We start from the raw sequence: 57671 nt of genomic DNA, 5'->3' as shown, positions 1-57671 counted from the left end.
TCCCGGACCCGTCACCGACATTCTGACCAGTGCTTCCCGTTCCAGCCAGGTTGGGTTTGGGGGCGGGGTCGGGGTGGGCATTCGCCCTGCTGGCGGGCACGCCATGGCTCTGTTGTTGCGCGCAGAACGAACCAATGGCTTCGTCGATGGCTTTGGCATCGGTACGGCTACGCTGCATTTTTATGGGCTCTTAGCTTATGACCTAACCAAATAGCCGGTTCGCAATAATTTAGCGCATACCTGCTCGCATTGTGCCAGCTCCTTCTTCCAAAAAATGATTTTTCGTCAATCACCTGTCCGGTCACTGGCCTCCCTTGTTCTGGCCTTGGCCCTTGCCACCGGCTGCCAGCGCGCGGCCTACGCGCCCACGGCCCACTTTGCGCCCGTCACCAGCCAGCCGGTAGGCAAAACCCAAGCCGAAGACCCGGCCATCGCGGCCCTCATCGCGCCCTACCACGACAAAGTGACGGCCCAGATGAACGAGGTGCTGGGCAACGCCCCGGCGGGCCTCACCAAAGCCGCTGGCGAGAATCCCCTGTCCAACTTCGTGGCCGACCTGCAGCGCGTGCGGGCCAGCAAGGAACTGAAAGAGCCCATCGCGCTGGGCGTGATGACCAACGGCGGCCTGCGCGCCGGCTTCGCGCCCGGCCCCGTCACCCTGGGCTCGGTGTTTGAGCTGATGCCGTTTGAGAACGAGCTGGTGGTGCTCGACGCGCCCGGCCCGGTGGTGCAGCAGCTGTTCGACTACGCCGCGCACATCAAGATGGCCGTGTCCGGCGCCACCTACACCGTCACCTTCGATGGCCAGCCGAAGGATATCCGCATCGGCGGCCAGCCTTTCGACGTGAACGACGCCCGTACCTATCCCATTGCCATTTCCGACTACCTAGCCACAGGCGGCGACAACATGGTGTTCTTCAAAACCATCGTGCCACGCCACACCAACGTGCTGCTCCGCACCGCCATCGCCGACTACATCCGCGACCTCACCAAAGCCGGCCAGCCGGTCGCGGCCCGCATCGAAGGCCGGGTGAAGGCCAATTAGAGCTGATTAAAAATTGATTCTCATGAAGCGCCGCGAATTTCTCCGTAATTCCCTCCTTGGCACCGCCGGCCTCACCGTGCTGGGCGGCCTGGCCAGCTCGGCCGAAGCCGCCGCTACAGCCAAGGCCCCGCTCAAGCTCACCATCCTGCACACCAACGACATGCACTCGCGCATCGAGCCTTTCCCCGATAACGGCGGGCAGTGGGCCGGGCTGGGCGGCATGGCGCGGCGCGCGGCCCTCATCAAGGACATTCGCGCCAAGGAGGCCAACGTGCTGCTGCTCGATTCGGGCGATATCTTCCAGGGCACGCCCTACTTCAACTTCTTCGGCGGCGAGTTGGAATATAAGCTCATGAGCCAGATGCAGTACGACGCCAGCACGCTCGGCAACCACGACTTCGACAACGGCCTCGATGGCCTGCAGCGCCAGCTGCCCCACGCCACTTTCCCCTTCCTCATCGCCAATTACGACTTCTCGAAAACACCGCTGGCCGGTCGTTTCGCACCTTACAAGGTGTTCGAGAAGCAGGGCATTCGCATTGGCGTCTTTGGCATCGGCATCGAGCTGGCCGGGCTGGTGGCCGATAAAAACTTCGGCCAAACCGTGTACCTCGACCCCGTGGCCAAGGCCAAGGAAATGGCCGCCCAGCTGCGTGGCCCCGAGCGCTGCGACTTGGTTATTTGCCTTTCGCACCTCGGCTACAAGTACGAAAACGCCAAGCTCGACGACCGCAAGCTGGCGGCCCAGGTTTCCGGCATCGACCTCATACTCGGCGGCCATACCCACACGTTCATGGACGCGCCCGAGCCCATCGCCAGCCCCGATGGCCACGCCACCCTCATCAATCAGGTGGGCTGGTCGGGTATCAATCTGGGAAGATTGGATTATGAGTTTTCGGTGAAAAATAAACGAGCCGGCTTGGCAAGCGCTTCCGTGGTGCCGGTTCGGGCGGCCTGCTAAAAGCACGACATAAACAAGGCCTTTTCGGCTTTTTTAAGTGCGAAGTTTTCCACAATTTTGTCCCCCTCTAAAAAATAACGCCCCTTCCAGGCGCTTGTTTTCGGCCCTTTTTTTGTTCCCGGTTTGTTGCCGGTTTTCTCTTAATTGTTCACATGCTCAAGGATTTTCGCACGGTTTGGGCTGGCTGTTTGCGCAGCATCTCGGCGGAAATCGGGGAGCAGAGCTTTAAGACCTGGTTCCAGCCCATTGTGCCGGTGGAGCTGAAAGGCAACGTGCTGACCATTCAGGTGCCCAGCGCCTATTTCTACGATTGGCTGGAGGAGCACTACGTGGACGAGCTGCGCCGCGCCCTCTTCCAGCAACTCGGTTCCGAAGGCCGCTTGGAATACAGTGTGGTGGTCGACCAGGGCAACTCGCAGTCGCAGCCCAAAACGTTGCACCTGCCCCCGCCCCGCAAAGCCGCCGCTCCTGACCCGCGCGACGCGCCCCAGCCGCAAGCCCCCGCGCCCGCCCCGGCCAACAACCCGCTGGCCGGCAGCGCCCGCGCCGCCTCGGCCCGCTATGTGAACTCCAGCGCTGTGCGGCCCGTGCAGCGCAGCAACTTCGGTAACAACAGCCTGGCCGGCACCGAAACCCTCGCCCCGCCGCGCAACCCCTTCGACACGGCCCGGCCGATGGACGGCAACATCGTGCCTTCCCAACTCAACGGCTCCTACACCTTCGATAACTACATTGAGGGCGACTGCAACCGCCTGGCCCGCTCGGCCGGCCTCGCGGTGGCCAACAAGCCCGGCACCACCAGCTTCAATCCGCTGATGGTGTACGGCGGCGTGGGCTTGGGCAAAACGCACCTTGTGCAGGCCATCGGCAACCACATCAAGGCCACGGCGCCCGAGCGGTTTGTGCTCTATGTGTCGGCCGAGAAGTTCACCAACCAGTTCATCGACAGCGTGCAGCGCGCGCAGGTGCAGGACTTCGCGAACTTCTACCTGCAAGTCGACGCATTGATTCTGGACGACGTGCAGTTTCTGGCCAACAAGGGCAAGACGCAGGAGATGTTCTTCCACATCTTCAACCACTTGCACCAGTCGGGCAAGCAGATTGTGATGACCTCCGACCGGCCGCCCAAAGACCTGCTAGGCCTGGAAGACCGCCTGCTCAACCGCTTCAAGTGGGGCCTAACGGCCGATGTGCAAAGCCCGGACTTTGAGACGCGCGTGGCCATCATCCGCAATAAAATGGAGCAGGACGGCATCGACATTCCGCCGGACTACGTGGTGGACTACCTCGCCAACTCGGTGCACACCAACGTGCGCGAGCTGGAAGGCGTCATTGCGTCCCTCGTGGCCCAAAGCAGCCTGAGCCGCCGCGACATTGATTTGGAGATGGTGAAGCAGGCGCTTCGCCACATCATCGAGGAAGTGGAGGCCGAGGTGAACCTCGACTTCATTCAGAAGACCGTGGCCGCGTATTTCAACATCTCGGTGGAGCTGCTGAAGGACAAAACCCGCAAAAAGGAAGTGGTGACGGCCCGGCAGGTCGCCATGTACTTTGCCAAGCACCACACCTCGCACACGTTAAAAACCATTGGTTTCCACTTCGGTGGCCGCGACCATACCACGGTGATGCACTCGGTGCAAACCGTGTCGGACCTGGTGGATTCGGACAAGAAATTCCGCGACCAGGTGGACGAGCTGCGGAAGAAATTCGCCAAGAAATAGGGGCACCTATTTCCGGGCCCGCCGCGTTACATTTGGGAAAACCTTCGCCCTATGGAAACCCTTGCCCTGGAAATTTCCGACTACGAGCTCGAACGCGGAAAGCCCATGCCCAGCATCAATCACAGCGCCATTCAACTCAACATCGGTTTTGAGTTGAAAACCCGTTACCGGGAGCAATTCCGGTTCTTGTCAGAAATTAACGTTGCTATCGCGGGACGGGTGATGGTACCGGATATTGGCATTTTCCCCAAAATGGCCCTTGATATGGCCAATGATAGCATCGTTGTGCAGCAAGTGCCCCTGAGTACTATCGAAATTCTCTCGCCCTCACAGGCATTGAGTGAATTAATTGGCAAAGCCAATGCGTATTTCCAAGCCGGGGTGAAATCCTGCTGGATTGTGCTGCCCGAAGTGAGCGGGATTTTTGTGTATGCGGCTCCGGGAAAATACACGTTTTTCCACGATGGCGAAACGCTGATGGACGCTGCTACGGGCATTGAACTGCCGCTCGCGCCGCTGTTTGAATAGCTAAGCCGCCGTCGTCGGGCTTGTTTCCTGCAAGGGTACGTTGTGCTTGGCGGCAAACTCGCGCACCTGCTCGCGGAAGCTTAGTTTGCGGCGCTTGCCTTTCACTTCGCGCAGGTTGAGAGCGTAGATTTCGCCGTCTTTCTGGCGCACGCGCAGCACGGCGGGTTTCAGTTCGAGGGCGGCAATGTTTTCGGCGGCGAATACCTGTTTGGGGCGGAACAGGCCGTTTTTGTGTACAATGTAACCGGGCGTGAACTCGAGGTAGCTCTGGGTGCCGAAAATGGGCGCGTTGTTGACCAGCACGTAGCCCAGGTACACGAGCGTGAACACCAAGAATACCCAGTGCAGAAAGTGGTAGTCCGTCGCGCCGGTGTTGCTCAGGATACCAAACAGCACGTAGGCCAGCCAGAAGCCGCCAATGGCGAGCTGGCCCCAGAAGGAGATGCGGGAGTTGTTGGCGGGGCGGAGACGGATGCGGGTGGTACCAGTGGGCATAGCGACAAATTTAGTTGCTAGTTGTTAGTTGTCGGTTGTCAGCAACAAAAAGAACGTCATACTAAGCGTAGCCGAAGCATCTCGCATGGGTTGGTAAATCGTTTCTTGCGATTGGATTACTGCCCCGAGCGAGATGCTTCGGCTGCGCTCAGCATGACGTTCTAACTGATTCAACGAACCAGAAGACCTAGCCCAGGAACTTGGCTTCCAGCGTCATTTTGGGCACGGCGCTGAGCACTTTCGATACCGGGCAGTTTTCCTTGGCATCTTCGGCGTGCTTCTGGAAGTCGTCGGCGGTGATGTTGCCGCCCGTGACGTGGCCTTCGGTGCTCACGTGGATGTGCTCGATGACGGGGTGGCCGTTGTTGGGGTTCATCGTCACGGTGCTGGTGGTTTTGATGTTCTGCACCTGATGGCCGTGCTTGGTGAGCACGCTGGTGAGGTACATGGTGTAGCAGCCGGCGTGGGCCGCGCCAATCAACTCTTCGGGGTTGGTGCCCTGCTTGCCTTCGAAGCGGCTGCCAACGGAGTAGGGGGCGTTGAGCGCGCCGCTTTCGGTGGTGAGGATGCCGCTGCCTTTGATGTCGCCGGTCCAGGCGGCGGTGCCTTTGTGGTCTGCCATGATGATGGGGAAGTGTGAAATGGTGAATGGATGGGTAAGCCCTGGCAGGCCGTAGTGGCCGCTGGGCTCGAAAGCTTAACGGTGGCAAGCTACTCAGGTTGCCGGGCAACCCCGGCCCGACTCGGCCAACGTACCTTCGCAGCCCCTCCAACGGCGTTTTACTTCGGATTTATGGGATTGAAAGCCACTCTTAGCCATCCCCTGGCCCGCTACATTGCCCAGCGCTACCAGCGCTGGCAGCACCGCCCCGAAACTACTCAACGCGAGCTGCTGGCGAAGCTGGCGGCCACGGCGGCCGGCACCGCCTTCGGCCGCGCGCACAACTTGGGTGGCGTGCGCACGCCTGCCGATTTGGCCCGGCAGGTGCCCGTGCGCGACTACGAGGCCCTCAAGCCCTGGTTCGACCGCACCCAGGCTGGGGAGGCCGACGTGCTTTGGCCCGGCCGGCCGCTGTACCTGGCCAAGACCAGCGGCACCACCAGTGGCACCAAATACATCCCGATTACCAAGGACAGCATCCCGAACCACATCGAAGGCGCGCGCGATGCCCTGCTTTACTACATCTACCGCACCGGCCGCAGCCGGTTTCTGGATGGCAAGCTGATATTCCTGTCGGGCTCGCCGGAGCTGGAAATGCATCACGGCATCCGCACGGGCCGGCTTTCGGGCATTGCCAACCACCACGTGCCCGCCTATCTGCGCCGCAACCAGTTGCCCAGCTACGCCACGAACATCATCGAAGACTGGGAAACCAAGCTCGAACGCATCGTGGACGAAACGCTGGGCGAGAAAATGACGCTCATATCCGGCATCCCGCCTTGGGTGCAGATGTACTTCGACCGACTCACGGCCCGCACTGGCCGGCCCATCAAGGACTTGTTTCCCGATTTCAACCTGTTCGTGTACGGCGGCGTCAATTTCGAGCCCTACCGCGCCAAGCTTTTCGAAAGCATTGGCCGGCCGGTGGATAGCATCGAGCTTTTTCCCGCCTCCGAAGGCTTCCTGGCCTTCCAGGACGAGCCCGGCAACCCGGGCCTGCTACTGCTGCTCAACAGCGGCATCTTCTACGAATTCATCCCCGCCGAGCGGTTCTTCGAGCCCGACGCGCCCCGCCTCACCATTGCCGATGTGGAGCTGGACCGCAACTACGCCGTGGTGCTCACCTCCAATGCCGGCCTGTGGGGCTACAGTATCGGCGACACGGTGCGCTTTGTGAGCCTGCGCCCCCACCGCGTGGTGGTCACAGGCCGCATCAAGCACTTTCTTTCGGCCTTTGGCGAGCATGTAATAGGGGAGGAGGTAGAGCAGGCCCTGCGCGAAACCATGGCCCAGTTTCCGGAGGTCGAAGTCACCGAATTCACCGTGGCCCCGCTCGTGAGCGACGACCCCGCCACGCTCTCGCGCCACGAGTGGCTGGTGGAATTTGGCCGCGCTCCACAAGATATGGCGGGTTTCGCGGCAACTTTGGATGCTGCGCTACGCCGCCGCAACAGCTATTACGAGGACTTGCGCAAGGGCAATATTCTTGTGCCGCTGCAACTCACGCCGCTGCCGGCCGGGGCCTTCCAGCGCTACATGAAAAGCATGGGCCGGCTGGGCGGGCAGAACAAAGTGCCGCGGCTAGGGAATGATAGGAAAGTGGCGGAGGGGCTCTTTAACTCGACACAGGTATGAAACAAGGAAGAATAACAGTTGAAGCTACTATTGAAGGATGGTTTCCAGTAGGAGAAGGTGAGTTTGAGGTCACAATTTCGAGAGGCTCAATACAGCACAGCTTAAGATTTTACGGCAGTGGAGAAAATTGGAGGACTTTCGGAAATCGACTACTTGATTTTCCGCTCAGCGTTAAAGACCAAGTTCAATTTGAAATGGGGTCGAACAACTCAGCGCTGATGCTTGTCGCCTATTGTTACGACGAAAAGGGCCACATTGCTTTGAGAGTAGTTATGAATGCAAATGAAGATGAGCCTCACAGTTGTCAACTTGCATTCTCAATACCTGCCGAAGCTGCATCAATTAACCAGCTAGGCTTTCTCTTATCGAATTGGCAAGCCACCAATGGCTCTGAAATAACGTGGGAAGCCCAAACCAGCTGATGACGAAACCCGCCCTCCACGCCCTCTGCCACGCCTTCATCGAGCAGCGCATTGCCGCCGCCCGCACCGCCATGCAGGCGGCCCAGGAATCGTCCTCGTCCGAAACCAAGAGCAGCGCCGGCGACAAGTATGAAACCGGCCGCGAAATGGCCAACGCCGAGCGCGACCGCAACGCCGCCCACATGCAGCAGGCCCAGCAGCTGCAAGCCGAACTGGCCCGCATCAGCCCCGACGCGGCCTGCGACACGGTGCGGCCCGGCGCCCTGGTCAGCACCAGCTTGGGCCGGTTCTACATCAGCATCAGCGCGGGCAAGCTGGACGGGACGGACGTGTTTGCCGTATCGGTGGCCGCGCCGGTGGCCGTGGCGCTGAAAGGACTACGGGCCGGCGAGCAGGCCGTGTTCAATGGCAAAGAGGTGCGGGTGGAAGCTGTGGAATAACGGTGTAGCGTGGACTCTGCGAGTCCGCGCCGGGAAGAACGTTCTGCAGTGCGCGGACTCGCAGAGTCCACGCTACGGCGCGCTACTTCCAGTCCGCGCCGCCGTCGGCGGGCTTGTCGCCATCGGGCTTAATGAGTTTGAACTCGACGCGGCGGTTCACCTTGGCGTCGGCGTCGGTCAGCTCGTCCTTGAGCGGTTTGCTGGAGCCGTAGCCGAAGCTCTCGATGCGGTTGGGCTTGAGCTTGCCCTTGCGCTCGATGTATTTGCGGATTTCCTCGGCGCGGTCTTGCGAGAGCTTTTCGTTCACTTCCGGGTCGCCGCGGCTGTCGGTGTGGCCCGCGATGCTGAGCCGGAAGGCCGGATGGTCGACCAGAAACAGGGCAATGCGGTCCAGGGTGGGGTACATGGCGGGCAGCACGTTCGCCCGGTTGGCCTCAAACTCGAGATTTCGGAAAATGAGCGGCAGCTTGTAATCAATGCTGTTGGTGAGCAGGGTCATCACCGTGTCGCCCTTCAGCGCAAACTGCTTTTCCACCGAGAAAAAGTCTGGGCTCTGGATGAGCATGGCGTAGTGCGAGCCCTCAATCAATTCAAAATCGAACGTGCCGTCGGGCCGGATAAACTTGCTGGCTACTTCAATGCCGTTGTCGGTATCGATGATGCTCACGATGCCCTTAAGCGGCTTGCTGCTCACCGAATCCACCAGCGTGCCCTCCACGCGGGTGGTGGCCAGCGGCTGGGCCTCCATGGGCAGCGGGAAGGAGTAGAGGTCGAGGTTGTTGATTTCCTGGGCTTCGGAGCGGGCGTAGTAGAGGTTGCGGCTTTCGCGGTCGATGGTGAAGTAGTATTCCGAACCCTTGCCGTTCACGAGCGGGCCAATGTTTTTCGGCTCCTGCCAGCGGCCCTGCACGCGGTAGGTTTTGTAGATGTCAAAATCGCCAAAATTGAGCAGTTGCCCGCGCGAGCTGAAATACAGCACGTGGTAGAGCGGGTGGTAAAACGGGCTCACCTCGTTTTCGCGGGTGTTGATGACCGGGCCCATGTTTTCGGCCGGGCTCCACTGCCCGTTTTTCAGCTTGTGGGTGAAGTAAATGTCCGACAGACCAAAACCGCCCAGTCTATCCGAGGCAAAGTACAGCGTGTCCTCGCCCTGCGAGAGCGTGGGCTGCGAGTCCCAGGCGAAGGAATTCACCAGCGGGCCAAGGCTTTTGGGCGTGCCCCACTTGCCATCCTTGCCGCGCGTGGCGGTGTAGAGGTCGCAGTTGCCGTGGCAGGTGCTGCACTCGCAACGGGCGAAAAAGATGGTTTTACCGTCTTTGCTCAGGCAGGCCGAGCCCTCGTTGTTGGGCGAGTTGATAGGTTTGGGCAGCGGCTCGGCGTCGGTCCAGCTCACGCCCTCGCGGCGCGAGGTGTACAGGTCCTCGTCCACCACGCCGGTGATGCCGCGCCGCTTGCGCTTGCTGCTGAAAATCAGCAGCGAGTCGTTGCCGCCCAGCGCGGGCCCGTAGTCCGGTGCCTTGCTGTTGATGGCGTCGCCCATGGTCGTGTACACGCCCTTGGGCGGGTGGAAGGTGTTGAGGTTCTTGCGGTACTCCACCAGGTCGTAGTACGTTTTGAGAGGCACGTACAGGTCCGTATTCTTCTGTTCCAGCGAGTCGTAGTAGAGCTGAATCTTGCTGATGTCCTTGCGGCTGTGCTTGAGGGCGAGGCGGAAGTAGGCCCGCGCCTTCACGTTCTGGCTGTCGCGCTCCAGCAGCTGGCCCAGGCGCCAGAGCATGTCGGTGTTTTTTTCAAAATTGACCGGCCCGAACTTGGCCACGTAGTCTTCGAGCAGCAGCCGGGCGGCGTGGTACTGCCGCCGCTTTTCGGCCTTGCCGATGGCCTTTAGCGCCTTCTTATCCTCGAAAAACGGGTAGCGGTTGATGAACACGAAGTCGGGCGTGCCATCCGGCCGCAGGTGCAGCTTGCGGCTCACGCGGCTGTTGAGGCCGCGCACGCGGTAGGTGCCCGGCGCAATGGCCGGCTTCGGCGCACTGGTTTTGACGGGTGCGGGGCGGGCCGTTCCCTTGCGGGGGGTGGCCGAGGCACCGCCGCTGGTGGTATCGGCCGAGGGCGAAGCCGCGGCGGGAATGCGCTTCACCGGCCGGCGCTGGGCCCGGGCCTGAAACGCCAGCATCATCCCGGCCAGAAGCAGAAAAAGGACCGCGCACCGACGCAATAAAAAGGGCATTAGTAGAGTAATAAAAATAATTGGAGGCGCAAGTTGCCACCAAATTAGCGATTTATGCCTTGCCGGTGAGCGGCTCCGCACCCGGCTATGCGCCGCTTTGGCGGAATCGGCGCGCTGGCACGGCGCTTGACGTCCAAACGCGGTGGGATGCCGTACCTTGTATGCCCCACTTCCGTAAGCGGCGGGCTGCCAATGTGGCACCAGTCGCCTTTGTTTCTGGCTTTATCCTCGTCCATGCGCCTGGCATCTGTTTCTTCTTCGGCTGCGTTCCCCCTGCAAGCCCTCAGCGACCCCAACTCCCAACCCGAAGCCATTGCCATCATGGCCGCCGACCCCGACCACCTGCTGCGCGGCGACGATGCCCCGCCCACCCTGGCGCTGCTGCCCGTGCGCAACACCGTGCTGTTTCCCGGCGTGGTGCTGCCCGTGACGGTGACGCGTAAAAAAAGCGTGAAGCTGGTGCGCAAAGCTTACGCCGCCGACAAACTCCTCGGAGTAGTGGCCCAGCTCAATCCCGACGCCGACGAGCCCACCGTGGCCGAGCTGCACCCCGTGGGCACGCTGGCCCGCATCCTGAAGCTGCTGGAACAGCCCGATGGCCAGATTACCATCATCCTCCAAGGCCAGGTGCGCTTCACCATTGAAGAAGAACTGAGCTTTGCGCCGCTTACGGCCCGCGTCAGCTACTTCTCGGAAGTGGCCCTGAACCCCGAGATTCCGGGTGAATTTGGCCTGTTGCAGGCCCTGCGCGAAGCGGCCACCAAAGTGCTGGAACTTACGCCCGAGATTCCGATGGAAGCCCGGGCCATGCTCGACGGCATTCAGTCGCCCGCTTTCCTCACGCACTTCCTGTCCAGCAACGTGCAGCTCGACCTGCCCGCCAAGCAGCGCCTGCTGGAGTTGGCCGACCCCGAGCAGCAGGCCCGCCAGCTCCTCGAAGCGTTGCTTAGCCAAGCTGAATTGCTGGAAATCAAGCAGGATATCCGCTCGAAAACCCACACCGGCATTGATGCCCAGCAGCGCGAGTATTTCCTGCGCCAGCAGCTCAAAACCCTGCAGGACGAGTTGGGCCAGGAAGGCCCCGACGAGGACGTGAACCGCCTGCGCGCCCGCGCCGAAGCCAAAAAATGGCCCGAGTCGGTGGCGCTCCACTTCAAAAAGGAGATGGAAAAGCTGGCCCGCACCAATCCCATGGCCCCCGACTATTCGGTGAGCATCAACTACGTGGAGTTTCTGCTCGATTTGCCCTGGGGCGAGTTCACCAAGGACAAATTCAACCTCAAGCAAACTAAGAAAATCCTCGACGCCGACCATTTCGGCATCGAGAAAGTGAAGGAGCGGATTCTGGAGTACATCGCCGTGCTCAAGCTGAAGCAGGACCTCAAGGCGCCGATTCTGTGCCTCTACGGCCCGCCCGGCGTGGGCAAGACCAGCCTGGGCCGCAGCATTGCCAACGCCATGGGCCGCAAATATATCCGCATGAGCCTGGGCGGCGTGCGCGACGAGGCCGAGATTCGCGGGCACCGCAAAACCTACGTGGGCGCCATGCCCGGCCGCATCATCTCGCAGATTAAAAAGGCCGGCACCAGCAACCCCGTCATCATTCTCGACGAGATTGACAAGGTGAGCAGTGACTTCCGCGGCGACCCCAGCTCGGCCCTGCTCGAAGTGCTGGACCCCGAGCAGAACGCCACCTTCACCGATAACTACTTGGAGGTGGAATACGACCTCTCGAAGGTCCTGTTCATCGCCACGGCCAACTCGCTCGATACCATTCAGCCCGCCCTGCGCGACCGGATGGAAATCATCGACCTGACCGGCTACACCCAAGAGGAAAAAGTCCTTATTGCCAAAAAGCACCTCTGGCCCAAGCAGTTGAAAGAGCACGGCCTGGGCGAGAGCGAGGTGAAAATCACCGATGCCGCCCTGCACCACGTGGCCGACGACTACACCCGCGAAAGCGGCGTGCGCGGCTTGGAGCGCAAGCTGGCCGCCGTGACACGCAACCTGGCCCGTCGCAAGGCCGGCAAGGAGCCCTTGCCCGCCGTGATGGAGCCCGCCGAAATCCGCAAAATCCTCGGCGCCGCCATTTTCGACCGCGACCAGTACCAGGACAACGACACCGCCGGCGTGGTGACGGGCCTGGCCTGGACGTCGGTAGGCGGCGACATTCTGTTTGTGGAAAGCCTGCTGAGCCGGGGCCGCGGCAAGCTCACGCTTTCGGGCCAGTTGGGCGACGTGATGAAGGAATCGGCCATTACGGCGCTGAGCTACCTGCGCTCGCGGGCCGACGAAATCGGCATCGACTACCGCCTATTTGAGCAGTACGACCTGCACATTCACTTCCCCGAAGGCGCCGTGCCGAAGGACGGGCCCAGCGCGGGCATTGCCATTTTCACCAGCATGGCTTCGGCTTTCACCCAGCGCCGGGTGCGCGCCAAGCTGGCCATGACCGGCGAAATTACCCTGCGCGGCAAAGTATTGCCCGTGGGCGGCATCAAGGAAAAGCTGCTGGCTGCCCGCCGGGCGGGCATGAAGGACATCATTCTTTGTCCTAAAAACCGCAAGGACATCGAGGAAATCCAGGAAGATTACCTCAAGGGCCTCACCATTCACTACGCCGACCGCGTGGACGACGTGTTGCGCGTGGCCCTGCTCGATGAGCTGGTGCCGCACCCGCAGAAGCTGCCCGTGCGCGACGAGCCCGTACCCGCCGTGGGGCCGAGCGTGGAGGTACAATAAGGGCTCATACAGCCGATTAAGGTTAAAAAGCACGTCATGCTGAGCGCAGTCGAAGCATCTCTGCAACGAGAGTAATCCAATCGAAGGGATTTACTACTATGGTAGAGATGCTTCGACTGCGCTCAGCATGACGTGCTTTAATTATGCTAACAAAACGCGCCGGAATAATTTCCCTGCCACCCATTGCGTTATCGGCCCAGAAGGCTTTTGTTCTTCCGTACCTTAGCTATATGAAGCATTTTTCCGCTTGCCGGCTTGCCGGGTTTGGCCTTTTGCTGGGCATTTTGGGCACGAATCCCGTGGCGGCGCAGCAACTGGGCGGCCACACCGTGTTTCCGTTTCTGGACCTGCCGCCGAGCGCCCACTTGGCGGCCTTGGGCGGTATGAACGTCTCGACTCGCACCGACGACCCCACTATGCTGTTCGGCAATCCGGCACTGCTGAATGCCGACATGGATGGCCGGCTGGCGTTGAGCTACGTGGCCTACGTGGCCGATATCAAGCAGAGCACGGCGGCTTATGCATTTAATACGGAGAAATACGGCCGCTTTGGTGTGGGCGTTACCTACCTCAATTACGGGGATTTTCAGAGCTACGACCCTGCCGGCAATAGCCTGGGTACGTTCGGTGTGAACGAGTACACCGTGGGCGTGTCCGACTCTTACACCAAGGGCAAAGTCACCTTCGGAGCCACTACTAAGCTGGCCGTGAGCAGTATTGCCGGGAGCCGCTCGCTGGCCGGTGTGGCCGACGTAGGCATTGTCTACAAACATCCGACCTCCGACTTCACGGCCGGGCTGGCGGTAAAAAATGCGGGTTATCAGTTCGTCGCCTACCCGGGTACCAGTCGTGGCCAGTTGCCGCTTGATGTGCAAATTGGAGCCACCGTGAAGCCTGAACACATGCCGCTACAGCTGTCGCTTACCGTCCACCACTTGCAGCAGTGGGACATTCAATACCTCGACCCCAACGCCCGCGGCCCGCTCGATGCCAACAACCAACCGAAGCAACCCACCAAAAGCTTTGGCGATAACCTGGCCCGGCACTTCACGGCCAGCGCCGCGCTGATATTGGGGAAAGGCTTCAACCTGCGCGTGGGCTACAACCACCTGCAGCGCCGCGAGTTGCGCCTCGACAACACCAGCGGCAGCGCCGGCCTCAGCTTTGGCGCCATGCTCAAGATTAGCTCGTTTCAACTGGAGTACACCCACGCCACGCTCCAGGCCGCCGGCTCCAGCGAGTACATTACTGTTTCCCGTAACCTGAACTCTTTGTTTAAGAAGAAAGAATAGCTGTCTTGTTGAATCAAGTCTGTCATCCTGAGCGCAGCGAAGGACCTTGTCAAGTACGAACGGCTTTCGTTCAACCATGATAGGTTCCTTCGCTGCGCTCAGGATGACATCTTTTATATACCCCCACCATCTTTCCGAATTCCGTACACTACCCATGCTCAACGACTCTTTCCTGACCCCGGCCCAAATCGTGGCCGAGCTTGACAAATACATCATCGGCCAGCACGACGCCAAGCGCCACGTGGCCATTGCCCTGCGCAACCGTTGGCGCCGCCTGCACGCCCCGGCCGACATGCAGGCCGAAATCGTGCCCAACAACATCCTTATGATTGGCGCCACGGGCGTGGGCAAAACCGAAATTGCCCGCCGCCTGGCCCACCTCGCTGACGCGCCCTTCGTGAAGGTGGAAGCCAGCAAATTCACCGAAGTGGGCTACGTGGGCCGCGACGTGGAAAGCATGGTGCGCGACCTGGCCGAGCAAAGCGTGAACCGCGTGAAAGCCCGCCGCCAGGAAGCCGTGAAAGCCCAGGCCGCCGACGCCGTGGAGGAAATCATCCTCGACGCCCTTATTCCGGCCATTTCTCAACCAGTCGGTGCCAAAACCGGCCTTGGTTTCGGAAGTGGGGGAGGGGCCGACGATATGCCCAGTTCCGACGCCGAGCTGAACGAGCGCACCCGCGAGCGGTTCCGCCAGAAAATCAAAAACGGCGAGCTCGAAGACCGCAAGATTGAAATCCAGGTAGCCCAGTCTGGGCCCAGCGTGGGCATCATGGGCGCGCCTCCCGGCATGGACGAAGGCACGCTTTCGGGCTTGCAGGACATGCTGGGCAACATGCTGCCCAAGAAAACCCGCAAGCGCAAGGTGACCGTGGCCGAAGCCCGCAAGCTGCTACTCGATGAAGAAGCCGCCAAACTCATCGATATGGACGAGGTGAAGGACGAAGCCATTCGGCAGTGCGAAAACGCGGGTATCATCTTCATCGACGAAATCGACAAAGTAGCCACCAGCGGCGGCAGCGGCAAAGGCGGCCCCGATGTGAGCCGCCAGGGCGTGCAGCGCGACTTGCTGCCCATCGTGGAAGGCTCAGCCGTGAGCACCAAGTACGGCATCGTCAACACCGACCACATTCTGTTCATTGCCGCCGGCGCCTTCCACGTCTCGAAGCCCAGCGACCTGATACCCGAGCTGCAAGGCCGCTTTCCCATCCGCGTCGAGCTGCAAAGCCTGACCAAAGAAGACTTCTTCCGCATTCTGAAAGACCCCAAAAATGCCCTCACTAAGCAATACGAGGCTCTGCTGAAAGCCGAGGAAGTAGAGTTAACGTTCGACGATGCGGCTCTGGAACGGCTGGCCGAAATTGCTTCCGAAGTAAATGCTGAGGTCGAAAACATTGGTGCCCGGCGCTTGCACACGGTGATGAGCCGGCTGCTCAACGACATCCTCTACGATGTGCCGGACAAGATTGGGGCCCATGCCCACGTGCAAATCACGGCCGCGCTCGTAGATGAGCGACTAGCCGATATGGTGAAGAACCGCGACCTGAGCCAGTATATCCTTTAGCAACGCTGATTGTAGACATAAAAAAAGCCCCGGCCAATCTGGCCGGGGCTTTTTTTATGTTAGAACATTACAGAATGAGTGCCTAGTAAAGAGGGTTCTGAGCAATCAAATTGTTGGTTACCTGAACTTCCCGGAGCGGAATTGGGAACAGATTCCGGTAGGCTTGCGAAGTAGGCTGTACAACCTGAACCCGGTTGGTGCGACGCAGGTCGAACCAATAATGTCCTTCGTAGGTAAGCTCCAGACGGCGCTGCAACAGAATATCCGTGATGAGCGACGCCGCCGCATTGGGCGTAGTGGGCGTGATAGTGGTGGCTGCCAGCCCGGCCCGGGTCCGAATAATGTTGAGATTGGCAATTGCCGTAGCCAAGTCGCCCGTTTGAGCAGCTGCTTCGGCAATGGTGAGCACCACCTCGGCGTAGCGGACCATATTAAAACGGTCATCCCGAGTAGACGTGCGGTAGTACTTCTGGGTGGTACCGGCCAATAAAGTAAATGGAGTGCCAGAGACAGTAACAGTGCTCGTAGCTGTGACTACGTTAATGGGCAGGCGGCGGTCACCGGTAGGATGAACTGCCGCCAAGCTGGTGCCCGGGTCGAATTCATTCCGTCCACCGGGAGCAGGATACCAATAGAAGGCATACTGGCTTTGGTCGGTATTGGAGAAAAACAACGACCAAATGGCATCAGGAGAAGTCGTCCCCGTCGCTTCGGCAGTGGCGAACCCGGCCACGGAGGGCGTAGCGGGCACCTGCTGAGCAAAGGTCAGGGCATCGGTGTACTTCCGCTGTTGGAGTTCGAAACGGGCACGCAGAGCCAGGGCTGAGTTTTTGGTAACGCGGTTGCCGCCAGCGCCGGTAGGTAGGTTGGCAATGGCGAAGTCCAAATCGGCACGAATAGCGGCCGCAACTTCCGCTTCGGAGGCGCGGGGAATGGCTTCGGTTTCGGGCCCGATGGAAGTGGTGGGGCTTAGGCGCAGCGGCACACCCAGGCCACCGGCATAGCCGTAGCCTTCAGGAGTTCCGCCCCACAAGGCCAGCAGGTTCATGTAACTCAACGCGCGCAACGCCCGGGCCTCGCCTTGGGTGGTGAGCTTGGGGAAAGCTGGGTCGGAAATTTTCTCGCTTTGTTGCAGCAAGTAGTTTGTGCGGCTGATGGCGAGGTAAATGGCATTCCAGGTAGTACCAACCGAAACGTTGTCGGGCAGTACCTGATTCTGGCTGATGACGCCATACGTCGAAGCAAAAGTGCCAACAAACCGGATTTCGCCCGAAATCAAATCGGTAATCGACGGGAAATCCAGGCCATAGTAGCTCGTGGATTGCAGCGCATCGTAGCAACCCAGCAGCGCAGCGGCAGCGTCTTCTTTGGTTGTAAAGCCCCGGTCCGAGCTGATGCTGTTCGAGGGCTCAACGTTAATGGCCTTGTCGCATCCCCCTACGGAAAGTCCCAGGCTCAACAGGAGCGCCGAGCGGGTGGCAAGCTGACGAAAATTTATTGATTGCATGGTGATATGTAAAGAGGATTAGAAGCCGAGCGTCACGCCACCCGTGATGGTCCGCGCCTGCGGGAAGGTGAAGAAGTCGGTGTTGAGGGCCGTGTTCGAGGTGTTCGAAGTGTTGACTTCGGGGTCGAGGCCGGAGTACTTCGTGAACGTCACCAGGTTCTGCGACGACACGTAGATGCGAGCCGTGCGCATGTGCACACGGGTGGCCAGCGTGGTCGGCAGGGTGTAGCCCAGGGTTACGTTTTTGAAGCGGGCATACGAGCCATCCTCCAGGAAACGGTCCGAGTTACGGTTGTTCTGGTTGGGGTCGCCGTACACAGCGCGCGGAATGTCGGTATTCGTATTGGTGGGCGTCCAGCGGTTCAGCACGTCCACGTCCTGGCTGTAGGTGGTGCTCATGCCCTGGGTGTAGCTCTTGCTGGAGTTAAACACTTTGGCACCGACGTTGAATTGCAGGAAGGCGGTGAAGTCAAAGCCCATGTAGCGGAGTGTGTTGGTGATGCCGCCGTAGAACTTCGGCTGCGCGGTACCAATGATTTCCTGGTCATCGGCCGTGATGCGGCCATCCCCGTTCAAGTCTTTGAACATAATGTCACCGGGGCGGGTCACCGTCGAGCCACCCTGGTAAAGCAATGCCGGATTGTTGCCCTTGGCCTGAGCGAGGCCGTTGGCCGCGTCAATTTCTCCCTGGTTCTGGAAAATGTGGTCAACGCGGTAGCCGTAGAAAGCTCCCAGGGGCTGGCCCACAATCAGGCGGCTGGCGAAGCCCTGAGCCGAGCCGGTGAGGGCCTGGTCCGAAAGCTTGGTTACTTCGTTGCGGTTGAAGCTGATGTTGAAATTGGTTTCCCAGTTGAAGCCGGTGCCTTCGTTACGGAAGTTGATAGTAGTCAGGGCAACCTCCAGGCCTTTGTTCTGGATGCTGCCAATGTTGGCACTGTAGCTTGCGAAGCCGGTGTCGTTAGGCAGGCGTTGCGCGAGCAGCAGGTCGGTCGTGTTGCGCTGGTAGATGTCGGCCGAAACGTAGAAGCGGTTCTGCAGGAAGCCAAAGTCTACGCCCACGTTGGTTTGCTTCGTGCGCTCCCATTTCAGGTTGGGGTTAGCCAGCTGAGTGAGGGCCAAGCCACCCTGGTCGAGATAGTTGGCGCCCGGGCCAATCAGGCCACGCGAGCCAAAGTTGCCCGAAGGCTGGTTACCGGTTTCGCCGTAGCTGCCCCGTAACTTCAGTTCGCTCAGCACCGTCTGGTCTTTCAGGAAAGATTCTTCCAGTACGCGCCAGCCTGCCGAGAAAGCTGGGAAGTAGCCGACCTGATTGTCCGCACCGAAGCGCGAGCCCTGGTCCCGACGAACCGAAGCACCCAATAGGTAACGGCCTTTGTACGAGTAGTCGATTTTAGCCAGCGACCCGAACAAGGCATTGCCCGTCGAGCTGGAAGTAGCCGCCGTTTTGGTGGCACCAGCCGAAAGCTCCCGAATGGCGTTGCTCGGGAAGCCAGTAGCCTGTGAGTAAGCGTCGCTGTAAGAATCACGCTGGTATTCAAATACCAGCAAGCCGCTCAACGTGTGGTCTTCCCCGAACGTCTTCGAGTAGTTGAAAGCACTGATGTGGTTGTAGTTCAGGTCCTGTAGCGTGGCCAGCGTGGCCTCACCGCGTACGGCGGCACCCGGGTTGGTCAGCGTAGAATAGAAACGGTCATCGCGGCCGTAGGTGTAGTCGAGGCCGAAGGTAGCGCGGTATTTCAGGTTTTTGATAAGTTCAAATTCCGTGTATTGTGAAGCAATCAGGCGGTTGTTGACGCTTCGAATAAACGGTTCCTTGGCAGCGGCAATGGGGTTTTCCAGCGAACCGTTCTTGAAATAGGTGCCGTCGGTATTATAAATGGGCAGGTCGGTTGCGTAGAGGCGAGCCGTCGTCAGTACACCGTAAATGTTGTTATCGTTATTGATACGGTTGCTAATGCTCTGGGTAAGACCCAAGGAGGCGCCCATCCGTACTTTTTCCGAGAGTTTGTTATCTACGCTCAAGCGGGCGCTGCCGCGCTTGAAGCCAGAGCCCACTATCGTGCCTTGCTGGTCGAAGTAGTTCACGGCCAAGCGGTAACGCGAGGCATCATTTCCACCCGAAAAAGTCAGGCCGTAGTTGCTAATGGGCGCGGTGCGAAGTACTTGGCTCACATAGTCGCTGTTGGTAGACGTGCTGGGGGTTTGGAACTGGCTCAGCGGACGATAAGTGTTGGGCACCGGTTGCGCGTACGACCGCACACCGTTTACCGCAGCCGTAACGCCGCCAGGACCGTAGAGATAAGCAGCTAGGTCGGCGTTAGTGCTGAAAACGTAGCGTCCAGTTGCCGGGCCTAAATCCGTGGGGTAATTTCCGGCTGCGTTGGCTGGATAGCGGCTGGCGGCAGCATCCAGAAAAAGCTGCGTCTGCTGCTCACCCGTTATCACCTTAGGCTTTTTCCACACCGTTTGAGCGCCGGTGTAGTAATCTACGTCCACCCGGGCTTTACCCGATTTGCCACGCTTGGTCGTAATCAGGACAACGCCATTCGACGCGCGCGAGCCGTAAATAGCGGCTGAAGCAGCATCTTTCAGCACTTCGATGGATTCGATGTCGTTCGGGTTGATGTCGTTGAGGCCGTTAGTCAACTGGCCACCGGAAGCCAGCTGCGATGTGTTGCCGGTGTTAATGGGCAGCCCATCAACAACATACAGCGGTTCGTTGCTGGCGCCAATGGAAGCTGCGCCACGTACCCGTACGCTGATACCACCGCCGGGAGTCCCCGAGTTTTGCGTCACCTGAACGCCTGCGGCCCGGCCCTGCAAAGCCTGGTCGACGCCAATGATTGGCTGGTCTTTGAAATCCGAAGCTTTTACCGAGGCAATAGACCCAATCACGTCGCGCCGCTCCTGCTGTGCGCCGTAGCCCGTTACCACCACTTCGTTCAGTTGCTTGGTATCGGTTGCCAGAGCCACCGTGAACTGCGAGTCCGAACCGATGGCGCGCTCCTGGGTCGTCATGCCCACCGAGCTGAAAATCAGGGTGCCGCCCGCTTCAGGTACGGTCAAGCTGAATGCGCCATCCGAATTCGTGGAAACACCGTTGGTGGTGCCTTTGAGCAGGACGGTGACCCCCGGCAGGCCGCCGCCCGTTGCCTGGTCGGTTACCCGTCCGGTAACGGTGCGCGTCTGCGCCATCGCTCCGTGTAGGAGAGTAAACATGAGCACAAGGCTCATGAGTAAGATTTTTTTCATGGACAAAAGGTTAAAAATTAAAATGGTAATGGTGAGTTTACATTGTAAAAATAAGTCATACCAGTTGGATAAACGCAAAAAAAAAGGGTATTGCTCATGAAATTTTCAGAATAAAACCAAAAGGCTTGTACAGAATATGGCATACCTTCTGAAAGGGCAACCAATGCTTCGTTGTTACTATGAGCCTAGATGAACATATGATTCTAAACCAAATAAATGGGCGTACAGTAAAGATTACGCCCTGTCTTACTAACAGGCTAATTAGGGGCTGAGCAGCAATGGCTATATGGCATACGTCCGATTTTGAGCATTATCATGGATTTTCGAGGAGAGCTGTGTCAAGCCGTTCAAGCAAAGCGGAGCCAGTTGGCGCTCATGCCAAAACTTGTTTCTGAGCCTGCGCCGTGCCTTCCTTGGGCCGCACGCGCTGAGGGATACTTTGTAAAGAAGCCAAAAAGACAGCGGCAGCAAAAAGACGGTGAAGTCCTTCTGCTGCCGCTGCAAAAATCTGCTGTTGTTAGCAGCAATGCTTAGCGATGGAATCTAAGCGTGGATTTCTGTAATTATATCCCCGGGCGGAACTCCGCAATCGCCGCGTAAGGTGGATTGATGAACGTGCCCGTTGGAGCACCTGCGGAACTGGTCGAAGTCGAAAGTGGTGTGAGGGTAATGCGCCGGCCGTCTTTCATGACGTATTCGAACGTGAACACTATAGCATCACCGTTCAACGTACGGTTAGGGCTCGTGTCGTTCGGTCCCAAGACGGCAGTTGTATTATTCATTGGATTGGCGAAAAACAGGTCACGAGAAGCGTTCTGACTATTTATCGAAACCGTTGCAGGGAAGGTGGTCAAGTCAAATGCCTTCACGCGAGGGCCGAGTACGTCTTTGCGCCGAATGCTTTTGTATACTTCTACCGTTTGGATTTCAGAATAACCTTGCGAAGGGTTAACGACGAATTCAAATACGGGACGGGTCCACCCTGAATCGGCAACCATCTTGTTTGAGGGACGGCTGAAGCGAGAGTCGAAAAAAGACTTCTGGGGGTTGATTTCCGGGATGATGAGTGGAATGCTTTCCGTGGTGGGGGCAGGCAGCTTGCTGTCTTCACGGCAGGCAACGAGCGAACCCGCGACTGTCAGCAACAGGAAGAAACGGGTGAGGTACGAATTCATGGTGATTTTCACGTTAAGAAAAGTCAAGAAAGGCGGAGCGACCTACAGGTCCCAGAAAATGCGCGAGGTAACCGGCGCCTGCGTCCGCGGCGAATTGGGATTCAGAATTAAATCGTTGGTCGGATAGTACAGGCGGTAAGGGAAAATGCCGTTCGATACCGTCTGGCCGTCGTCGGGCAGCAGGCCCCGGCCGGGCGTGGCCGCAGCTGCGGCCTGCGATACCCGGATAGCCGGGTGGTGCGTGCGCCGGAAATCGGTGTACACATCCACGCCGTAGCCAAAGCTGGCCACGTACTTCTCGTACATAATCACCTCCAGTTTGTCTTCGGTGGTGGTGGCGCGGTCGAAACGGTTGAGCGGACCCGAGTTGGCTGCTGTGGTATTGACGCGGGTGATATACCCCGAAATTTGGGCCGCCGTCATGACGGGGCTGCCGTCTGCCGCCGCAACGGTGTTCACCTTGTTAAAAGCTGCTGTGAGCGCATCAGACAATGCGACCCGGGCAGCGGCGGGGTTGTTGAGGACCACGAGCTGCAACTCCGCTTCCGTGAACTTGCGGGCATAGTAAGTAAGAAGGCGTTGGGGAGCCTCATATTTCGCCTGCGGGCGACCATTGCCGCCGGGGCTGCCTTTGCCGTCGTCATAACGTCCACCTATGGGGTACAAGCCCTGCAGGGTTTGCACGGCCGCTGTAGAAGCCGAGCTGGTGTACTGCCCGGTTGAGCCCGGCCGTACCGTAACAAAGCTGCCATTGATGTAATCCTGTTGGGTTATCGCAACGCCCGGCGGAACCTGGTTGAAGAAGTAATAGGGTATACGCGGGTCATTTTTGTCCTTCATGTCCTCATAGAAGTAGCGGCCAATGCGGTTTTCCGGATTGGGGCCGTAGTCCACCACCGCACCGGGGTTGCGGGTATCGGGTTGGATGCTGTTCTTATAAGCCAGCTGCAGGTCGCCACCTTCTTCCATCAGGGGCGAAGTCAGAAGCGGCGCTATCTGGGCAGCCACTACCGCGTTCGAGTTCGTCTTGCGAATCTGATTGTAGAGCTTCAGCTTAAGCGTGCGGCCAAAACGCGCCCATTTCTCGATTGAACCGCCATAAATCAGGTCGGCCCGGCCCAGCGTTGAGTTGGTCGAAGGTTTCGCCAGGTTGGCCAAACCCTCATCAATTAAGGCAAAGAGGCCTTTCACTTTGCCATCGGCCGAACCGTTATAGATTTCCGAGTCCTTGTCGAAACGCGGGGCTAGGTTGTTTACCCCCTGCAGGGATTCCGAATAAGGGATGTCGCCCCACATATCCACCATCTGGCTAAACACGTACGCTTTCTGCAGTTGCGCGATGCCCACGTAGCTCCATTGCCCTTCGGCCGTGCCTTGGGTGATGATGATTTCGTTGTTCGGGAGCATGTTGCCGTAGAGCTCCGACCAGGGGCCCCCAAAAGAGCCACCGGTTTGCACGAAGTTGCCAATGCCCCGGGTGCTGTACAATTGCTGCATCAGGCCCATCGTGTACTGGCTCAGGCCGCCCACGTTGTCGCCCAAGCCGCTGGCCATGCTCACTTGTGTGATGGGCAGCAGGTTATTGATGGTGGTAGAAGTAGGATAGAGCGGGTTGACGTTGGTGTTGTAAAAGTCCTTGCAGCCGGAGGCTGTGGCGAGCATCCCGACAAAAGCCAGTGTTGCCCCAATTTGGTGGAATTTCATGGAATACTATATAAAGAGCCCGAAGGCGCAATGCTGAGATTAGAAAGTTACCCGCAGGTTCACGCCGTAACGCTTGGTGTTCGGCGCGTTGGTCAACTCGATGCCCTGCACGTTGCTCGAGCCGAAGGTGTTGGTTTCGGGGTCGAAGTTTGAGTTCTTGGGCAGGTTGGGGGAGTACCAGTACAGGTTGCGGCCCGACACCGAGATGTTGACCACGCTGAACGGCGACTTGCCGAGGATGGACTTGGGCAGGTCGTAGCCCACCGTCACTTCGCGCAGGCGCACGGTAGTAGCATCGTATATCGACTGTTCGTTGTAGCCGTTGGTGGCAGCCCCGCCGCCCACGCCGGCCGACGAGAAATACAGGTCGTTGACGCTGATGGCCTTGGTGTTGCGGATGGGATTGCCATCGCTATCCAGGGCGGCACCGCCCGTGGCGGGGTTGTAGCGCACGCCGTCGATGATGAGCAGGCGGTTGCGGTCTTCGGTATCCTTCGTCACGCCCCGGCCCAGCTCTTCCTGCAGGGTGGTCGAAAACAGCGCACCACCTTTGCGGTAGTCAATCAGCGTGTTCAGCGTAATGCCTTTGTAAGTGAACTGGTTGATGAAGCCCATGATGAAATCAGCGTTGGGGTTGCCAATAACCTTGTTGCCACCGGGCACCAGACGGCCGCTCACGGGGTCAACAAGCAGATTGCCGTTGCCGTCGCGCTTGGCCGTGGAGCCGTACAGCACGCCGTAGGGCTGGCCAGGAATGAGCAGTGCCGCCACGTTGAAGCCGCCCAGCGTGAGGGTATCGCCTTTGTCGGTCGTTTTCTCTACGATGTTGCGATTGCGGGTGAAGTTGAACGTGCTGCTCCAGCGGAAGCCCGACGTTTCCACCGGCACCACCGTCAGGGCCACCTCAAAGCCTTTGTTGGAAATGGCGCCGAAGTTGGTCCAGTACTGGCTGTAGCCAGTAGCAGACGGCAGAATGCGCGGCGCAATCTGGTTGGTCGACTGCTTGTTGTAGTACGTGCCGTTGAACGAGATGCGGTTGCGGAAAAGGGCCAGTTCAGTGCCTACTTCCAGTTCCGTCGAGAATTCGGGCGTCAGGTTTGGGTTGTTGATAACGCTGCTGATGGAAACACCTGCCGTAGGTTGTCCCTGCGCCGCCGGATTCGGGTTGTAAAAGGGGAAAATGCCGCCCGGATTGATGTCGTACGTGCTGGGGCCCGAACGGTAGGGGGGAGCGTCGCGTCCTACCCGGCCGTAGGCCACACGCACTTTGGCCAAATCCAGCCAGCGGAAATCCCATTTTAGCGCTTCGTTGAGCACCAGCGAGCCGGCCGCGCTGGAGTAGAAGAAGGAGCGGCCGGTGTTGCCAATGATTCCGCCTTTATTGAGCGTAGAGGAGAAGTCGTTGCGGCCAGTCAGGGTCAGGAACGCAAAGTTCTTGTAGCCCAGCGTTGCGTTGCCGAGCAAGCCCATCAAGCGGCGCTCCGAGTAGGCGTAGCCGTAGGTGCCTTTCTGGTTGGTGTTCTCGATGTTGTCAATGCCAAAAGTGACAATGTCGTAGCCAATGTTCGAGCGACCGTCAAACTTGCGGGCGTTGATGTTCTGGCCCACGCTAGCGGTCAGGCTCAGGTCCTCGGTCAGGTTCTTGTTGAAGTTCAGCAGCAAGGTCTGTTCCAGTTCCGTGTTCTGGATGTTGTCTTCCAGAACGGAACTCACCCCATAGTTGGCGTTTGAGCCCGGCCGGATGGTGGTGCGGCGCGAGTCGGTGTAGGTGTTGATGCCGCCGGTGTAGGTCAGCACCAACCAGTCTTTGATGGCGTACGACAAGCCCACGCTGCCCACCACCCGGTCGACACGGGAGGTATAGAGGGCGTTTTCAACCGACCACAGCGGGTTGTCGGCCTGCCGCGACAGCCACGCGAAGGTGGAAGCGTGCGTAACAGGGTCGATGTAGGGCAGGCCCTGCAGGTCGAGGCTGCGGGTCAGGAACAGCGTACGCGCGAAGGCCGAGGCATTACCGGCCAGCAGGTTGTTGGCGCCCGTTAGTGGGCCCTTCTGTGTGGTGTTCGTGTAGGCCACGTTGCCGCTGATGGTGAACTTGTTGAACTTGCCCGAGCCGCCGGTGCTCACGTTGTTGCGCACAAACGACGAGTTGGGGATGATGCCCTGCTGGTCGGCCCGCGAAATGATGGTGGTGAACGTGGCGTTGTCGCTGGTGCTGTTCAACGATACCGAATTCTCGTACAGGTGGCCCGTTTTGAAGAAATCCTTCACGTTGTTCGGGTACGCCTTATAAGGAATTGTGGCAGTATCGGCAATGCTGGGAAAGTCAGGGTTGCCTGCCTGTGGGTGACGAATGCGTGCGGGCGCGCCCTGAGCGGTATTGCCAAACTCGGGGCCCCAAGAACCGTTAGCATCCGAGTTGACGAAGTTGGCGCCTGCGCCGTACTTGTTCTGGTAGTTGGGCAGGGCCGCTACCTTCTCAATGGAGTAGCCCGTAGTATAGCCAATCTGGATGCCTTTGGGGCCGCGCTGGCCCCCGCCACCGGTTTTGGTGGTGATAACAATAACGCCACCGGCTGCGCGCGAGCCATAAAGCGCCGCTGCTGCCGCCCCTTTCAGCACGTTGATGGACGCAATGTTGTTCGGGTCCACGTCGGCCGTGCGGCTCGAGTAGGAGGCGCCGTTGGTGATGGGGTTGTCCGATTCCGTCTGGGAGTTGTCGTAGGGCACGCCATCCACCACGAACAGGGGCTGGTTTTCGCCGTAGAACGACGTGTTGCCCCGGATGGTGATGCGCGACGAAGCGCCTGGTACCCCGCTCGAGCTGATAATGTTCACGCCCGGCACTTTGCCCGACAGCGTGCGCAGCAGGTCGGGTTCCGACTTCTGCACCACCTGCTCCGATTTCACTTCCGAAACGGCATAGCCCAGGGCCCGCTTCTCGCGCGAGATGCCCAAGGCCGTCACGGTTACTTCGTCGAGCTGCTTGTTGTCAACGGCCATGGCCACGTCCACTGTGCTGGAAGTGCCCACCGGCTGCTCGGTCGTGAGGTAACCCAGGTATTTGAATTGCAGCACCGCCGTTGGGGCGGGCACGCTCAGCGTAAACTTGCCGTCGGCGTCGGTGGCGGTCCCGGTAGTGGTTCCCTTCACGATGACACTTACGCCCGGCAATCCTTCGTTGGTGCTTTTGTCGAGCACACGCCCCGATACGGAGCGACTCTGGGCCCAGCTCCGCCCGGCCAGGGTCAGGAGCAGGAGCAGGCTCATTAGTAAGGTTCTCTTCATTGAGTTGTTTAAAGTGGGTGTGATTAAGAAAAGGGAAAAAGAAACAGAAGGGTGGTATTTTAAAAGTTGAAAGTACTGCTGCCAGCCAAAATTTCAACCATAAACCCAATATTCTCCGTGATAATCGGCCCGGCATCTGGCTCAAAATGAGCGTCAGAGCAACTGTACTTCTTCCCGATGCCTCAACCCCGCATACTGCACACGGCCGTGCCCGGCAACCAAGCAGGATGCCGGTGCGGCCCCTCTTTACTGCCTTGTAGAAAGCAGTTTTCTTATTGCCACCCCAAAGCCCAATGTTCGATAATTTCATTTCTCGCCCGGAACCTTTGGGATGATTCAGCAGGCCGCCAACTTTGATTACATAAGTCTCACCTATCCACTTTATTTTTTGTAAATTAGCTAATGTAATTAAATCAGTCTTTTAAATGATTTATTCCAGGGGCAGGCTGTGGCTAGTACGAAATAGCTGCCAAAAACAAATTGGCACTTAAGTTATATATTATTTAAACCTGTGGCAGGAGGATGAGCCAGAATGGGTTTAAGCCTCGTTTCTGGAAGTTCAAGCAAAAAAAAACTGCATAAACCATTCTGGCGAAACCGATTCCCGTGCGAAAAGAAGCCGAAACGCCAATAGTCAATTTTGGCAAACGAGTGTTAGCTTTGGGCGCATTGCCGACATGTTACCATTCTTTCGAAACGGATAACATTGGATACATACAGGATGCTTTTGGGTGGGATAGTATCATTTTCATAGTGGGCCAAGACAAAATGACCCTTATCTGTCGAACAACGCAGAACCTATTGGACGCGCTAACATTCAGCAGTTTGCCAGTAGCTTAAGTATCTTTCATGAATGGCTGATGAGGTTCTGGCGCAGGTGCTGTTCCTCCAAAAGCTATTTTCCTTGTATAATTGCCGTTTCACTCACCTTACTTTTTACCTTTTCACTCACCAACCAACCAGTCAAATGAAAAAACTCTTATGTATGGTCATGCTTCTAATGACCGGCCTGTTGCAGCAGGTCTATGCCCAAGACCGGACGATATCCGGGCGCGTAACTGACCGGGCATCCGGTCAGGGCCTGCCCGGCGCTACCGTACTGGTAAAAGGCACCACTATTGGAGCTTCAACAAATGCCGATGGCGCTTTCAGCCTCAGTGTTCCTTCTTCGGCCACTTCGCTGACCATCAGTTCTATTGGTTACGCTTCGGTTGAGCAGCCAATTGGCTCGAACAGCACGTTCAACGTCGCGCTGGCATCCGATGTGAAGCAGTTGGGCGAAGTAGTTGTAACCGGTGCACTGGGCGTACAGCGCCAGGCCCGTGAAATCGGCTACGCCACGGCTACGCTCGACACCAAAGAAATCAACCAGGCCCGCGTGACTAACGTCACCAACGGCTTGGCAGGCAAGGTATCGGGTTTGCAAATCCAGACCCTGTCGAACGGCGTCAATCCCAGCGTACGCGTTACCCTGCGCGGTGCCCGCTCGGCAACCGGTGAAAACCAGGCTCTGGTAGTAGTTGACGGTGTACTCTCGACTTCGGAAGTACTGACCGCCCTGAACCCCGACGACATCGACAACATCACCGTGCTGAAAGGTGCCAACGCTGCCGCTCTCTACGGCTCGCAGGCTTCGAACGGCGCTTTGATTATCACCACGAAGAAAGGTGCCAACGGCGTTGCCGTGACCTTCTCGCACACCTCGCAGTTTGAGTCGATTTCGTTCCTGCCCAAGCTGCAGAACGAGTTCGGCCTGGGTGCGCAGGAATATGCTTACAACTACCCCTTGTTCCCGGCTGCCGGGGAGGACTCGACGGCGCTGACTTACAACGCCCAGTACAACAACATGGAGAACCAGCAGTACGGCCCCCGTTTCGACGGTCGTCGGGTGCGTCTGGGTCTGGCCCTGGAAAATGGCCAGCAGCAGTACACCACCTACGATTCCAAGCCGAACGAGCGTCGTGACTTCTTCAACACCGGCTACCAGATGCAGAACAACGTTTCGTTCTCCGGTGGTGACGACAAGAGCAAAATCTTCGTTTCGTTCCAGAACGTGAAGAACAACGGCATCGTCCCCAAAGACGAGTACAACCGGAACGCCTTCCGCCTGAACGCTTCGCGTGATTTCGGCAAACTGACCGTGGGCTTCAACACTTCGTATGCCCGCAAAATGGTAGACGCTACGTCGAACCTGAGTGCCGCCAACTCGGTGTACTATAGCATTGTCAACACCTCGTCGATGGTGCCGCTCACCCAGTACAAGGATTGGCAGAACAATCCTTTCGCTAACCCGAACGGCTACTACAACGAGTACTACCAGAACCCTTACTACGTTATCGACAACAACCGTACGCACCTGAAGGAGAACTACTTCATCGGTGATGTCAACCTGGGCTACAAAGTGTTCGACTGGATGAGCCTGCAGTACCGCTTCGGTGCTACGCTGGTGAATCAGTCCAACCAGAACACCCGCGACCGGTTTGCCTACACGCCTTATGTATCTGCCTTCGGCCGTAATGCCAGTGCTACTAACGGTTTCGTGCAGGAATCAACCATCGATTACACCCGACTCAATTCTGACTTTTTCATCAACATTGATAAGACTTTCGGTGATTTCACCACGAAAGTCATTTTGGGTAACAACACGCAGTCAGGTACTTCGAACTTACTGGCCGCTAGCTCCACTGGCCTGGCAACTCCGGGTCTGTTCAACCTCGTGAACCGCGTAGGTCAGGTACAGGGTTCGGCCGCTCGCTACACCTATCACCAGACTTCGCTGTTTGCTGATGCTACCGTGGGCTACAAAGAGTTCGTTTATCTGCACGCTTCGGGCCGTAACGACTGGTCGTCGCTGCTGCTGAAGTCGAACCGTTCGTTCTTCTACCCCAGCGTTGACCTCTCCGTAATCTTCACCGAAGCCATTCCGGTGCTGAAAGAAGCTTCGTTTATCGACTACGGTAAAATCCGCGGCGGCATTGCCAAAGTGGGCCAAGTTAACCTGGGTGGTACCGGCGTAGGCGGTAACCTGGGTGCTTATCGCCTCGACCCGTTCTTCAACCTGGGCGGCGGTTTCCCCTTCGGTCCTTTGACCTCGTTCACGCAGAGCAACCAGGCAATTTCTCCTGACTTGAAGCCGGAATTCACCCGTTCGATTGAAGCCGGTATCGAATTGAGCTTCCTGAAGCGCCGCGTTTCGACCTCGGCTACTTACTACAAGCAGAACACGACCAACCAAACCCTCACCCCCGGTGTTTCCGGTGCTTCCGGCTTCTCGAGCGTTCTGCTCAACGCTGGTGAAATCCAAAACAGCGGTGTGGAACTTGACCTGAACCTGGTTCCGGTTCGTACGGAAACCGGCTTTGAGTGGCGCGTTGGTGCCAACTACAACTACAACGACAGCAAGGTGCTCTCGCTGGCGCCCGGCGTAGACGAACTGGCCCTGACCACCGGTGGCAACGCCAACGTGTACGCCGTGGTAGGCCAGCCGTTCCCCATCCTGCGCGGCTCGTACTATGTGCGCGACGACCAGAACCGCGTTATCCTGGACAAAGGCTTCGAGCCCGGCACCACCAACGAGGTGTATTTCCCCCGGAAAGCCTCTGATTTGAAAGTTCTGGGCAACACCCTGCCCAAGCACAAGTACGGCTTCAACACCAGCTTCAGCTACAAAGGCATCACGCTGGCCGGCCAGGCTGAATACCGCACGGGCTACGTGGTGTACCACTCCATCGGTGAAGACCTCGACTTCACGGGCGCTTCGGCTGTTAGCGCCTCGTATGGCCGCCAGCCCTTCCTGTACCCCAACTCGTCGATTCTCGGTTCGGACGGCGTGACCTACGTGGCCAATACCGACAAACTGACCCCCGGCGGTGCCGAGTTCTGGGCCAACGACTCTTACCGTCGCTCGGTGGCTGAGAACTACGTGACCAAAGGCGACTTCTTCAAAATCCGCGAGTTGTCGCTGAGCTACAACCTGCCCACCAGCATGCTGTCGGGTGCCAAGTTTGTTAAAGGCGTAAGCGTGAACGTTTTTGCCCGGAATTTGTATACCTGGGTACCCAAGGAGAACCAGTACACGGACCCCGAGTTTAGCTTCGGCAACTCCTCTGCAAACGGTGTTGGTATCAACACCATTCTGCAGACGCCGCCTACTAAGTTCTACGGTGCAACTCTTTCCGCAACTTTCTAATCTCTCCGTATATGAAAAATACTGCTAAGATACTGGCGGTGAGCTCCCTATCGGTGCTGGCTGCTAGCTGTGATTCTTTTCTCGACATCAACCAAAACCCGAACAACCCGCTGACGGTAACGGCCGACGCCGTTCTGGCTCAGGCCCTGACCACCACGGCTAATACCTACTCGATTAACTACAACCCGTATTCGGCTTTTGCCGCCGGGTACATTGCAAAGTCGGGTACGGTGAACGGCTACGCCCCGGAGCGTACCTACAATTACAACAGCACGTTCAGCCAGACGCTGTTCAACAACACCTTCGACAACATTTATGATTACGACATCATCGAGCGTCAGGGAAAGGCTGCCAATCAGCCCTACCACTCGGCGATTGCCAAAATCATGAAGGTGTACAACTACCAGCTGCTGGTGGACGAGTACGGGGATATCCCGTACACCAAGGCACTGGGCGGTTTGGCTAACATCACCCCCGTGTACGACAAGGCCGATGCTATCTACAAAGATTTCATCGTGAAGCTCAACGAGGCCATCGCCGAGATTGACGCTGCCAACAAGCAGACTTCGCCCATTCCGCGTACGGTTGGTGCCGAGGACGTGGTATTCCAGGGCACTATGGCGAACTGGGTTCGCTTTGCCAACTCGCTGAAGCTGCGCATTCTGATGCGTCAGTCGAGCCAGCCCTCCTTGGATGCTTACGTGCGTACCGAGATGACGCGCCTGCAGGCTTCCATTGCTGCCGGCACCCCCGGTGCTGCTGGTTTCATCGCCTCCGACGTGGTAGTAAACCCCGGCTACACGCAGGCTTCCGGCCAGCAAAACCCTTTCTGGGACCGTTACCGTGCTGACGCAGGTGGCACTTCCGCCACCGAGCGCCTGTACACGATTCCGACTAAGTACCTGCTTGCCCAGTTCCTGCTCAACCGCGACCCCCGCGGCTACCGCATCTTCAACACCACTGCCACCGGTTACGCGGGTGGTGCTGAACTCGGAGAGAGCGCTCCGATTGCGGGCAACGTGGCCACGCGCTTCCGCGATTTTGGCGGCGTGTTCAAAGGCCCCGATTCGCCGGTGCCGCTGATGCTGCGCGCTGAAGACCTCTTCAGCCAGGCCGAAGCCCGCGAGCGTGGCTTCTTCACTGGCGGTAGCGCCAAGAACGACTTCAACGCCGGCATCACCGCCTCGTTCAACTACTTCTACACGCCTTCGCCGGCCAACCGCCAGAACGCTACCCGCGACTCGTCGGCTTTCGTAGCGGCTAAGGTGACGAAGTACCTCACGGCTCCCGTGAACGTGAACAATGGCCTGGTGAACTGGGATGTGACTACTACCCAGATTCCGGACGCAAATATTTTGGGTGGTCCTCTTTTGCGGGCCACTACCTACGCGGTCCGTCTCACGACTCCGCGCCCGGTAACGAATCAGGAGAAAATCATCTACCAGAAGTACCTGGCGATGACGGGTGTAGCCAGCACCGAGGCTTGGGACGACTACCGCCGGACGGGTTACCCCCGCTTCGCGCCGTCGCTCCAGACCACCTCGACCCGCCCCGACAAGCTGCCGACGCGTTTGCTGTACCCGCAGACGGAGATTACGACCAACGTTGGCAACCTGCCGCAAGGCATCAGCCAGTTCACCACCCTCATTTTCTGGGACCCGAACTAAGCTAGCTCAAGGTGCTTAACAAAAAGAGACCGGGATTTCCCGGTCTCTTTTTTGTTTGAGCCGGAGTCCTGCCATGTCACCAAAAAGCCCGCTTGATGCTTCAAGCGGGCTTTTTGGTAGGTGAGAGCGAACGACGGTGGGCGTTCTAGCTCTGCATCAGAAACCCTTTAATGAACTCGTCTAGGTCGCCGTCCAGCACGTTCTGCACGTCGGTGCGCTCGATGCCGGTGCGCAGGTCCTTGATGAGCTTGTAGGGGTGTAACACGTAGTTGCGAATCTGAGAGCCGAAGTCAATGCGCTTCTTGGTGGCTTCCACTTTGTCGCGCTCGGCGTGGCGCTTGTCCATCTCAATCTGGTAAAGGCGCGATTTGAGCATGCGCAGGGCGTGTTCCTTATTCATGAGCTGGCTGCGCTCAATCTGGACGGCGATGATGATGCCGGAGGGCGCGTGCGTGAGGCGCACGGCGGTTTCTACCTTGTTCACGTTTTGCCCGCCCGCGCCGCCAGCCCGGAAGGTATCCCAGGAGATGTCGGCAGGGTTGATTTCGATGTTGATGGTGTCATCAATCACCGGGTAGGCAAATACGGAGGCAAACGACGTGTGGCGCCGGCCGCTGCTATCAAACGGCGACATGCGCACCAACCGGTGCACCCCGATTTCACTTTTGAGGTAGCCGTAGGCAAAATCGCCGTCGATTTCGAGCGACGCCGACTTGATGCCCGCGCCTTCGCCGGGCTGGTAGCTGATTTGCTTCACCCCAAAGCCGTGGCTTTCGGCCCACATGATGTACATGCGCATGAGCATTTCGGCCCAGTCCTGGCTTTCGGTGCCGCCGGCGCCGGGGTTGATGTCGATAATGGCCGAAAGCTGGTCTTCCTCGTCGCTCAGCATGCGCTTGAATTCGAGGGCTTCCAGCTTTTTGAGCGCGGTTTCGTAGTCGGCCTGCATTTCGGCTTCCGACACATCGCCATCCTTGTAGAAGTCGTAGAGCACTTCGGTGTCGGCCAGCGTTTGCTGCACGGCCTCGAAGTCATCGGTCCAGGTTTTGATGGGCTTGATTTCGCGGAGCGTGGCTTCGGCTGCCTTAGAGTCGTCCCAGAAGCCGGGGGCGGTGGTTTTGGCCTCGTAAGCGGCTAATTGTTCTTTGCGGGCATCGTAGTCAAAGATACCTCCTCAGGGCCTCGGCGCGGCCCTTCAAGTCCTTAATCTGGTCTTGGGTCATGGGTGGGGAAAAAATGAGGAGCGCGGGGCACGGGGGGTTTGAGGCTCCGTTGCGACCGGGCAAAAAGATGAAGCGCAAAAGTACCTCTTTCTGAGCCGGAAGGTGCTGCAAGCCCGCGAACCGGCCAAATTTGCACCAGCCCCTAACGACGTTTCGGTTCTTTGGGAGGCCTTTTCGTATAGTACGTGCGGGCCATCTGGCGCGCTGCCTAACTTTGCGTATGACGGTTGAAGAATTAAAGCAGGATTTTGATTCGGCGCGCATCAAGCACGTTCATTTCAAGAGCAAGCTGCGTTCATACTTATTTGGAAATGGGGGAGAAGAAGGGCCGTTGCGCGACCCGGAAGTTTGCAGCCTCGGCCAATGGATTGCCAGCCGCCTGCGCGGCCGCGGGGTGTATGCCCACTTGCCCGAAGCCCGGCAGTTCGACCGCCAGCACAACCTCATCCACCAGGAAGCCAACCGGCTGATGGATTTGCACGATGCCGGCCGGCCGGGCGATGCCAGCGCCGGCTACGGTCCGCTGCAGGTCATTGCCGACGAAATGCTGACTCTGCTCCAAACCATGGAGGCGCGGATGCGTAGGGAGGCCTGAACCAAGCGCCTGGGCGCATCAGCATGAAAATTACGCTTACCACCAAGCTTTTTGCAGGATTTGTGCTGTTGCTGGCGCTTTTTGCGGTGGTTGTGGTGTTTTATTATCAGCTGGCCGGGCAGGTGCTGCGCAATTCGCGGAAGGTTGAGGCCTCGCAGCAGGTGTCGAACCGGGCGTCGAACCTGTTGCGCAACATTATCGACATGGAAACGGGCTTCCGTGGCTACCTGCTCATTGGGAATGAGCAAACGCTGGAACCGTACTACGATGGCGAGCGCCAGCTCATTGGCCGGTTTGCCGAGCTGCGCGACCTGGTGATGGATTCGCCCGAACAAACCAAGCTCATCGACCAGACGCAGCGGCTGTTTCAGCAATGGTCGGGCTACAGCCACCTCATGGTGGCCGAAAAGCGCGAAGCCCGCCGCCGTATTCCCGCCCAGACCGGCCTGGATGGGATGGCGCACCGTCGCCTCACCGAAGGCCTGAACGGCAAGCACGTGATGGACAACATCCGGGAGCGGCTGGCGGCTTTCGAAAGCCGCGAATCGGAAACCCGCAAACAGCTGCGGCTTGAGCTGGACGAGAGCATCCTGCGCGCCGAATGGTTGTCGGCGGGCCTGGCCATTGCGGCGCTGGTGCTGGGGCTGCTGTGGGCCGTTTACATTGTGCGGGTGTTTGGCCGCCGGCTGCGTAGCATGCTCGATTTGGCCCGGCGCATGGCCGATGGTGACTACACCAGCCAGATTCTCGACACCGAGCAGGACGAGGTGAGCGAGCTGACCTCGGCCCTCAACGTGATGGCCCGCACCGTGGGCGCCAACATCAGCCAGCTCGAAAACCGCAACCAAGAGCTCGACCAGTTCGCCTACGTGGTATCGCACGACTTGAAAGCGCCCTTGCGCGGCATCGAGAGTGCTTCGCGCTGGATTGAGGAAGATATGGGCACGGCACAGCTACCGCCCCACATCCGCGAGTTTCTGGGCATGATGCGGCAGCGCGTGCACCGCATGGAAAAGCTCATTACCGGCATTCTGGACCTGGCCCGCATTGGCCGGGTGGCGCAGGCCGATGAAACGGTGTTTGTGCGCACGCTGCTGCGCGAAGTCGTCGATACCCTCAACCCGCCGCCCGGATTCAAGGTCGAATTGCCGTTTTTTTTGCCCACGCTCACCACCAACGCGGTGCAGCTGCAGCAGGTGTTCACCAACCTCATCAGCAACGCGCTGAAGTACCACCACCACCCCGAGACCGGCACCGTGCACATCAGCTGCGACGACGCCGGCGACTTCTACCTTTTTTCCGTAGCCGACGACGGCCCCGGCATCGCTCCGGAATACCACGACCGTATTTTCATCATCTTCCAGACCCTGACCGAGCGCGATACCATCGAAAGCACGGGTGTGGGGCTGGCCATTGTGAAAAAAATTGTGGAGCGCCAGGGTGGGCGCATTGGGGTGAAATCGGCGGAGGGACAGGGGGCTAAGTTCATCTTTACCTGGCCCAAGGTGCCGCCCAAAGCCAAAAAAACCGGCGCAACCGTGGCCACGGGCGCCGGTTCTACCGTATCAATGGCAACCTGACGGCCGCGTGCGACCGTTTTGCGGGCATATTCCCGCCGTTGATTAGTATTTAGCTTATGTCCGCCGATTATCCCACGCCCAGCATTTTGCTCGTGGAAGACGACCAGATGGACGTCATGAACGTGCAGCGCGAGCTGCGCCGCCAAAACATCGATGTCCCGCTGATACACGCCCGCAACGGGCGCGACGCGCTGCGAATGCTGCGCGGCGAAGGCGATGAGCCAAAAATAGCCCGCCCCAGCCTCGTGATGCTCGACATCAACATGCCCCGCATGAACGGGCTGGAGCTGCTCGAAGTGCTGCGTTCCGACCCCGAGTTTGTGGGGTTGAATGTGTTCATTATGACGACCTCCGACCTCGAATCGGACCGCCTGAAGGCGCAGGAGCTGGCTGTAAGCGGCTACATCATCAAGCCGTTGAGCTTTGATAAGTTTGGGGAAGGCGGTACCAGCGTGGATGGTTTCAGCTTGTTCCTGGATTTGCTGAAGCTGAAGAATTAGCTTCTCGCCCGTTCAATGCCTGTCTTAAAGCAGCCGGAAACCCATGCGGTGGTGCGGGCTGGGCCCGTGCGTGCGAATGGCGTTGCGGTGCTGAGCGGTGGGGTAGCCCGCGTTTTGCTCCCAGCCGTATTCGGGAAACTCGGCGGCCAGCACAGTCATGTAGTCATCGCGAAACGTTTTGGCGAGTACCGACGCTGCCGCAATGTGCCGGTACAGGCCGTCGCCCCCGATGATGCAGGTGTGCGGGTAACCCTCCAAGGCCCGAAAGCGGTTGCCATCAACCAGGAGATGTTCTGGGCTTACGGATAGCGCCGCCACCGCGCGGTGCATGGCCAAGTAGCTGGCCTGCACGATGTTGAGGCTGCTGATTTCGGCTTCCGACGCCTGGCCGATGGCCCAGGCTACGGCTTCGGCGCAGATTTCGGGGCGTAAGGCCTCGCGCCGCCTGGCGCTGAGCTGCTTGGAATCGTTGAGGAAGCGCGGGCTGAAATCGGGCGGGAGAATGACGGCCGCCGCGAAAACCGGACCCGCCAGGCAGCCGCGGCCGGCTTCGTCGAGGCCCGCTTCGAGCGCAAAACCGGAATAATTAGCAAGCAGCACAGGTTGAAATAAAAAGAGCGGTGAGCAAATCAGCCCCAAAGTAAAGGCTCGATTTGCTCACCGCTCTTTTTTGCGCGGGGCGGTTTAGTGGCGCCCGGCGGTGCTGCCTTCGTCCGAAGGGTCGGTTTCGCCGCGGCGCTGGCCCTGGCTGTCGCGCGGGCCTTCGTCGATTTCGGAGTCTTCGTCGGTGGTCACATATTCGTTCGTGACGGGGCCAAGGCCATTGGTGTTCTGGGCCAGGTCGGCTTCGGCCTGGGCGTGCTTGAGGTTGAACAGCGGGTCGTGCTCGTCTTGCTTGGAATTTTGGTTGGGCTTCGAATTGGACTGGGCCATGGGAGGGTAGGTGCCGGCCGGGATGTGGGCGGCCGGGGTATGGGTGGTACGGCGGCAGCGCGGTTCAGGTTGAAAGCGCAGCCGTGGAGCCTGGCCAAACCCAACAAAAAAGGCCGTCGCACAAGTGCGACGGCCTTAAAGTGGCGGGTCCGGCTTAGAGGTGTCTACCCCACCTTTTCAGCCAGAGCGCCGCCGCACGAGAGGTCCTTCCTTTCCACATTTCCAGCCCGTGCGGGGGTACTTATGGGTCAAAGATACTAGGCTGGCAGGGGGGAGCGCAATATTTTTTGGATTAATGGCAGGCTTTAGTCGCCCAACGAAACCTTTGACACGGCGGATGACGACATCTAGCCGACGATTGGAAAGCCGGGCTGGCGCCGCTCGCCGTAATTTTACGGTTCGTATTAATCGTTTTTTGGCTATGTCCCTATCTTCTGCCCCCGTTGTTGACGAAAATCACAACCCCTGGCAAACCCTCAGCTCGGAGGTGAAATACCATAACCCCTGGATTTCGGTGCGCGAAGACCAAGTGCTAAACCCCGGCGGCGGCCGCGGCATCTACGGCGTGGTAAGCATGAAAAATAAGGCGCTTGGCATTATTCCCGTCGATGCCGACGGTAACACCTGGCTGGTGGGTCAGTACCGCTACACCCTGAACGAGTACAGCTGGGAAATTCCAATGGGTGGCGGCCTGATTGAGCGGGATATTCTGGAATCGGCCCAGCGCGAGCTGAAGGAAGAAACCGGCCTGCTGGCCGCCCGCTGGACGCGCATTGCCCGCCTCCACACTTCTAATTCAGTGACCGACGAAGAAGGCTTCGTGTTCCTGGCCGAAGACCTGACCCAGGGCGACGTGGAGCCTGAAGAAACCGAGGACCTGCGCCTCTGGAAGCTGCCGCTGGCCGAAGCCGTGCGCATGGCCATGGACGACCGCATCACCGACGCCATCAGCGTGGCGGGCTTGCTGAAGGCGGAGCGGGTGCTGGCCGGGCGGAGGTGACAACAGAACGTCATGCTCATCTGGCGTCCGCGCAGCCGAAGCATCTCTACCGCTAGAGTAATCCAAACGAAGGGATTCACTGCTGCGGTAGAGATGCTTCGGCGGCGCTCAGCATGACAGTTTTGTGCACGACGTTCTTTTTTCCTGTAACCTACCTTTGCAGCTATGCGCCATCTGCTTCGTTACCTCGGCCAGCGCCTGTACACTACGTGGGCCACGTTCTGGTTTGTGCTGCCGTTTGTGCTCACGTTTCCCTTGCAGTGGTTTTACAGCCGCCGGCCGGGGGGCGAGTTTGTGGTACACGCCATCAACCGCTGGTGGTCGTGGCTGTCCATCACCATGTGGGGCGTGCCCGTGGAAGTGGTGCGCGAAACCACGGCCCCCAACCCGCAGCCTTGCGTGTATGTGTCGAACCACGGCTCGTACATCGACATCATGATGCTGTTCAAGTACATACCGGGATTTTTGAACATGATGGGCAAGGCCTCGCTGGCCAAAACGCCGGTGTGGGGTCCTATTTTCGAGCGTGTCTACATCACCGTGGACCGGGCCAGCGCCGTCAGCCGCGGCAAGGCCATGGTGCAGGCCCGGCGCAGCCTGGCGGCGGGCAAGAGCATCGCCATTTTCGCCGAGGGCCGGATTTCGCACCTGCCGGGCAAGGAACTGCTGCCGCTGTTGGACGGCGCTTTCCAGATGGCCATTGAGGCGGGTGTGCCCATCGTGCCCGTGGGCCAGCCCCTGAACCACATGTTCATGCCCGATGTGAAGGGCAGCCTGCGGGTGCGCTACCACCGCCTCAAAATCGTTTTTCACAAGCCCATTCCTACCGTCGGCCTCACGCTGGCCGATATTCCGGCCCTGAAGGAGCAGGTGGCTGCCCTGCTCGCCGGTGATTTCCTGCCCGAGGGCGCCGTAAAGCCCGGCCCGAGTACTTGGCGGAACCCGGCCAACGTGGTGGCCGAAGAAGCGCCGCAAGCCGCCAATTCTTAATTTTCAACGCATAACTCTCAACCATAAATGAGCACCGACCTTGGCACCCTGCGCGGCTTGGCCCACTTGGCCCGCCTCGAATTTGACGCCACCCGCGAGCAGCAGATGCTCGGCGACCTGAACAACATCCTCGACTTCGTGGCCCAGCTCGAAGGCCTCGACACCACCGGCGTGGAGCCGCTGGTGCACCTTTCGCAGGAAGTGAACGTGCTGCGCGACGACGAAGCCCGCAACACCGTGAGCCACGCCGAAGGCCTGCGCAACGCCCCGCGCAAGGATTCGGACTACTTCCGCGTGCCCAAAGTGCTGGAATAGTTGAATCCGAAACAAGCTTCGACGCCCGCCTGGCGGCCCACCTGGCGGGGGCTGTTGGCGACGCTGGCCGTGGGGCTGGCCATTTTTTATTACTTCACCGGCCCCGATAGCACCCTGCCCATGCAGCTGGTGCCGCACCTAGAAGCCGTGCCCCTCACGCTGGCTGAAGTGGCTGCCGGGCCGGCGCGTGTGCCCGTGCAGGCCAGCGGCTTTATCGTGAGCCTGACCCACGATATGGTGGGGCCGTTCACGCAGCCGGTGGCGGCGGCGCTATTTCTGGCGCTGCTGGCGCTGGTGCTGGTGAGCTGGGTGGCGGTGGCCAGCACGCTGGCCCGGCCAGCTTTTGTGGCAGGCATGATACCAGTCATTTTCCTGCTGCTGTCGCTCAACACCGAGTCGCTGGGTCTGTTTAATACCAGTGAGCGGTATTTTCTGTACCTGATGCTGGGGCTGGTGGGCGGCGGCGCCTATGGCCTGCACGCCTTCGCCGAAGACTGGCCCCTACGCCGTCGGGTGCTATTGCTGGGTGCCGTGGTGGCGGGCCTAGCCGGCCTGCTGTACACCCAAAGCCAGCTGCCCGCCGCCGAAACCACGCTGCAACTCGCGGCTTATGCCACCACCGGCGGTGCGGTGCTGGTGGCGCTGCTGGTGCTGTGGGTAGGGGTGGAGAATATCCGGGCGCTGCTGTGGCTGAATGCGCAGGCCGAGCAGCCCGCCAGCCGCTTTGGGCTGGGGCCGTTTGTGGCGGCTAGTCTGCTGTACCTGGGTGTGTTGTTGCTGTATGCGTGGAACGATGGCCTGCAGTTGCTGCCCGGGCTGAATTTCGACCCGTTGGTGCTGCTGCTACCGGCGGTGCTGGCCGGCGGGCTGGGCCTGCGCCTGCGGGCGCCCAGCTACGCCGATTCGGTGCCGTATGCCTATGCCGCGGTGCTCTACTCGCTGGTGGTGACGGGCGCTGCCGCCGCGCTGGCCTACGCCTTCGCCACCGACAACACGCCGCTGCTGGCGGCGGCCCGCAGCTTCACGGGACTGGCTTTGCTGCTGGTGGGCGGGGCGTTCTGGCTGTATGTGCTCATCAACTTTATGCCGCTCATTCAGCAGCGGCTGCGGGTGTACCGGGTGGCGTTTGAGCCACGCCGGCTGCCGTTCTACACGGTGTATGTGCTGGCGATAGGGGGCATCCTCATCATTCAATCGCGCCGCAGCTTCCCGCTGCCCGACCAGGTACAGGCCGGCCAGTACAACAACCTCGGCGACCTGGCCCGGCAGCAAAGTGAAGCCGCACCCGACGACTTGGGCCTGGCCGCACTGGCCGAGCGCTACTACGCCGAAAGTGGCGACGTGCTCTACCGCGCCAACCTGCACGCCCAGTTTGGCCGGGCGGCGCTGTACCGCTTCCGGCAGCAGCGCGGCAACGAGCTGGTGGCCCTGAACCGCGCCCTGCTGCGCGGCCCCAGCGAAAAGGTGTCGGTGCGCCTCGGCGCGCTCTACACCCAGCCCGATGACTTATTCGAAGGGCTGGACATCCTGCGGCGCGGCCTGAAAGCGCAGCCCCACAGCGCCGCCCTGGCCGGCGACCTGGCCCAGCTTTTCACCAAAACGACGGTTACCGACTCGGTCGGCTACTACCTGGACCAAGCCGAACGCTTAAATCCGGGCAGCTACGCCAGCCGCACCAACCAGTTGGGCTTCCTCATTAGCCAGCATCTGTATGAAGAAGCCCGCAAGCAGCCTGCCAGCAGCAAACTGGCCACCGAGCCGGCCCTCATAGCCAACCAATTGCTGCTGGGCCTGCTCACCAAAGCGACGAAAACGCCGGCTCCCGCTACGCCCACGCCCCTGGTGCTGGATGATGCCACTTTCGCTGCCCTCTACCACGCCGTGCTGACGGACGTGAAAGCGGGCAATGCGCCTGGCCTGCAGCAGCAACTGCGGCCGTTGAGTACCCTGGCCCGGGCCGAGGCCAATGCGCCCTATTATGAGCAGCTGCTGTTTCTGCAAGCCTATTCGCGGCACGCGTTGGGGCAGGAAATGGCGGCCCGCCAACAGCTGCTGCCGCTGGCCACGGGCACCTCCGGCACGGCCGCTTATTACCAGATGCTGCTGGGCCTGTGGCAATTGCAGCAGGGACAGTACGCCACGGCGGCCGACCAGCTGGCCTTTGCCGTGGCCCACGGCGCTACGCAGGCCAGCGAGGCGCGGGCCTACGCGCTGGCCTTAGCCGGCCGGGTCGATTCGGCGCAGGCCCAGGCGACGCGCTTGGCAGCTTCGCCCGATACGAGCCTGCAACGGCTGGGCCACCGGGCGCAGGCGCAACTGGCCGCTGCATCGTTTCGGCCGGCAGCGGGCGGGCCACCGCGGGTGGGCCAGCAGTGGCTAAACCAGGCCCGGCAGGCCGCGCAGGCCAACCGCCCAGGCGTTGCCGATAAGCTCTACCAGCGCATTGTGCGTGAGGCGCCATTCAACGAAGAAGCCATTTTGGCGGCGGCGCGCTTCTACACCCAACGGCGCAACCGCACGGGCGCCTACGGTGCCCTTCGGGCGGGGCTGGATGAAAACCCGGAGTCGCTGCCGCTGTTGAAGGCCTACGTGCTGGCAGCGGCCGACGCCGGCCTCACCGAATACGCCGGCGAGGCGCTGGGCCGCTTACGGCAGCAGCTGCCACCGGCCACTTATGTTACTTTAGCAGCCGAATATGCCCGGCACCGGGCCGGCCGGGCAGCGGAGGCGGATTCCTTTTCCGCTGCGCCGGCGGCTGTACCTTTTCTGCAATAAAGTTTTTCGCGCCATGAATGCCAACGTCATTGAAACCACGGACATCGCCAAAAATTACGTGATGGGGGCCGAGGTCATCCACGCCCTGCGCTCGGTCAGCATCCAGATTCCCCGGGGCGAGTACGTGGCGTTTATGGGGCCGTCGGGTTCGGGCAAGTCCACGCTGATGAACATCGTGGGTTGCCTCGACACGCCCAGCAAGGGCCAGTACATCCTCAATGGGCAGGATGTGAGCCGCATGAGCGACAACCAGCTGGCCGAGGTGCGCAACAAGGAAATCGGCTTCGTCTTTCAAAGCTTCAACCTGCTGCCTCGCGCCAGCGCGCTCGATAACGTGGCCCTGCCGCTTATTTATGCCGGCCTCAGCAAGCGCGAGCGCAACGAGCGGGCTTTAGAATCGCTCCGCTCGGTGGGCCTGGCCGACCGCGCCTCGCACCGCCCCAACGAGTTGTCGGGCGGGCAGCGCCAGCGGGTGGCCATTGCCCGCGCCCTCGTGAACAACCCCAGCGTGCTGCTGGCCGACGAACCCACCGGCGCCCTCGATTCGAAAACCAGCCACGAAATCATGGATTTGTTCGAGGCACTGTACTCGAAGGGCAACACAATCATCATGGTGACGCACGAGGAAGACATTGCCCGCTACGCCCACCGCATTGTGCGCCTGCGCGACGGGTTGATTGAAACCGATGAGGTGAACCACGACATCACGACCCACGCGGCGGTGGGGCATTAGCGGAACACCACACCGAAAAAGAATGGTCATGCTGAGCGAAGCCGAAACATCTCTACCGCGCAATGCAGTCCATTTCATTGAATTTACTATTGCGGTAGAGATGCCTCGACTTCGCTCAGCATGACCGTTGCAAAGACTTACGCAAAATGAAAATCTATACTAAAACCGGAGACAAAGGCCTCACCTCGCTCATTGGCGGCACGCGGGTGCCCAAGAGCAGCCTGCGCATCGAGTGCTACGGCACCGTGGACGAGCTGAACGCCCACATCGGCCTCGTGCGCGACCAGGACGTGAACGCCGTCCGCCGGCCTTTGCTGAAGGAAATCCAGGACCGGCTGTTCACCATCGGCTCGGCCCTGGCGGCCGACCCGGAGAAGTCGCGCATGAAGCTGCCCGACCTGCACGCCGCCGATGTGACGCTGCTGGAAGACGAAATGGACCGCCTCAACCTTGATTTGCCCGAGCTGCGCGCCTTTATCCTGCCGGGCGGGCACCCGGCCGTGAGCCACGCGCACGTGGCCCGCTGCGTGTGCCGCCGCGCCGAACGGCTGGCCATTCACTTGGGCGAAGAGTCGTTTGTGGCCGAATTAGTGGTGGTGTATTTGAACCGCCTGTCCGATTTTCTGTTTGTGCTGAGCCGGGCCATGGCCCACGAGCTGGGCGTAGAAGAAGTGACCTGGCAGGCACGACTTTGACCAAAGTGGTGTCTGCTTACCACTGCCGGCAGGCATCCTTCGGCAGTAGCCCGACGTTCTTAGGACAATTTCCCGGTGCCCTGGCGCGCCACCGCTCACTTCCATCTTCTCCAAATCCCACCCACCTCCCGTTTCCTGAAATTCAAGCTCATGATTGACATTCTTCCCATTCGCACTCAGACCACCACGGCGTCCCGTCTGGCTTCGGTCAACCTCTCGCAACTCGAATTCGGCAAAGTTTTTTCCGACCACATGCTGGTGGTGGACTACCGCGACGGCGAGTGGCAGGAGCCCGAGATAGTGCCCTACGGCGACATGAGTGTGAGCCCGGCCAACTCGGCCCTGCACTACGGCCAGGCCATTTTTGAGGGCATGAAGGCCTACCACCAGCACGACGGTGGCGTGGCCCTGTTCCGCCCCCTCGACAACTGGGCCCGCCTCAACGCCTCGGCCGAGCGTATGTGCATGCCCACCATCCCGGAAGAGCTGTTTATGCAGGGCTTGCGCGAACTGATTAAGCAGGATGCCGCCTGGGTGCCGTCGGACGAAGGCTCGTCGCTCTACATCCGTCCTTTCATGTTCGGCACGGATGGCCTGCTGGGCGTGCGCCCCTCGGATACCTACCGCTTCATGATTATTACCTGCCCGGTGGGCCTGTACTTCAGCAAGCCGCTGCGCGTGCGCTTCGAGCAGAAATACGTGCGCTCGGCCGAAGGCGGCGCGGGCTACGCCAAGAACGCCGGCAACTACGGTGCCGCTATGTACCCCACCAAAGTAGCCCAGAACGAGGGCTACAACCAACTCATCTGGACCGATGCCTCGCAGCACCAATACGTGGAAGAATCGGGCACAATGAACGCCATTTTCGTCATTGACGGCAAGGTGGTGACGCCTGCCCTGAGCACGAGCATCCTCGACGGCATCACGCGCCGTAGCGTGCTGGCACTGGCCCGCGACATGGGCCTGACCGTGGAAGAGCGCAAAGTGGGCAGCCGCGAAGTGATGGACGCCCTGGCCGCCGGCAAGCTCAACGAAGCCTTTGGCGTGGGCACGGCCGCAACCATCGCGCCTATTGCCACCATCGGCTACGAAAACCACGACTACGACCTGCCTGCCACGGATGCCAATGCATTCTCGAAGCGCGTGAGCGCGGCGCTGGATGCCATTCGGACTGGCGCCGGCGCCGACCCACACAACTGGATGGTACGGGTGTAATCGAACTTCGTCTGTCATCCTGAGCGCAGCGAAGGACCTTATCACATTGGGAGCATTATTTACTGCAAGTTGTTCAGCGGTGATAAGGTCCTTCGCTGCGCTCAGGATGACAGAAAAGGAAAAAGCCGCTTCGGTTTGAAGCGGCTTTTCTTTTTTGTCCCACCTTTGTAGCGCAATCCCACCAACCCGCCAATCCATCCCCTTCGCTCCATGACTGTTTCTCTGAAAACCGTTACTCTCAACGACACGCACCGCGCGCTGGGTGCCAAAATGGTGCCTTTTGCCGGTTACGACATGCCGGTGCGTTATTCCTCCGACCTCGATGAACACCACACGGTGCGCCGCGCGGTGGGGATTTTTGACGTGTCGCACATGGGCGAGTTCCGGTTGCGTGGCCCGCAGGCCCTCGACCTCATCCAGCGCGTGACCAGCAACGACGCCAGCAAGCTCACCGACGGCAAAGCCCAGTATTCCTGCCTGCCCAACCACGACGGCGGCATCGTGGACGACCTGCTGGTGTACAAGCTGGCCGACGAGGACTACCTCTTGGTAGTCAATGCCTCCAACATCGAAAAAGACTGGAACTGGATTCAGCACCACAACACGCAGGGCGTGGAGATGGAGGATATTTCGGACCGCACCAGCCTCTTCGCCGTGCAGGGCCCCAAGGCCCAGGCGGCGCTGCAGTCGCTGACCGACGTGGATTTGAGCAGTATTCCCTACTATTCCTTCGTGCAGGGCACCTTCGCCGGTGCGCCCGACGTCATCATTTCGGCCACCGGCTACACCGGCGCGGGCGGCTTCGAGCTGTACATCCCCAACGAAAGCGCGGCGCAGGTGTGGGAGAAAATCATGCTGGCCGGCCAGTCTTACGGCATCAAGCCCATTGGCCTGGGCGCGCGCGACACCCTGCGCCTGGAAATGGGCTATTGCCTTTACGGCAACGACATCGACGACACGACTTCACCCCTGGAAGCCGGCTTGGGCTGGATTACCAAGTTCACCAAGGAGTTCACCAACTCCGAAAACCTGAAAAAGCAGAAGGAAGCGGGCGTGACCAAAAAGCTGGTCGGCTTCGTGATGGACGGCCCCGGCATCCCGCGTGGCCACTACGAGCTAGTGGACGCCGACGGCCAGAAAATCGGCGACGTAACCAGCGGAACGCAGTCGCCTTCGCTGAGCAAGGGCATCGGCCTGGGCTACGTGAAAACGGAATTTGCCGCGCCGGGCACGCCCATTTTCGTGCAGATTCGCGGCAAAAACTTGCCCGCTACGGTAAGCAAGCTGCCGCTGACCAAGGGCACGGAGGAATAAATTAGTTGTCAGTTGCTCGTTGTCAGTTGTTAGCCTGGGACGATTGTGCTGAATGCCTAACAACTGACAACGAGCAACTGACAACTAAAAACAATGCCCAAACTGGATATCTGCTTCTCGCCGGAGCTGTTGCATCTGTATGACCTGCGCGGCAAAATTGCCGTCATCGTGGACATTCTGCGGGCGTCGAGCACCATCGTGACGGCGCTGGGGGAAGGCGTGACGCACGTTTTTCCGGTGGCGTCGCTCGACGAATGCACCGCCTACGGCCAGCAGCACGGCTGCCTCACCGCCGCCGAGCGCGACGGCCTGCCCGCCCCCGGCTTCGACCTTGGTAATTCACCTTTCGGCTTTCTGGATGCGGCCCGGCCGGTGCGGGGCCGGGCCCTCACCATCAGCACCACCAACGGCACGGCGGCGCTGCGCCGCTCGCTGGCGGCTGAGGCCGTGGTAGTAGGTGCGTTTCTGAATCTGGAAGCCATTGCCGATTTTGCCCGCGCGCAGCAACGCAACGTGCTGGTGGTGTGCGCCGGCTGGAAAGGCCAGTTTTGCCTCGAAGACACGGTATTCGGCGGTGCGCTGGCCGAGCGGCTGGCGCCGGAGTTCGACGTACGCAGCTCTGATGCGACGCTGGCGGCGCTGCATCTGTGGCAGCAGGGGAAAGTCAATTTATCGAGCTATCTGCTGCAGTCGGCGCACGTGCGGCGGCTCAATTCGCTGGAAGCCAGCAAGGACTTTGAGTTTTGCCTGCGCTTGGACGCGTACGCTGGCGTACTGCCCATTTGGCGTGACGACCGGCTGGTGACGTTGGAATAGTTGCTGTCATTGCGAGGCGCAGCCGAAGCAATCCGTCCTGTCAAAACCAGCCCCTTTCTTTTGTGACACAGCCCCGATACTACGCAGTGCCGGGGCTGTGTCACATTATCAGGCTACTCGCTGAGAACAAGACGGATTGCTTCGGCTACGCCTCGCAATGACGGGTGCTACTTCAGCTTCTCATTATCCTTGTGACGCTGGCTGTCGCGCTGGTTTTTTTTGGCCAGGTTGCGGGCTAGGGCCTCGGTGAGATTGATGCCGGTTTGGTTGGCGAGGCAGATGACGACGAACAGCACGTCGGCCAGCTCGTCGCCGAGGTCTTTGCCTTTATCGGATTCCTTGAAGGACTGCTCGCCGTACTGCCGGGAAATGAGGCGCGCCACTTCGCCCACTTCTTCGGTGAGAATGGCCATGTTGGTCAGCTCGCTGAAATAGCGCACACCGTTGGCTTTAATCCAGTTATCAACTGTTTGCTGGGCTTCTTCGATGGTCATGGAAGTGGCGGGATGGTAGGTTGGTATTAGGCCGGTGAGTCGAGCACGATGGTGACCGGGCCGTCGTTGACGAGGCTCACCTGCATGTCGGCCCCGAAGACGCCGGTGGGCACGAGCTGGCCCAACTCGGCGGCCACCAGCGCCACGAATTGCTCGTAGAGCGGTTCGGCAATGGGCGGCGGGGCGGCCCCGATGTAGCTGGGGCGGTTGCCTTTGCGTGCATCGGCCAGCAGCGTGAACTGGCTCACCACCAGCACCTGGCCGCCCACATCCTGCACGCTGCGGTTCATCTGGCCGTTTTCATCGCCGAAAATGCGGAGCTGCACCAGCTTGCGGCACATCCAGGCAAGGGCCGTGGTTGTATCGGTGGGGGCGAAGCCGGCCAGCGCCAGCAGGCCCGGCCCAATCTGGCCAGTGACCTGGCCATCGACAGTGACCTGCGCGCTGCGAACGCGCTGAATGACGAGACGCATGGATAAGGGGGAGTAGACGACCGGAATTGACCGCGAAGCTACGGCGCCCAACGCGCGGTTCGAGATTTGGCCCTGTCGGGAGGCGAGCCAAAAATTACCTACGCGGCCCGGTAGCCCACGCCGTTCACCGTTTCCAGAAAATCGGGGGGGGCGAAAGGAGCCAGCGCCCGGCGCACGTTCATGATGTGCACGTCGATGAAGTTCGACGCCTCCGGCGGGGTTGTGTGGCGCCGGCCAATGTGCGCCCCTAGCTGCTCGCGGGTGAGCACCTTGCCGCGGTGCAGCAACAGGTGGTGCAGCACATCGAACTGCTTGCGGCTGAGGTGCACGTTGTGCGGGCCGTGGCAGAGCCTGCGGGCCGCTAAATCGAGCACAAAACCCCGCCCGAAATGAATGGCGGGCCGTTTCAGCCCCACCCGCTGCCGGATGATGACGCGCATGCGGCGTTCCAGTTCGGCCAGCGAAACTGGCTTGGCCAAGCATTCATCGGCGCCCAAAGCAAAGCCGCGCAGGCGGTGCTCCACATCGGGCGTGGCCGTGAAAACAATGCACGAAGTGGGGTGACTCTCGTGGCGGGTAGCCAGCCGAATAAGTGGCATGCCGTCACCGTCGGGCAGGGCCTGGGCCAGCAGCACAAAATCGTAGGCCCGGCCGGCTAGGTAGGCAACTGCTTCGGCAAAGGTGGACGCCACGTCTATTTGGTATTGGGCGTGTTGCAGAAAACGGTGCAACAGCTGCCGCGGCCGCCCTTCGGCTTCAACTAAAAGAACTTCCATCGCATGGGGATTTGGTGGATAATCGGCTTAGAGGATGGCGGCCGGGCTTGCGTCGGCGTTGGCTACTGCTTCGGGCAGCACCCGCACCTGGGCGTGCATGCCGGGCTTTAGCAAGTGGCCGGGGTTGGCCAGCACGCAACGCACGGTCATGGTCTTGCTCTCGTGGTCGAGCACGTGGTACACACGGTCGATGCGGCCGCGCACCGGGGCGTCAGGGTAGCTCAGGGTGGTAATTTCCACCGCTTGGCCTTCGTGCACCCGGCCCATGTCCGATTCAAAAACATTGGCCAGCACCCACACTTGGTCCAGGTTGGCCACAGTGAAGGCCGCCTGTAAATCCGCGGCGTTGAAGCGCATGCCTGGGCTCAGTTTCTTCTCCATGATGTAGCCGGCCAGGGGCGCCGTCAGGCGGTAGGTGGCGCCGGGCGCTACGCCATAAGTGCCCAGCAGGCGGCGGCTTTTGGTGGCCGTGCCAGCGGCGCGCTGCATTTCCTTGCGGGCTTTGTACACGTCCTGCGCGGCGCTTAGGCCCGCCTGGTGCAGTTCCTCGGCCACGGCCAGGTTCTTGGTGGCCACGGCCAAGTCGGCGGTGGCGGCGGTGTGCTGGTTCTGAAATTCGGCTATTTCGCTGCTCTTGAGCACGGCCAGCACCTGGCCCGCGCGAACTTCGTCGCCCAGGTCCACGCCCACGCGCAGCACCTCGCCGCCCACCCGCGGAAACACGCGGGCAGTGTGGTCGGCGTCGGCGGCTATTTCGCCGCTCAGCACCAGTTCGGGCTGGGCTTCTGCCCTGGCAGCTGATGCCGCCGCCGGGCCCTCAAATTGCGAAACCGGCAGTCCCGGCGTGATTTCCTCGGCAGTTTCGGCCTGCGGTGAAGAGCAGGCCCCGAGGGCTAATGCGCCCAGAAACAGCCCGCGCCAGCCCGCGTTGCGCAGGCTCGTTTTCCGGGTTAGCCCCGGCAGTAGATTAGGCTTTCTCATAGTAGTGCGGCAATGATGACAGCCGCAAGACTACTGGCGAGGTATTAAAATGTGATTAGAAAGCCTTAAAATTTACAAAGGTGGCGTAAGAGCGGGGGCGTCCCCGGTAGGAATTGCCTCTACGCCGTGGGCAGCTGCACCACTACCGTTGTGCCGTGCCCAAGCTGCGAGCTCAGGTGCAGCTGACCGCCGTGCTGCTCGATGATTTTGCGGGCCAGCGCGAGGCCCACGCCATGCCCGGCCACGAGACGCGCATTGGCCGCCCGGAAAAACGGCTCGGACACTTGGGGCAGGTCGGCCTCCGCAATGCCAATGCCTTCGTCGCGGATGCGGAGCTGCACCTCGCCGGGCGCGTAGGCCAGCGCCACCTGCACCGGCTGGGGTGCCGAGTACTTCAGCGCGTTTTCCAGCAGGTTGCTGAGCGCGCGGATGAGCAGCGTGCGGTTGCCGGTGAGCTCCAGCTGCTCGGGCTCGGCGGGCAGGCGGCCGGTGTGCACCTGCAAGCGCGGGCGCTGGGCGGGCTCCACGGCCGCGCAAGCCTCGGCCAGCAGCTCGTCGACGCGGATGCAGGCGTCGTATTCGGGCAGGTGCACGTCGGCCTGGGCCAGTTCCAGCAGGTGGTTGAGGAGCTGGTTGAGTTGGGTGAGGTCGGCCAGCATATCGTGCAGGGCGGCACGGTAGGCGGCCGGCTCCCGCTCGCGGGCCAGGGCCAGCTGGGCCTCGCCAATGCTGGCGGCCAGCGGCGTGCGTAGCTCGTGCGAGGCGTAGCGCACGAAGGCCCGCTGGGCCTCGAAGCTGCCTTCGAGTCGGTCGAGGAGGCGGTTGAACGTGTGCGCCAGGCGCGACAGCTCGTCCTTCTCGCGGTTCGATAGTCCCTCGGCCACGCGCAGGTGTAGGTCGTGGGCGGTGATGCGCTCCATTTGGTCGTTGATGGCGGAAATGGGCGCCAGCGCCCGGCCCGCAAACACCCGCCCCACGCCGTAAATCAGCAGCAGGCTCAGCACAAACAACGAGGCCAAAATGGTGGCCAGGTAGCGCAGGCGGGCCTGGCCATACAGGTTTTCGGCGCCGGCCACCACCACGAAGGAGCCCTGGTTGTCGCGGTAGAAAATGCCCACGGCCTGCCGCGAGCCGTCGGTGAAATACTCTTCGTGCCCTTCCACAATGCGGGCCAGCACCGCGGGCGGTACTTCCAGGCGGGCGTCTTCGCGCACGAAGCGCACCTCGCCGGTGGTGTCGTAAATCTGAATGATTTCTTCGGTGAGGGTGCGTTGGTAGCGCTTCTGAAATTCCTGAAAGATGGAGCTGCGCAACTCGTCTTTTTCCAGGAAAATGTAGGCCGCTACCTCCGCTCGGTCGCGCAGGCGCTGCCGAAACTCGCGTTGGCTGTAGTCGTGCTGCAGCAGAAACGCCGTGGTGAGCACGATAAGGAGAATAAAACCCACCAGCCCCACAAACAGCCAGATGAGGCGATTACGAATGGTCATGGGTGGGAGGGGATGAGGTATTGAAAAAGAGAAATAGCCAGCGCGTCATGCTGAGCGCAGCGAAGCATCTCTACCGCGCAATGCAATCGGTTACTATTGAGGTAAAGATGCTTCGCTGCGCTCTGCATGACGTGCTGGTTTTGTTCAAACTCGCCTATTCCTGCCGCAGCACGTAGCCCGCCCCCGTCACCGTATGGATGAGCTTGGTGGCAAATCCCTGGTCAACTTTTTTACGCAAGTAGCTCACGTACACATCAATGACATTGCTGCCCGCGTCGAAGGCCTCGTCCCAGCCGTGCTCGGCAATCTGGCTGCGGCTGAGCACCCGGCCGGGGTGGCGGAGCAGCAGCTCCAGCAGGTTGAACTCGCGGGTGGTGAGGCGCAGGGGCTGGCCGGCCCGCGTCACGGTGCGGCTGGGGATGTCGAGCACCACATCGGCAAAGGTGAGGCGGGAGCCCTTGGGGTGGGGGTTGCCACGCCGGGTGAGGGCGCGCACCCGGGCCACCAGCTCGGCAAAATCGAAGGGTTTCACCAGGTAGTCATCGGCGCCGCCACCGAAGCCGTTGAGCTTGTCGGTGGTGGTGCCCAGGGCCGTGAGCATGAGCACGGGCACCTCGGCATTTTGCTCTCGGATGGCGGCCAGCACCTCCAGGCCGCTGCGCTGGGGCAGCAGCACATCAAGAATGATGAGGTCGAAGGGCTGGGTGAGGGCCATTTCCTGACCGGTCTGCCCGTCCTGGGCCACGGCCACGGTCAGCTGCTCTTCTTCCAGCCCCCGTCGGATGAGGGCGGAGAGGCGCGGGTCGTCTTCTACCAGCAGAATGTTCATAGCAAAGCGAGACCGGGGAGGAATGTTCAGCGGGGGCTGCCGACCTTCGCGCCAGCCCGCATTCAGCCTGCTTATGTCTCCCCGTCCCGCCACAAATAACGCGCCTCCGCCGCCAAGCCACCGCCTGTGGCTGCTGGCGGCCCTGCTCGCGGTGGCCGTGCTGCGTCTCTGGCGTCTGCCCGAAGCCGGTGCGCCCGACTACGACTCGGTGCGCAACTGGCAGGCCGTGCAGGCCCTCACGCACGGCGATTTCTCGCGGCTGTTTATGCCCGGCTGCCCGGCGTTTCTGCTTTCATACGCATTAGTGGCGCTTTTTACCCGCAGCTTTCTGGTGTTTCAAACCATCAACGCGCTGCTGGGGGTAGCGGGCCTGGGCTTCTTCGCCGCCTGGGTGAGCCGGCAGGCCCGGCTTACGGGCCCCGAAACGGCCGGCCTCACGCTACTGGCCGGCACCGGGCTGCTGCTCACCTTTGCGGGGCGCGATTTCACGCCCAATTCCATTAGCCTGCTGCTGTGCGCGGGGCTGCTGCAAAGCCATTTTGCCCGGCTGGAGCGGCCCAACCCGGCGGCGCTGGTGCGTGTGGCCGCATGGCTGGCGCTGGGGCTCAGCTTTAGCTACAAATTTCTGTTTACGCTGCCCATTTTACTGGTACTGGAGCTGCTGCGGACCGATGGACTGTGGCGGGCACGCTGGGTGTGGGTGTGGGTGCGGGTGCTGGCCGTACTGGCCACGCCCTACGTGCTGTTTGGGGCGCTGGGCGTGGCGGTAGGGCTGCCCTGGTACCGCTGGCTGGCGTTCTACGTGCGCACGGTGGTGCCCGTGGCGGCCAACGTGGCGGGCCGCCAGGCCACCATCAAACCCGATTTTCTTTACTACCTGCGCTACCTGGCCGAATTTGAGTCGCCGCTGCTGCTGCTGGGCCTCGGGGTGGCGGCGTGGCTGGCGTGGCGCGGGTGGCGCGGCGGCTGGCGCCCTGGCATCGGGCCCTGGCCGCTGCTGCCGTATCTGCTGTTTTGGGTGGTGTGCCTGCTGGCGGGCATGTCGCTGCTGCTAAAGGCCCCGCGCGGGCTGTTGTTTGCCTTGCTGCCGCTGGCGGCGCTGGCCGTGTTGGCTGGGCGGCGGGTGCTGCCGGGGTGGGCACTGCTTGGCCTGTTGGCGGTGGCGGCGGGGCTGAATGTGCGGCACATCCAGCGCGCAATCTACACCTCGCTGCCCACGCCCTACGCGCAGGTAGCGGCGTGGCTGTGGGAGCACGGCACTCACAAAGTGGCCAGCACCGTGGGGTTGGGGCTGGCGCCTTTTCTGGCCGAAAGTGAAACGCTAACCGTCGTCAACGACGAAAAAATGCTGGCCCGCTTGCGGGCGCAGGGCTACGACTACGTGTTGCTCGATAGCTACTGGCGCGTGGCCGGTGTGGCGCATTTCGACTCGCTGCGCCGGCAAACGCCCGTGGCGGCCTGGCCGGCCCCGCAGCTGCAGCAGCCGCTGCTGTTTCTGGAGCATTCCGAATACACCGGCCGGGGTTTCGCCGAAACGCTGGCCGCCAGCAGCGCCGCGGCCGCCGACTCGCTGCCCTTGCGGCTCTACCGGCTGCGCTGATAAACAATGTCCCCCGAAGCACCGCTCCGGGGGACACGTTCTGGAAGTGCAAATAGCCGAGGAAACATCTGGCGCCCTCGCGGCCCAGGTTACTGGGCTACGGACGGCAGGCTGTTGGCGTCGATGGCCGGAATATTGGCCTTGTAGGCTTTGTTGATGGCCGAAATGAAGGCGTTGGCTATCAAGGCATTGCCGCGGGGCGTCGGAGTGTAGTAATCCAGCGAGAAAAAGTTGCCACGCACCGGCTCGGCCGAGTACAGCACGCCGCCCACCGAAATCGCACTGCCCACGTAGTCCGGCATTGCCACATTCAAATCCAGCGTGCTGGACTTGGTGCTGGAATCGATAATGGGCATTTTATAGGTAGTAGTCGCCAAATCGTTCAGGGCGGTGTTGTACCGGCTTACAACGTCATTAATGCGGCTCATCTCGTCGTAATCCATCACGTCGGCATCGCGAATCGGGTTGCGAATATCGCGGCCGTAGGGCAGCATGAGGGTAGTGGTGCCGACCACCACCGGCGTGAGCCGGCCAATGCGCGGGATAGTCGTTGCCAGTACGTAGCTGGCGTCGGTGATGCGCATGCCCACGGTGCCGAAAGGGTCCTGAATGTACAGCGACGCGGTGTCGGCAAAGCTGGTCTGCAGGCGTTTTTCCAGGTTCCGGCCCTGGCCGAGGCGCAGCAGGGGCAGCGTATTCAGGTCGGGCAGGCGGGCAATGATGCCCGGGCGGCCGCCCGCCGTGAGCTTATCGAGTACCTTCTTGGCGTTATTCTTCAGCAGGGTGTTGTAGGCAGTGTTCAGCGTTGGGCCGCACTCACCGCCGCTGCGCACATAAACCAGCACTTCGTCGAGGCCCATGAAGTAGGTGAAGAACGTGGCCGGCGCGGCGGCATCGGTCACGGCCTGCAGGTAGGTGCGGGGGTCGGCGGCGGGCAGAAGGCGCTCGAAATACGGGTTGAAATTGCCCGTGGGCGTGGCATTGGTTGTTTCGTTGCCCAAGCCCGCCACTTCAATCTGGCCCAGGCGCAGGCCGGGCACGCCCAGGTTCTGGGGCAGGGTGTTGGGCGCATCGGTGCGCGTGAGCAGGCGCACGGTATCGGCGCCGCCGCAGGCTGCGGGATTGATGACTTGGCGGCGCACGGCCGGGCCCGGCACGCGGCGCGTGCGCGGAAAGCCCAGCGCCGTGAAATCGACCAGATTGAAATAGCCCGAGCCGGCTCCGGCCGGCAGCAGCGGCTGGCTGAAGGTGGCATCGGCCTGCGCGCCCCGCAGCTGCTGGGCCAGCAGGTTCGGGAACGAATATTCCTGGCTGGCCAGCGTGAGGCCGCCCGCACTCAGCCCCGCGGTGTAGCTGTCGCCCACGGCCAGGTAGCGGCTCACATTCACCCCAATGGTGGGCGTGGGCGTGTCCTGGCCCGGCGCGCAGGCATTCAGCGCCAGGGTGGCCACGGCGGTCAGGCCGACGCGGCTCCACAAATTCAGGCAAAAATTCTTCATCACTAAAAGGGGAATCAGCAAGAAAAGTTGAGAGGAGAAGCCGCGCGGCTTAGAACGCCACCGCCAGGCCAATGGAAGCCGTGCTGGTGGCCGTGCGGTAGGAGCCGCCCACGTTCGACACGGTGGCATTGAGCGGGTTGGCCCGCGCCAGGCGCTGCTGGCCGTAGCTGAAGGAGTAGGCTCCTTCCAACGCAAAGCGGGGGGTGAGCTGGTAGCTGAGGCCCGCCGACGCCCCGAGGCGGTTGGCGTCGATGAACTCGGGGTTGATGTACTCGTCGCGAATCGGCGACTCGTCGTAGTTCAGGCCGCCGAGCAGGGTGAGCTTGGGGCTGGCCTGGTACTCGGCCCCTACCCGGAAGGCCAGGGCGTCTTCGTAGCGGCGGGCCGTGTTGAGGCGCTGGGCCGGGGCCGTACCGCTGGCGGCCACGTCAAGCTTGAGCGAGTCGAGGGTGCTCCAGCCACTAAGCGTGAAGTCGAAGGTGAGCAGCAGGTTCTTGGTGATGCGGTCGGCCAGGCCCACCGACAGCGTGCTGGGCAGGTTAATCTGGGTCTTGAAGTTGGCCGAGGCCGGGTACAGGCCCGCGTCGCGGGCGGGCACGCCGCTGGTGCTGATGGTGCCGTTGTTCATTTTCAGCTGCACGCCGCTGCGGTAGCTAATGCCGAAGGCCAGGTTGTCGCCGGAGCGGCCGTAGAGGCCCACGTTCACGCCGTAGCCCGAGCCGCTGCTGCTGAGCTGGTAGCTGGTGTTGGCGGCGTCGTACTGCCCCAGGGCGTGGCGCTGGCTGTATTTGCCGTAGGCGTATACGAAACCCACGCCGGCGCTGAAGTTGTCGTTCAGCTTAAAGCCCACCGTGGGCTGGGCGAAGTAGGTGTTGAGCTGGCTTTCCTGAATCACGGAGCGGCCTTCCCAGTTTTCGGGCCACTTGGTGTGGTAGCCGTAGGGCGAAGTAATGGCCAGGCCCACGCTCACGCGCTTGCTCACGGCGCGAGTGGCGTAAAAGTAGCCGCCGGGCAGCACGGTCAGGTCCTGGTCGGTGCGCTTATAGGTGTCCTGGCCGATGAAGGAGGAGCGGCGAATCTGGCCGAAGCCGCCCAGGCTGATGCGGGTGAGCGAGTCGCCCCACTGGCTCAGCAGGCCGGGGTTCACGCTCAGGCCGGCAATGCTGCCGATGTAGGCCGTGCTGGCGCCGCCCAGGCCCAGCACCCGGGCGCCCTGTGGGCAGGTGTCGAAGCCGCTGGCCGCAGCCGTCAACCCAGAGAAGAAAGGAAGCAAAAAAAGAAGACGTGCACGCATACGGACGGTTTTGCGGAAAATTGGGAAACAAAAGTACGCAGCCCAACGCTAGCAGCCCACCGACCAGCCTCCCATAAAACCACCGAACTTCCCCAGTGCGTCCGCACGGGCCTTCTGCGCCGGTTATGAAATGATTACGGGGCGGCCCCAACTCAGCGCTTCACGCCCAGGCTGTCGAGGCGGCGCTGGTAGCGCCGGGCGTTGAGCTTGTGCTGGGCGTAGGTTTCGGCGAAGTCGGAAAAGCCGCTGCCGTCGGGCCGGGCGCAGAAAAACAGGTTTTTATTGTGCGCCGGTTTCAGCACGGCATCCAGGCTCGACGGCCGCGGCGTGGTGATGGGGCCGGGCGGCAGGCCCTTGTGGCGGTAGGTATTGTAAGGCGAATCGACTTTCTTGTCCACGTTCAGCACGCGCTTGCGGGTACCCAGGCCGTGCAGGGGCCACAGCAGGGTGGGGTCGGCCTGCAGGGGCTGGCCGTTGCGCAGGCGGTTGAGGTACACGGCGGCAATGAGCGGCTTGTCGGTGGCTTGCGCCGTTTCGCGCTGTACAATGCTGGCCAGCACGCTCACCTGGGTGCGCGTCATCTTCAGCGAGTCGGCCCGGGCCTGGCGTTGCGCCGTCCAGAACCGGCGGTAGCGGGCGGCTGTCGAATCCAGAAATCCCTGCGCGGTGGTATTCCACAAGTGCCGGTAAGTGCCCGGAATGAACATCGTGCGAATGGTGCCGGTGTCGAGGCCGTAGCGGCGTTGCAGCCCGGCGTTGTCGCCCAGCAGCAAGTCCAGCTTAAAGGAATCGGCCTCCAGTTGCCGCGTCACCTGGCGCGGCAGCTGCTCCAGGTAATGGAACGAGTTCAATTCGAACTTCACCGTATCCTGCCGGCCAGCCAGCAGCATGCGCAGCAGGTCGCCGTTGCCCATGCCGGGGTCGAGGCGGTAGCGGCCGGGCTGCACGTGCGGCGGGTAGTCGTGGGTTTCGGCCACCCATTTGAAGGTGGCAGGTTCCAGCAGCAGCTCGTATTTATGCAGCGAATCAAGCACGGCCG

46 protein-coding genes (2 of these 46 cut by a window edge) are annotated in these 57671 nt (G+C 60.4%); 26 read left to right on the top strand and 20 right to left on the bottom strand.

Annotation, left to right across the window (positions count from 1 at the left end; all coding sequences use genetic code 11):
* The 5 genes from Q4S41_RS14445 to Q4S41_RS14425 all read left to right on the top strand — a co-directional run.
* Positions 1-214, top strand: the final stretch of a protein-coding gene (locus Q4S41_RS14445) for an outer membrane beta-barrel protein (RefSeq protein WP_305031829.1). The gene continues 947 nt to the left of window position 1, outside the view; 214 of the gene's 1161 nt are visible here — the last part of the coding sequence; its start codon lies off the left edge, out of view; the stop codon is at positions 212-214.
* A 111-nt stretch (positions 215-325) separates the two neighbouring features.
* The gene (locus Q4S41_RS14440; RefSeq protein ID WP_305031828.1) at positions 326-1045 is read left to right on the top strand and encodes a 5'-nucleotidase C-terminal domain-containing protein; all 720 of its coding nucleotides are present in this window, start codon (positions 326-328) and stop codon (positions 1043-1045) included.
* 22 nt (positions 1046-1067) lie between these two features.
* Positions 1068-2006 (top strand): bifunctional metallophosphatase/5'-nucleotidase, encoded by a 939-nt coding sequence (locus Q4S41_RS14435; RefSeq protein ID WP_305031827.1) that lies wholly within the window; start codon positions 1068-1070, stop codon positions 2004-2006.
* 152 nt (positions 2007-2158) lie between these two features.
* Positions 2159-3727: a chromosomal replication initiator protein DnaA gene (gene dnaA / locus Q4S41_RS14430; RefSeq protein ID WP_305031826.1), complete on the top strand. Its 1569-nt coding sequence runs from the start codon at positions 2159-2161 to the stop codon at positions 3725-3727.
* Between the two features lie 51 nt (positions 3728-3778).
* Positions 3779-4255, top strand: coding sequence for a Uma2 family endonuclease (locus Q4S41_RS14425; RefSeq protein WP_305031825.1), 477 nt, complete (start codon positions 3779-3781; stop codon positions 4253-4255).
* Here the strand turns inward: Q4S41_RS14425 and Q4S41_RS14420 are convergent, their stop codons facing one another.
* Both Q4S41_RS14420 and Q4S41_RS14415 read right to left on the bottom strand, forming a co-directional pair.
* Positions 4256-4750: a hypothetical protein gene (locus Q4S41_RS14420; protein WP_305031824.1), complete on the bottom strand. Its 495-nt coding sequence runs from the start codon at positions 4748-4750 to the stop codon at positions 4256-4258.
* Between the two features lie 187 nt (positions 4751-4937).
* Positions 4938-5372: an OsmC family peroxiredoxin gene (locus Q4S41_RS14415; protein ID WP_305031823.1), complete on the bottom strand. Its 435-nt coding sequence runs from the start codon at positions 5370-5372 to the stop codon at positions 4938-4940.
* Positions 5373-5543: 171 nt separating this feature from the next.
* Here Q4S41_RS14415 and Q4S41_RS14410 point away from each other — a divergent pair, with 171 nt between their 5' ends.
* The 3 genes from Q4S41_RS14410 to Q4S41_RS14400 are packed head-to-tail and all read left to right on the top strand — an operon-like array spanning position 5544 to position 7908.
* Positions 5544-7046 carry a GH3 family domain-containing protein gene (locus tag Q4S41_RS14410; RefSeq protein ID WP_305031822.1) on the top strand — a complete coding sequence of 501 codons (1503 nt, stop codon included), beginning with the start codon at positions 5544-5546 and terminating at the stop codon, positions 7044-7046.
* Positions 7043-7468 (top strand): hypothetical protein, encoded by a 426-nt coding sequence (locus tag Q4S41_RS14405; RefSeq protein WP_305031821.1) that lies wholly within the window; start codon positions 7043-7045, stop codon positions 7466-7468. Before Q4S41_RS14410 ends, Q4S41_RS14405 begins: the two co-directional genes overlap by 4 nt.
* Positions 7468-7908 (top strand): 3-oxoacyl-ACP synthase, encoded by a 441-nt coding sequence (locus Q4S41_RS14400; RefSeq protein ID WP_305031820.1) that lies wholly within the window; start codon positions 7468-7470, stop codon positions 7906-7908. Before Q4S41_RS14405 ends, Q4S41_RS14400 begins: the two co-directional genes overlap by 1 nt.
* Before the next feature lie 82 nt (positions 7909-7990).
* On the opposite strand, the gene Q4S41_RS14395 is transcribed toward Q4S41_RS14400, so the two are convergent.
* On the bottom strand, positions 7991-10087 hold the full coding sequence (locus tag Q4S41_RS14395) for an OmpA family protein (RefSeq protein WP_305031819.1): 2097 nt from the start codon (positions 10085-10087) through the stop codon (positions 7991-7993).
* Positions 10088-10459: 372 nt separating this feature from the next.
* Between Q4S41_RS14395 and lon the strand changes: the two genes are divergently transcribed.
* The 3 genes from lon (at position 10460) to hslU (ending at position 15733) form a co-directional block, all read left to right on the top strand.
* On the top strand, positions 10460-12880 hold the full coding sequence (gene lon, locus Q4S41_RS14390) for an endopeptidase La (protein WP_305032008.1): 2421 nt from the start codon (positions 10460-10462) through the stop codon (positions 12878-12880).
* A 230-nt stretch (positions 12881-13110) separates the two neighbouring features.
* Positions 13111-14172, top strand: coding sequence for a type IX secretion system protein PorQ (porQ, locus tag Q4S41_RS14385; RefSeq protein WP_305031817.1), 1062 nt, complete (start codon positions 13111-13113; stop codon positions 14170-14172).
* Positions 14173-14326: 154 nt separating this feature from the next.
* Positions 14327-15733, top strand: coding sequence for an ATP-dependent protease ATPase subunit HslU (gene hslU / locus Q4S41_RS14380; RefSeq protein WP_305031816.1), 1407 nt, complete (start codon positions 14327-14329; stop codon positions 15731-15733).
* Between the two features lie 82 nt (positions 15734-15815).
* Here the strand turns inward: hslU and Q4S41_RS14375 are convergent, their stop codons facing one another.
* The 5 genes from Q4S41_RS14375 to Q4S41_RS14355 all read right to left on the bottom strand — a co-directional run bounded on the left by Q4S41_RS14375 (position 15816) and on the right by Q4S41_RS14355 (position 26659).
* Positions 15816-17240, bottom strand: coding sequence for a RagB/SusD family nutrient uptake outer membrane protein (locus Q4S41_RS14375; protein ID WP_305031815.1), 1425 nt, complete (start codon positions 17238-17240; stop codon positions 15816-15818).
* A gap of 18 nt (positions 17241-17258) precedes the next feature.
* The gene (locus tag Q4S41_RS14370; protein ID WP_305031814.1) at positions 17259-20492 is read right to left on the bottom strand and encodes a SusC/RagA family TonB-linked outer membrane protein; all 3234 of its coding nucleotides are present in this window, start codon (positions 20490-20492) and stop codon (positions 17259-17261) included.
* A 563-nt stretch (positions 20493-21055) separates the two neighbouring features.
* Positions 21056-21679, bottom strand: coding sequence for a hypothetical protein (locus Q4S41_RS14365; RefSeq protein WP_305031813.1), 624 nt, complete (start codon positions 21677-21679; stop codon positions 21056-21058).
* 30 nt (positions 21680-21709) lie between these two features.
* Positions 21710-23371, bottom strand: a complete 1662-nt coding sequence (locus Q4S41_RS14360) for a SusD/RagB family nutrient-binding outer membrane lipoprotein (RefSeq protein ID WP_305031812.1) — start codon at positions 23369-23371, stop codon at positions 21710-21712.
* Between the two features lie 39 nt (positions 23372-23410).
* A complete protein-coding gene (locus Q4S41_RS14355) occupies positions 23411-26659 on the bottom strand; it encodes a SusC/RagA family TonB-linked outer membrane protein (protein ID WP_305031811.1) in 3249 nt (1082 codons plus the stop codon).
* A gap of 985 nt (positions 26660-27644) precedes the next feature.
* Here Q4S41_RS14355 and Q4S41_RS14350 point away from each other — a divergent pair.
* Complete coding sequence (locus Q4S41_RS14350) at positions 27645-30848, top strand: SusC/RagA family TonB-linked outer membrane protein (protein WP_305031810.1); 3204 nt, start codon at positions 27645-27647, stop codon at positions 30846-30848.
* Positions 30849-30859: 11 nt separating this feature from the next.
* Positions 30860-32515: a SusD/RagB family nutrient-binding outer membrane lipoprotein gene (locus tag Q4S41_RS14345; protein ID WP_305031809.1), complete on the top strand. Its 1656-nt coding sequence runs from the start codon at positions 30860-30862 to the stop codon at positions 32513-32515.
* Positions 32516-32660: 145 nt separating this feature from the next.
* On the opposite strand, the gene prfB is transcribed toward Q4S41_RS14345, so the two are convergent.
* Positions 32661-33738 (bottom strand): peptide chain release factor 2 gene (gene prfB / locus Q4S41_RS14340; RefSeq protein WP_305031808.1). Its coding sequence is split into 2 segments (ribosomal slippage): positions 32661-33677 and positions 33679-33738, totalling 1077 coding nucleotides; the frame shifts between segments, so codons are not numbered across the junction.
* Positions 33739-33958: 220 nt separating this feature from the next.
* Between prfB and Q4S41_RS14335 the strand changes: the two genes are divergently transcribed.
* From Q4S41_RS14335 to Q4S41_RS14325, 3 genes are read left to right on the top strand one after another with little or no spacing between them, the layout of a single operon-like run.
* Complete coding sequence (locus Q4S41_RS14335; RefSeq protein ID WP_305031807.1) at positions 33959-34333, top strand: CZB domain-containing protein; 375 nt, start codon at positions 33959-33961, stop codon at positions 34331-34333.
* A 23-nt stretch (positions 34334-34356) separates the two neighbouring features.
* The gene (locus Q4S41_RS14330; RefSeq protein ID WP_305031806.1) at positions 34357-35913 is read left to right on the top strand and encodes a sensor histidine kinase; all 1557 of its coding nucleotides are present in this window, start codon (positions 34357-34359) and stop codon (positions 35911-35913) included.
* Positions 35914-35969: 56 nt separating this feature from the next.
* Entirely contained in the window at positions 35970-36413 is a 444-nt protein-coding gene (locus Q4S41_RS14325) for a response regulator (RefSeq protein WP_305031805.1), read from the top strand.
* Between the two features lie 24 nt (positions 36414-36437).
* On the opposite strand, the gene Q4S41_RS14320 is transcribed toward Q4S41_RS14325, so the two are convergent.
* On the bottom strand, positions 36438-37013 hold the full coding sequence (locus tag Q4S41_RS14320; protein ID WP_305031804.1) for a ribonuclease HII: 576 nt from the start codon (positions 37011-37013) through the stop codon (positions 36438-36440).
* Between the two features lie 84 nt (positions 37014-37097).
* Positions 37098-37346, bottom strand: coding sequence for a hypothetical protein (locus tag Q4S41_RS14315; RefSeq protein ID WP_305031803.1), 249 nt, complete (start codon positions 37344-37346; stop codon positions 37098-37100).
* Positions 37347-37767: 421 nt separating this feature from the next.
* Between Q4S41_RS14315 and Q4S41_RS14310 the strand changes: the two genes are divergently transcribed.
* From Q4S41_RS14310 to Q4S41_RS14270, 9 genes are all read left to right on the top strand, one after another.
* Positions 37768-38346, top strand: a complete 579-nt coding sequence (locus Q4S41_RS14310; RefSeq protein WP_305031802.1) for an NUDIX domain-containing protein — start codon at positions 37768-37770, stop codon at positions 38344-38346.
* Positions 38347-38511: 165 nt separating this feature from the next.
* Entirely contained in the window at positions 38512-39336 is an 825-nt protein-coding gene (locus tag Q4S41_RS14305) for a lysophospholipid acyltransferase family protein (protein ID WP_305031801.1), read from the top strand.
* Positions 39337-39363: 27 nt separating this feature from the next.
* Positions 39364-39651, top strand: a complete 288-nt coding sequence (gatC, locus tag Q4S41_RS14300) for an Asp-tRNA(Asn)/Glu-tRNA(Gln) amidotransferase subunit GatC (protein ID WP_243514612.1) — start codon at positions 39364-39366, stop codon at positions 39649-39651.
* Positions 39652-42426, top strand: coding sequence for a hypothetical protein (locus Q4S41_RS14295; RefSeq protein WP_305031800.1), 2775 nt, complete (start codon positions 39652-39654; stop codon positions 42424-42426). It abuts the gene before it with no gap.
* A 13-nt stretch (positions 42427-42439) separates the two neighbouring features.
* Positions 42440-43159 (top strand): ABC transporter ATP-binding protein, encoded by a 720-nt coding sequence (locus Q4S41_RS14290; RefSeq protein ID WP_305031799.1) that lies wholly within the window; start codon positions 42440-42442, stop codon positions 43157-43159.
* Between the two features lie 146 nt (positions 43160-43305).
* Positions 43306-43854, top strand: coding sequence for a cob(I)yrinic acid a,c-diamide adenosyltransferase (locus Q4S41_RS14285; protein WP_305031798.1), 549 nt, complete (start codon positions 43306-43308; stop codon positions 43852-43854).
* Between the two features lie 150 nt (positions 43855-44004).
* The gene (locus tag Q4S41_RS14280; protein WP_305031797.1) at positions 44005-45069 is read left to right on the top strand and encodes a branched-chain amino acid aminotransferase; all 1065 of its coding nucleotides are present in this window, start codon (positions 44005-44007) and stop codon (positions 45067-45069) included.
* Positions 45070-45279: 210 nt separating this feature from the next.
* Positions 45280-46383, top strand: a complete 1104-nt coding sequence (gene gcvT / locus Q4S41_RS14275) for a glycine cleavage system aminomethyltransferase GcvT (RefSeq protein ID WP_305031796.1) — start codon at positions 45280-45282, stop codon at positions 46381-46383.
* Between the two features lie 93 nt (positions 46384-46476).
* On the top strand, positions 46477-47199 hold the full coding sequence (locus Q4S41_RS14270; RefSeq protein WP_305031795.1) for a 2-phosphosulfolactate phosphatase: 723 nt from the start codon (positions 46477-46479) through the stop codon (positions 47197-47199).
* 167 nt (positions 47200-47366) lie between these two features.
* Here the strand turns inward: Q4S41_RS14270 and Q4S41_RS14265 are convergent, their stop codons facing one another.
* The 6 genes from Q4S41_RS14265 to Q4S41_RS14240 form a co-directional block, all read right to left on the bottom strand.
* The gene (locus tag Q4S41_RS14265; RefSeq protein WP_305031794.1) at positions 47367-47693 is read right to left on the bottom strand and encodes a nucleotide pyrophosphohydrolase; all 327 of its coding nucleotides are present in this window, start codon (positions 47691-47693) and stop codon (positions 47367-47369) included.
* Between the two features lie 26 nt (positions 47694-47719).
* Positions 47720-48166: a D-aminoacyl-tRNA deacylase gene (gene dtd / locus Q4S41_RS14260; RefSeq protein WP_305031793.1), complete on the bottom strand. Its 447-nt coding sequence runs from the start codon at positions 48164-48166 to the stop codon at positions 47720-47722.
* Between the two features lie 98 nt (positions 48167-48264).
* Complete coding sequence (locus Q4S41_RS14255) at positions 48265-48942, bottom strand: response regulator transcription factor (RefSeq protein WP_305031792.1); 678 nt, start codon at positions 48940-48942, stop codon at positions 48265-48267.
* Positions 48943-48969: 27 nt separating this feature from the next.
* Entirely contained in the window at positions 48970-49923 is a 954-nt protein-coding gene (locus Q4S41_RS14250) for an efflux RND transporter periplasmic adaptor subunit (protein ID WP_305031791.1), read from the bottom strand.
* A 119-nt stretch (positions 49924-50042) separates the two neighbouring features.
* A complete protein-coding gene (locus Q4S41_RS14245) occupies positions 50043-51410 on the bottom strand; it encodes a sensor histidine kinase (RefSeq protein WP_305031790.1) in 1368 nt (455 codons plus the stop codon).
* A gap of 154 nt (positions 51411-51564) precedes the next feature.
* Positions 51565-52239, bottom strand: a complete 675-nt coding sequence (locus Q4S41_RS14240; RefSeq protein WP_305031789.1) for a response regulator transcription factor — start codon at positions 52237-52239, stop codon at positions 51565-51567.
* A gap of 73 nt (positions 52240-52312) precedes the next feature.
* On the opposite strand from Q4S41_RS14240, the gene Q4S41_RS14235 reads away from it, so the two are divergent.
* On the top strand, positions 52313-53839 hold the full coding sequence (locus Q4S41_RS14235; protein ID WP_305031788.1) for a hypothetical protein: 1527 nt from the start codon (positions 52313-52315) through the stop codon (positions 53837-53839).
* Between the two features lie 89 nt (positions 53840-53928).
* On the opposite strand, the gene Q4S41_RS14230 is transcribed toward Q4S41_RS14235, so the two are convergent.
* The 3 genes from Q4S41_RS14230 to mltG all read right to left on the bottom strand — a co-directional run.
* Positions 53929-55338: a hypothetical protein gene (locus tag Q4S41_RS14230; RefSeq protein ID WP_305031787.1), complete on the bottom strand. Its 1410-nt coding sequence runs from the start codon at positions 55336-55338 to the stop codon at positions 53929-53931.
* A gap of 49 nt (positions 55339-55387) precedes the next feature.
* On the bottom strand, positions 55388-56590 hold the full coding sequence (locus Q4S41_RS14225; protein WP_305031786.1) for an OmpP1/FadL family transporter: 1203 nt from the start codon (positions 56588-56590) through the stop codon (positions 55388-55390).
* Positions 56591-56784: 194 nt separating this feature from the next.
* Positions 56785-57671, bottom strand: partial view of an endolytic transglycosylase MltG gene (gene mltG, locus Q4S41_RS14220; RefSeq protein WP_305031785.1) — the 3' portion only. 151 nt of this gene lie beyond the right edge of the window; only the last 887 of its 1038 coding nucleotides appear in the window; its start codon lies off the right edge, out of view — the gene reads right to left on this strand; the stop codon is at positions 56785-56787.

It is taken from the genome of Hymenobacter convexus (assembly GCF_030580955.1).
GTDB lineage: Bacteria > Bacteroidota > Bacteroidia > Cytophagales > Hymenobacteraceae > Hymenobacter.
Note: the sequence above shows the minus strand (reverse complement) of the source record. Positions and strands in the feature narration are given on the sequence as shown.

Coding starts and splice junctions, on each gene's coding strand:
- Q4S41_RS14435 (WP_305031827.1), top strand. CDS start 1,068: ATGAAGCGCCGCGAATTTCTCCGTAATTCCCTCCTTGGCACCGCCGGC.
- dnaA (WP_305031826.1), top strand. CDS start 2,159: ATGCTCAAGGATTTTCGCACGGTTTGGGCTGGCTGTTTGCGCAGCATC.
- Q4S41_RS14425 (WP_305031825.1), top strand. CDS start 3,779: ATGGAAACCCTTGCCCTGGAAATTTCCGACTACGAGCTCGAACGCGGA.
- Q4S41_RS14420 (WP_305031824.1), bottom strand. CDS start 4,750: ATGCCCACTGGTACCACCCGCATCCGTCTCCGCCCCGCCAACAACTCC.
- Q4S41_RS14415 (WP_305031823.1), bottom strand. CDS start 5,372: ATGGCAGACCACAAAGGCACCGCCGCCTGGACCGGCGACATCAAAGGC.
- Q4S41_RS14410 (WP_305031822.1), top strand. CDS start 5,544: ATGGGATTGAAAGCCACTCTTAGCCATCCCCTGGCCCGCTACATTGCC.
- Q4S41_RS14405 (WP_305031821.1), top strand. CDS start 7,043: ATGAAACAAGGAAGAATAACAGTTGAAGCTACTATTGAAGGATGGTTT.
- Q4S41_RS14400 (WP_305031820.1), top strand. CDS start 7,468: ATGACGAAACCCGCCCTCCACGCCCTCTGCCACGCCTTCATCGAGCAG.
- Q4S41_RS14395 (WP_305031819.1), bottom strand. CDS start 10,087: ATGATGCTGGCGTTTCAGGCCCGGGCCCAGCGCCGGCCGGTGAAGCGC.
- lon (WP_305032008.1), top strand. CDS start 10,460: ATGGCCGCCGACCCCGACCACCTGCTGCGCGGCGACGATGCCCCGCCC.
- porQ (WP_305031817.1), top strand. CDS start 13,111: ATGAAGCATTTTTCCGCTTGCCGGCTTGCCGGGTTTGGCCTTTTGCTG.
- hslU (WP_305031816.1), top strand. CDS start 14,327: ATGCTCAACGACTCTTTCCTGACCCCGGCCCAAATCGTGGCCGAGCTT.
- Q4S41_RS14375 (WP_305031815.1), bottom strand. CDS start 17,240: ATGCAATCAATAAATTTTCGTCAGCTTGCCACCCGCTCGGCGCTCCTG.
- Q4S41_RS14370 (WP_305031814.1), bottom strand. CDS start 20,492: ATGAAAAAAATCTTACTCATGAGCCTTGTGCTCATGTTTACTCTCCTA.
- Q4S41_RS14360 (WP_305031812.1), bottom strand. CDS start 23,371: ATGAAATTCCACCAAATTGGGGCAACACTGGCTTTTGTCGGGATGCTC.
- Q4S41_RS14355 (WP_305031811.1), bottom strand. CDS start 26,659: ATGAAGAGAACCTTACTAATGAGCCTGCTCCTGCTCCTGACCCTGGCC.
- Q4S41_RS14350 (WP_305031810.1), top strand. CDS start 27,645: ATGGTCATGCTTCTAATGACCGGCCTGTTGCAGCAGGTCTATGCCCAA.
- Q4S41_RS14345 (WP_305031809.1), top strand. CDS start 30,860: ATGAAAAATACTGCTAAGATACTGGCGGTGAGCTCCCTATCGGTGCTG.
- Q4S41_RS14335 (WP_305031807.1), top strand. CDS start 33,959: ATGACGGTTGAAGAATTAAAGCAGGATTTTGATTCGGCGCGCATCAAG.
- Q4S41_RS14330 (WP_305031806.1), top strand. CDS start 34,357: ATGAAAATTACGCTTACCACCAAGCTTTTTGCAGGATTTGTGCTGTTG.
- Q4S41_RS14325 (WP_305031805.1), top strand. CDS start 35,970: ATGTCCGCCGATTATCCCACGCCCAGCATTTTGCTCGTGGAAGACGAC.
- Q4S41_RS14315 (WP_305031803.1), bottom strand. CDS start 37,346: ATGGCCCAGTCCAATTCGAAGCCCAACCAAAATTCCAAGCAAGACGAG.
- Q4S41_RS14310 (WP_305031802.1), top strand. CDS start 37,768: ATGTCCCTATCTTCTGCCCCCGTTGTTGACGAAAATCACAACCCCTGG.
- Q4S41_RS14305 (WP_305031801.1), top strand. CDS start 38,512: ATGCGCCATCTGCTTCGTTACCTCGGCCAGCGCCTGTACACTACGTGG.
- gatC (WP_243514612.1), top strand. CDS start 39,364: ATGAGCACCGACCTTGGCACCCTGCGCGGCTTGGCCCACTTGGCCCGC.
- Q4S41_RS14290 (WP_305031799.1), top strand. CDS start 42,440: ATGAATGCCAACGTCATTGAAACCACGGACATCGCCAAAAATTACGTG.
- Q4S41_RS14285 (WP_305031798.1), top strand. CDS start 43,306: ATGAAAATCTATACTAAAACCGGAGACAAAGGCCTCACCTCGCTCATT.
- Q4S41_RS14280 (WP_305031797.1), top strand. CDS start 44,005: ATGATTGACATTCTTCCCATTCGCACTCAGACCACCACGGCGTCCCGT.
- gcvT (WP_305031796.1), top strand. CDS start 45,280: ATGACTGTTTCTCTGAAAACCGTTACTCTCAACGACACGCACCGCGCG.
- Q4S41_RS14270 (WP_305031795.1), top strand. CDS start 46,477: ATGCCCAAACTGGATATCTGCTTCTCGCCGGAGCTGTTGCATCTGTAT.
- Q4S41_RS14265 (WP_305031794.1), bottom strand. CDS start 47,693: ATGACCATCGAAGAAGCCCAGCAAACAGTTGATAACTGGATTAAAGCC.
- dtd (WP_305031793.1), bottom strand. CDS start 48,166: ATGCGTCTCGTCATTCAGCGCGTTCGCAGCGCGCAGGTCACTGTCGAT.
- Q4S41_RS14255 (WP_305031792.1), bottom strand. CDS start 48,942: ATGGAAGTTCTTTTAGTTGAAGCCGAAGGGCGGCCGCGGCAGCTGTTG.
- Q4S41_RS14250 (WP_305031791.1), bottom strand. CDS start 49,923: ATGAGAAAGCCTAATCTACTGCCGGGGCTAACCCGGAAAACGAGCCTG.
- Q4S41_RS14245 (WP_305031790.1), bottom strand. CDS start 51,410: ATGACCATTCGTAATCGCCTCATCTGGCTGTTTGTGGGGCTGGTGGGT.
- Q4S41_RS14240 (WP_305031789.1), bottom strand. CDS start 52,239: ATGAACATTCTGCTGGTAGAAGACGACCCGCGCCTCTCCGCCCTCATC.
- Q4S41_RS14235 (WP_305031788.1), top strand. CDS start 52,313: ATGTCTCCCCGTCCCGCCACAAATAACGCGCCTCCGCCGCCAAGCCAC.
- Q4S41_RS14230 (WP_305031787.1), bottom strand. CDS start 55,338: ATGAAGAATTTTTGCCTGAATTTGTGGAGCCGCGTCGGCCTGACCGCC.